At 72.3% G+C, this 57,671-nt stretch carries 46 protein-coding genes and 3 tRNA genes (1 of these 49 running past the window's edge); 8 read left to right on the top strand and 41 right to left on the bottom strand.

The genetic code is table 11. From position 1 onward, the window contains the following. The 6 genes from rimM to ftsY form a co-directional block, all read right to left on the bottom strand. Nucleotides 1-303: the 5' portion of a ribosome maturation factor RimM gene (rimM, locus tag FM125_RS06140; RefSeq protein ID WP_087133987.1), read on the bottom strand. 267 nt of this gene lie to the left of the window's left edge; only the first 303 of its 570 coding nucleotides appear in the window; its start codon is at nucleotides 301-303; its stop codon lies beyond the left edge, outside the window. Between the two features lie 113 nt (nucleotides 304-416). Then, nucleotides 417-656, bottom strand: coding sequence for an RNA-binding protein (locus FM125_RS06135; RefSeq protein WP_067190287.1), 240 nt, complete (start codon nucleotides 654-656; stop codon nucleotides 417-419). Nucleotides 657-658: 2 nt separating this feature from the next. Then, nucleotides 659-1,126 (bottom strand): 30S ribosomal protein S16, encoded by a 468-nt coding sequence (gene rpsP, locus FM125_RS06130; protein WP_070639731.1) that lies wholly within the window; start codon nucleotides 1,124-1,126, stop codon nucleotides 659-661. A 218-nt stretch (nucleotides 1,127-1,344) separates the two neighbouring features. Next, entirely contained in the window at nucleotides 1,345-2,928 is a 1,584-nt protein-coding gene (gene ffh / locus FM125_RS06125; protein WP_087133986.1) for a signal recognition particle protein, read from the bottom strand. A 197-nt stretch (nucleotides 2,929-3,125) separates the two neighbouring features. Beyond that, on the bottom strand, nucleotides 3,126-4,433 hold the full coding sequence (locus FM125_RS06120) for an ammonium transporter (protein WP_245829844.1): 1,308 nt from the start codon (nucleotides 4,431-4,433) through the stop codon (nucleotides 3,126-3,128). A gap of 275 nt (nucleotides 4,434-4,708) precedes the next feature. Further along, a complete protein-coding gene (ftsY, locus tag FM125_RS06115) occupies nucleotides 4,709-5,902 on the bottom strand; it encodes a signal recognition particle-docking protein FtsY (RefSeq protein WP_070639737.1) in 1,194 nt (397 codons plus the stop codon). Nucleotides 5,903-5,953: 51 nt separating this feature from the next. On the opposite strand from ftsY, the gene FM125_RS06110 reads away from it, so the two are divergent. Further along, nucleotides 5,954-7,258: an MFS transporter gene (locus tag FM125_RS06110; RefSeq protein WP_067190297.1), complete on the top strand. Its 1,305-nt coding sequence runs from the start codon at nucleotides 5,954-5,956 to the stop codon at nucleotides 7,256-7,258. Between the two features lie 178 nt (nucleotides 7,259-7,436). Here the strand turns inward: FM125_RS06110 and wecB are convergent, their stop codons facing one another. After that, nucleotides 7,437-8,603, bottom strand: coding sequence for a non-hydrolyzing UDP-N-acetylglucosamine 2-epimerase (gene wecB, locus FM125_RS06105; protein WP_067190299.1), 1,167 nt, complete (start codon nucleotides 8,601-8,603; stop codon nucleotides 7,437-7,439). Between the two features lie 309 nt (nucleotides 8,604-8,912). Here wecB and FM125_RS06100 point away from each other — a divergent pair, with 309 nt between their 5' ends. Beyond that, entirely contained in the window at nucleotides 8,913-9,833 is a 921-nt protein-coding gene (locus FM125_RS06100; RefSeq protein WP_087133985.1) for an ABC transporter permease, read from the top strand. Then, entirely contained in the window at nucleotides 9,817-10,719 is a 903-nt protein-coding gene (locus FM125_RS06095) for an ABC transporter ATP-binding protein (protein ID WP_070639741.1), read from the top strand. The genes FM125_RS06100 and FM125_RS06095 overlap by 17 nt, the downstream gene beginning before the upstream one ends. Nucleotides 10,720-10,869: 150 nt before the next feature. On the opposite strand, the gene FM125_RS06090 is transcribed toward FM125_RS06095, so the two are convergent. From FM125_RS06090 to coaD, 12 genes are all read right to left on the bottom strand, one after another. After that, nucleotides 10,870-15,315: a glycosyltransferase gene (locus FM125_RS06090; RefSeq protein WP_087133984.1), complete on the bottom strand. Its 4,446-nt coding sequence runs from the start codon at nucleotides 15,313-15,315 to the stop codon at nucleotides 10,870-10,872. A gap of 63 nt (nucleotides 15,316-15,378) precedes the next feature. Further along, nucleotides 15,379-16,356, bottom strand: a complete 978-nt coding sequence (gene galE / locus FM125_RS06085; protein ID WP_087133983.1) for a UDP-glucose 4-epimerase GalE — start codon at nucleotides 16,354-16,356, stop codon at nucleotides 15,379-15,381. Nucleotides 16,357-16,457: 101 nt separating this feature from the next. Beyond that, the gene (gene wecC / locus FM125_RS06080; RefSeq protein WP_067188737.1) at nucleotides 16,458-17,699 is read right to left on the bottom strand and encodes a UDP-N-acetyl-D-mannosamine dehydrogenase; all 1,242 of its coding nucleotides are present in this window, start codon (nucleotides 17,697-17,699) and stop codon (nucleotides 16,458-16,460) included. Nucleotides 17,700-17,775: 76 nt separating this feature from the next. Continuing rightward, nucleotides 17,776-19,575: a glycosyltransferase family 4 protein gene (locus tag FM125_RS06075; protein WP_180525401.1), complete on the bottom strand. Its 1,800-nt coding sequence runs from the start codon at nucleotides 19,573-19,575 to the stop codon at nucleotides 17,776-17,778. Nucleotides 19,576-19,611: 36 nt separating this feature from the next. Next, nucleotides 19,612-20,829 carry a glycosyltransferase family 4 protein gene (locus FM125_RS06070; RefSeq protein ID WP_087133982.1) on the bottom strand — a complete coding sequence of 406 codons (1,218 nt, stop codon included), beginning with the start codon at nucleotides 20,827-20,829 and terminating at the stop codon, nucleotides 19,612-19,614. Then, the gene (locus FM125_RS06065) at nucleotides 20,822-21,979 is read right to left on the bottom strand and encodes an LCP family protein (RefSeq protein WP_245829843.1); all 1,158 of its coding nucleotides are present in this window, start codon (nucleotides 21,977-21,979) and stop codon (nucleotides 20,822-20,824) included. Before FM125_RS06065 ends, FM125_RS06070 begins: the two co-directional genes overlap by 8 nt. Nucleotides 21,980-22,040: 61 nt before the next feature. After that, entirely contained in the window at nucleotides 22,041-22,934 is an 894-nt protein-coding gene (mutM, locus tag FM125_RS06060) for a bifunctional DNA-formamidopyrimidine glycosylase/DNA-(apurinic or apyrimidinic site) lyase (RefSeq protein WP_087133981.1), read from the bottom strand. 7 nt (nucleotides 22,935-22,941) lie between these two features. Further along, the gene (gene rnc, locus FM125_RS06055; protein ID WP_067188847.1) at nucleotides 22,942-23,604 is read right to left on the bottom strand and encodes a ribonuclease III; all 663 of its coding nucleotides are present in this window, start codon (nucleotides 23,602-23,604) and stop codon (nucleotides 22,942-22,944) included. 73 nt (nucleotides 23,605-23,677) lie between these two features. After that, the gene (gene rpmF / locus FM125_RS06050; RefSeq protein ID WP_067188743.1) at nucleotides 23,678-23,881 is read right to left on the bottom strand and encodes a 50S ribosomal protein L32; all 204 of its coding nucleotides are present in this window, start codon (nucleotides 23,879-23,881) and stop codon (nucleotides 23,678-23,680) included. 2 nt (nucleotides 23,882-23,883) lie between these two features. Further along, nucleotides 23,884-24,453 carry a YceD family protein gene (locus FM125_RS06045; RefSeq protein ID WP_067188745.1) on the bottom strand — a complete coding sequence of 190 codons (570 nt, stop codon included), beginning with the start codon at nucleotides 24,451-24,453 and terminating at the stop codon, nucleotides 23,884-23,886. A 115-nt stretch (nucleotides 24,454-24,568) separates the two neighbouring features. Then, nucleotides 24,569-25,477 carry a UTP--glucose-1-phosphate uridylyltransferase GalU gene (gene galU / locus FM125_RS06040; protein ID WP_070639755.1) on the bottom strand — a complete coding sequence of 303 codons (909 nt, stop codon included), beginning with the start codon at nucleotides 25,475-25,477 and terminating at the stop codon, nucleotides 24,569-24,571. 98 nt (nucleotides 25,478-25,575) lie between these two features. Then, nucleotides 25,576-26,043: a pantetheine-phosphate adenylyltransferase gene (gene coaD, locus FM125_RS06035; protein WP_067188748.1), complete on the bottom strand. Its 468-nt coding sequence runs from the start codon at nucleotides 26,041-26,043 to the stop codon at nucleotides 25,576-25,578. Nucleotides 26,044-26,091: 48 nt separating this feature from the next. Between coaD and FM125_RS06030 the strand changes: the two genes are divergently transcribed. Then, nucleotides 26,092-27,336 carry an aminotransferase class I/II-fold pyridoxal phosphate-dependent enzyme gene (locus FM125_RS06030; protein WP_087133980.1) on the top strand — a complete coding sequence of 415 codons (1,245 nt, stop codon included), beginning with the start codon at nucleotides 26,092-26,094 and terminating at the stop codon, nucleotides 27,334-27,336. A gap of 140 nt (nucleotides 27,337-27,476) precedes the next feature. Here FM125_RS06030 and rsmD read toward each other — a convergent pair whose 3' ends face one another. Genes rsmD through FM125_RS06010 form a run of 4 tightly spaced genes read right to left on the bottom strand, consistent with a single transcriptional unit; the run spans nucleotide 27,477 to nucleotide 32,445 of the window. Continuing rightward, nucleotides 27,477-28,037: a 16S rRNA (guanine(966)-N(2))-methyltransferase RsmD gene (gene rsmD / locus FM125_RS06025; RefSeq protein WP_087133979.1), complete on the bottom strand. Its 561-nt coding sequence runs from the start codon at nucleotides 28,035-28,037 to the stop codon at nucleotides 27,477-27,479. A gap of 10 nt (nucleotides 28,038-28,047) precedes the next feature. Continuing rightward, nucleotides 28,048-30,261 (bottom strand): ATP-dependent DNA helicase RecG, encoded by a 2,214-nt coding sequence (locus FM125_RS06020; RefSeq protein WP_087134018.1) that lies wholly within the window; start codon nucleotides 30,259-30,261, stop codon nucleotides 28,048-28,050. After that, nucleotides 30,248-31,249 (bottom strand): DAK2 domain-containing protein, encoded by a 1,002-nt coding sequence (locus tag FM125_RS06015; protein ID WP_087133978.1) that lies wholly within the window; start codon nucleotides 31,247-31,249, stop codon nucleotides 30,248-30,250. Before FM125_RS06015 ends, FM125_RS06020 begins: the two co-directional genes overlap by 14 nt. Further along, a complete protein-coding gene (locus FM125_RS06010; RefSeq protein ID WP_070639761.1) occupies nucleotides 31,246-32,445 on the bottom strand; it encodes an LCP family protein in 1,200 nt (399 codons plus the stop codon). The genes FM125_RS06015 and FM125_RS06010 overlap by 4 nt, the downstream gene beginning before the upstream one ends. 108 nt (nucleotides 32,446-32,553) lie before the next feature. Here FM125_RS06010 and FM125_RS06005 point away from each other — a divergent pair, with 108 nt between their 5' ends. Next, nucleotides 32,554-33,042: a DUF3515 family protein gene (locus FM125_RS06005; protein ID WP_245829842.1), complete on the top strand. Its 489-nt coding sequence runs from the start codon at nucleotides 32,554-32,556 to the stop codon at nucleotides 33,040-33,042. A 156-nt stretch (nucleotides 33,043-33,198) separates the two neighbouring features. Here FM125_RS06005 and FM125_RS06000 read toward each other — a convergent pair whose 3' ends face one another. From FM125_RS06000 to leuC, 6 genes are all read right to left on the bottom strand, one after another. Further along, on the bottom strand, nucleotides 33,199-34,323 hold the full coding sequence (locus tag FM125_RS06000; protein WP_087133977.1) for a D-alanine--D-alanine ligase family protein: 1,125 nt from the start codon (nucleotides 34,321-34,323) through the stop codon (nucleotides 33,199-33,201). Then, nucleotides 34,320-35,357: an NAD(P)H-dependent glycerol-3-phosphate dehydrogenase gene (locus FM125_RS05995; RefSeq protein WP_087133976.1), complete on the bottom strand. Its 1,038-nt coding sequence runs from the start codon at nucleotides 35,355-35,357 to the stop codon at nucleotides 34,320-34,322. Before FM125_RS05995 ends, FM125_RS06000 begins: the two co-directional genes overlap by 4 nt. Further along, entirely contained in the window at nucleotides 35,354-36,097 is a 744-nt protein-coding gene (locus FM125_RS05990) for a lysophospholipid acyltransferase family protein (RefSeq protein WP_087133975.1), read from the bottom strand. The genes FM125_RS05995 and FM125_RS05990 overlap by 4 nt, the downstream gene beginning before the upstream one ends. Beyond that, on the bottom strand, nucleotides 36,097-37,422 hold the full coding sequence (murA, locus tag FM125_RS05985) for a UDP-N-acetylglucosamine 1-carboxyvinyltransferase (protein ID WP_087133974.1): 1,326 nt from the start codon (nucleotides 37,420-37,422) through the stop codon (nucleotides 36,097-36,099). The genes FM125_RS05990 and murA overlap by 1 nt, the downstream gene beginning before the upstream one ends. A 291-nt stretch (nucleotides 37,423-37,713) precedes the next feature. Then, entirely contained in the window at nucleotides 37,714-38,322 is a 609-nt protein-coding gene (gene leuD, locus FM125_RS05980) for a 3-isopropylmalate dehydratase small subunit (RefSeq protein WP_087133973.1), read from the bottom strand. Nucleotides 38,323-38,325: 3 nt separating this feature from the next. After that, a complete protein-coding gene (gene leuC, locus FM125_RS05975; protein ID WP_087133972.1) occupies nucleotides 38,326-39,792 on the bottom strand; it encodes a 3-isopropylmalate dehydratase large subunit in 1,467 nt (488 codons plus the stop codon). Nucleotides 39,793-40,077: 285 nt separating this feature from the next. Here leuC and FM125_RS05970 point away from each other — a divergent pair, with 285 nt between their 5' ends. Continuing rightward, nucleotides 40,078-40,860, top strand: a complete 783-nt coding sequence (locus tag FM125_RS05970) for an IclR family transcriptional regulator (protein WP_245232034.1) — start codon at nucleotides 40,078-40,080, stop codon at nucleotides 40,858-40,860. A gap of 114 nt (nucleotides 40,861-40,974) precedes the next feature. Here the strand turns inward: FM125_RS05970 and FM125_RS05965 are convergent, their stop codons facing one another. Genes FM125_RS05965 through FM125_RS05955 form a run of 3 tightly spaced genes read right to left on the bottom strand, consistent with a single transcriptional unit; the run spans nucleotide 40,975 to nucleotide 45,663 of the window. Continuing rightward, a complete protein-coding gene (locus FM125_RS05965) occupies nucleotides 40,975-42,066 on the bottom strand; it encodes a thiamine-phosphate kinase (protein WP_167635477.1) in 1,092 nt (363 codons plus the stop codon). Next, a complete protein-coding gene (locus FM125_RS05960; RefSeq protein ID WP_067188768.1) occupies nucleotides 42,053-43,798 on the bottom strand; it encodes a GTPase in 1,746 nt (581 codons plus the stop codon). Before FM125_RS05960 ends, FM125_RS05965 begins: the two co-directional genes overlap by 14 nt. Continuing rightward, on the bottom strand, nucleotides 43,795-45,663 hold the full coding sequence (locus tag FM125_RS05955; protein WP_245829841.1) for a dynamin family protein: 1,869 nt from the start codon (nucleotides 45,661-45,663) through the stop codon (nucleotides 43,795-43,797). Before FM125_RS05955 ends, FM125_RS05960 begins: the two co-directional genes overlap by 4 nt. Before the next feature lie 120 nt (nucleotides 45,664-45,783). Between FM125_RS05955 and FM125_RS05950 the strand changes: the two genes are divergently transcribed. After that, nucleotides 45,784-48,261: a glycosyltransferase family 2 protein gene (locus FM125_RS05950; RefSeq protein WP_087133971.1), complete on the top strand. Its 2,478-nt coding sequence runs from the start codon at nucleotides 45,784-45,786 to the stop codon at nucleotides 48,259-48,261. Nucleotides 48,262-48,318: 57 nt separating this feature from the next. Here the strand turns inward: FM125_RS05950 and FM125_RS05945 are convergent. From FM125_RS05945 to gltX, 5 genes are all read right to left on the bottom strand, one after another. Next, nucleotides 48,319-48,394 (bottom strand) — tRNA-Glu (locus tag FM125_RS05945). Nucleotides 48,395-48,630: 236 nt separating this feature from the next. Next, a tRNA-Glu gene (locus tag FM125_RS05940) sits at nucleotides 48,631-48,706 on the bottom strand. Between the two features lie 60 nt (nucleotides 48,707-48,766). Further along, nucleotides 48,767-48,838 (bottom strand) — tRNA-Gln (locus tag FM125_RS05935). Between the two features lie 208 nt (nucleotides 48,839-49,046). Then, nucleotides 49,047-49,907 carry an HAD family hydrolase gene (locus tag FM125_RS05930; protein ID WP_087133970.1) on the bottom strand — a complete coding sequence of 287 codons (861 nt, stop codon included), beginning with the start codon at nucleotides 49,905-49,907 and terminating at the stop codon, nucleotides 49,047-49,049. Between the two features lie 31 nt (nucleotides 49,908-49,938). Then, nucleotides 49,939-51,495 carry a glutamate--tRNA ligase gene (gene gltX / locus FM125_RS05925; protein ID WP_087133969.1) on the bottom strand — a complete coding sequence of 519 codons (1,557 nt, stop codon included), beginning with the start codon at nucleotides 51,493-51,495 and terminating at the stop codon, nucleotides 49,939-49,941. A gap of 38 nt (nucleotides 51,496-51,533) precedes the next feature. On the opposite strand from gltX, the gene FM125_RS05920 reads away from it, so the two are divergent. Next, nucleotides 51,534-53,285, top strand: coding sequence for a polysaccharide pyruvyl transferase family protein (locus FM125_RS05920; protein WP_087133968.1), 1,752 nt, complete (start codon nucleotides 51,534-51,536; stop codon nucleotides 53,283-53,285). A gap of 48 nt (nucleotides 53,286-53,333) precedes the next feature. Here the strand turns inward: FM125_RS05920 and FM125_RS05915 are convergent, their stop codons facing one another. From FM125_RS05915 to FM125_RS12400, 4 genes are all read right to left on the bottom strand, one after another. Next, nucleotides 53,334-54,122: a fumarylacetoacetate hydrolase family protein gene (locus FM125_RS05915; RefSeq protein ID WP_087133967.1), complete on the bottom strand. Its 789-nt coding sequence runs from the start codon at nucleotides 54,120-54,122 to the stop codon at nucleotides 53,334-53,336. Nucleotides 54,123-54,156: 34 nt separating this feature from the next. Then, nucleotides 54,157-55,221 carry an SMI1/KNR4 family protein gene (locus tag FM125_RS05910; RefSeq protein WP_087133966.1) on the bottom strand — a complete coding sequence of 355 codons (1,065 nt, stop codon included), beginning with the start codon at nucleotides 55,219-55,221 and terminating at the stop codon, nucleotides 54,157-54,159. A 12-nt stretch (nucleotides 55,222-55,233) separates the two neighbouring features. Next, a complete protein-coding gene (locus tag FM125_RS05905) occupies nucleotides 55,234-57,318 on the bottom strand; it encodes a hypothetical protein (RefSeq protein ID WP_087133965.1) in 2,085 nt (694 codons plus the stop codon). A 149-nt stretch (nucleotides 57,319-57,467) separates the two neighbouring features. Beyond that, nucleotides 57,468-57,671: hypothetical protein (locus FM125_RS12400; RefSeq protein WP_219337030.1), on the bottom strand; the 204-nt coding region annotated here is incomplete at its 5' end.

Genomic DNA, 57,671 nt, shown 5'->3' with positions numbered 1-57,671 from the left:
CCACTCGTCGTCCTCGGCCCGGTCCTCCGGGGCGGCGAACAGCTGGGTGCCGCGCAGCGCCTCGGCCGCGTTGCGGTCCGGGGACTGCTCGAAGCCGAGGACGAGGATCTGCTTGTTCCACCGCGCCCGGGTGACCGTCAGCTCGGCCGGGGTGCCGGCAGGCCCCTCGGCCGTGAGCACGGTGCCCGGGGCGAAGCGGGTCTCGGGGTCGTCGGTGAACAGCTGGACCGTCACCTCGCCACGGATGCCGTGTGGCTTGCCGATGCGGGCCAGGCGAACCAGGCCCTCGGTACGGGTGCTCATGCGGGTGTCTCCTCGGGTGGGACGGATGTTCTGGATGCGGGGACGACGACGGCCCGCCGCCACCGTTCTACCGGTGGCGGCGGGCCGTGGTCACAGGCGTGTGCCCGACGTGCTCAGCGGCGGCGGTCGGTGTCCACCACGTCCACGCGGACGGGGTGGCCGGCCAGCCCGTCCAGCACGGTGCGCAGTGCCGAGGCGGTGCGGCCCTGACGGCCGATCACCCGCCCGAGGTCGGCCGGGTCGACACGGACCTCCAGCATCTCGCCCCGGCGCTGCCGCCGCGCGTCCACGCGGACGGCGTCCGGGTTGTCCACGATGCCGCGCACCAGGTGCTCGAGAGCCTCGGTGAGCATGGTCACTCGGCCTTCTCGGCCTCAGCCTCGGCGGTCTCGCCCTCGACGGAGTCGGACTCCTCAGCGGCGGCCTCAGCCTCGCCCTCGGCGGACTCGGCCTCCTCTGCGGGGGCCTCCTCCTTCGGGGCCTCCGGCAGGATCACGGACTCCTTGTCTCCGGCGACGAAGGCCTCCTTCTCGGCCTTGGTCTTCAGCGTGCCCTCGGCGCCGGCCTCACCCTTGAACTTCTGCCAGTCGCCGGTGACCTTCAGCAGTGCGGCGACCTGCTCGGTCGGCTGGGCGCCGACGGACAGCCAGTACTGCGCGCGCTCGGAGTCGATCTGGATGAACGACGGCTCCTCGGTCGGGTGGTACTTGCCGATCTCCTCGATCGCACGGCCGTCGCGGCGGGTACGGGAATCCATGACGACCACGCGGTAGTACGGAGCACGGATCTTGCCCATGCGCTTCAGTCGAATCTTGACAGCCACGTTTGTGGTTTCTCCTGTTTCTGGTCTGAGGTGCGGTGCTCGGCCGGGGACGTGGGGCGCATCCTCGTCGGCCGGACCGCGGGACGGAGCGCAGGCGGAGGAGAGAGGGTCGTCCGCGCGCTCAGTGCCCTGCCATTCTGCCAGAGATCGGCCCGGAACACACGTCGGGCGCGCCACCCTGTCCGTCGCGCCGCGCCCGAGGGGCGCGGGGGCCGGGCTCAGCGGTCCTTGAGGTACTTGTCGAAGCCCGCCGGGAGGTTCAGGTCCTGGGCGTTGAAGCTGGACGGATCGAAGTCCTGGCCGAACATGGAGCCCGGCTTCTGGGCGCTGCGGGCGCGACGCTCCTCAAGGGCCTGACGCTCGGCCGCGGCCCTCGCCGGATTGCCGGAGCGGACCTTCTGCCTGCCCTTGCCCTTGCCCTTCTTCCGGGTGCCACCCTTGCCGGGGCCGGGGCCCATGCCGGGCATGCCGGGCATGCCGCCGCCGGAGGCCATCTTCTTCATCATCTTCTGGGCCTGGCCGAAGCGCTCGAGCAGGGCGTTGACCTCGGAGACGGAGACGCCGGAGCCCTTGGCGATGCGGGCGCGACGGGAGCCGTTGATGATCTTGGGCGCCACGCGCTCGTGCGGGGTCATCGACTTGATGATGGCCTCGACACGATCGATGGAGCTCTCGTCGAACTGCTCGAGCTGCTGCCGCATGCTCTGGGCACCCGGCATCATCATGAGCATCTTCTTCATCGAGCCCATCTTCTTGAGCTGCTGCATCTGGCTCATGAAGTCGTCGAGGGTGAAGTCCTCCTGGTCCGCGAACTTCTTGGCCATCTTCTCGGCCTCGGAGCGGTCCCAGTTCTTCTCCGCCTGCTCGATGAGGGACATCACGTCGCCCATGTCCAGGATGCGGGACGCCATGCGGTCCGGGTGGAAGACCTCGAAGTCCTTCAGGCCCTCGCCGGTGGAGGCGAACATGATCGGCTTGCCGGTCACGTGCCGCACGGACAGGGCGGCGCCGCCGCGGGCGTCGCCGTCGAGCTTGGTGAGCACCACGCCGGTGAAGCCGACACCCTCGTTGAACGCCTGGGCGGTGGCCACGGCGTCCTGGCCGATCATCGAGTCGATGACGAAGAGGACCTCGTTCGGGTTCACGGCGGCGCGGATGTCCTTGGCCTGCTGCATCAGCTCCTGGTCCACGCCGAGGCGGCCGGCGGTGTCGATGATGACCACGTCGTGGTACTTGGAGTTCGCCTCCGCGATGCCGTCCAGGGCCACCTGGACCGGATCCCCGGTGGGAACCTCGAACTCGGAGGAGACGCCCGGGTGCGGAGCGAACACCGGCACACCGGCACGCTCGCCGCCCACCTGCAGCTGCTTCACGGCGTTCGGTCGCTGGAGGTCACAGGCCACGAGCAGCGGGGTGTGCCCGTCGGACTTCAGCTGGTGGGCCAGCTTGCCGGCCAGGGTCGTCTTTCCGGCGCCCTGCAGGCCCACGAGCATCAGCACGGTGGTGCCGGTCTTGGCGTGCTGGATGCGGCGGGTCTCGCCGCCGAGGATCTCCACGAGCTCCTCGTTGACGATCTTCACGACCTGCTGGCCCGGGTTCAGCGCCTGGGAGACCTCCGCTCCGAGCGCGCGCTCCTTGATCTGCGCGATGAACTGACGCACCACCGGCACGGCCACGTCGGCGTCCAGCAGCGCACGGCGGATCTCGCGCGCGGTGGCGTCGATGTCCGCCTCGGTGAGCCGGCCCTTGCCCTTCAGGTTGCGGAAGGTGTTGGCCAGACGATCAGACAGGGAGTTGAACACGGCGGTGGTGGTCCTTCGGAAGGGGGCGGGATCGGCGCGGGCGCGAGGGGCCCGGCGTCGGATGGCGCCGTCGGCGCCCCACCAGGGTAGCAACCGAAGCAAGGGCGGACGATGCGGCGAGGGCCCCGACCGCCATGGGGCGGTCGGGGCCGTCGGTGTCCTCGGGCGGCGGCGGGAGGCGGCCGTCGCCGTCGGGCTCAGCGCGCGGGCGTGGGCTCGGCGGCCTGCGCCTCGGCGCCGTCCTCCCTGTAGGCGGTGCCCAGGCCGTAGTCGTAGGCGGACTCGGCGTGCAGGGCGAGGTCGACGCCGCGCTCCTCCTCCTCGGCGGAGACGCGCAGGCCCATGGCGGCCTTGAGGACGAAGGCGATGATCGCGGTCATCACGCCGGTGAACACGATGGTGAACAGCACGGCCACCACCTGGGCGAGCAGGAGGCGGAGCCCGCCGCTGTAGAACAGGCCGGCCATGCCCTCCTCGGACACCAGCTCCGGGCGGCCGAACAGTCCGATCATCACGGTCCCGATGATGCCGGCGACCAGGTGCACGCCCACCACGTCGAGCGAGTCGTCGAAGCCGAGCTTGTACTTCAGGTTCACGGCGAGGGCGGCGGCGGCGCCGGCGACCGCACCGATGACCACGGCGCCCACCGGGTCCACGTAGGCGCAGGCCGGGGTGATGGCGACCAGGCCGGCCACGATGCCGGACGCGGTGCCCAGCGAGGTCGGCCGGCCGTGGCGGACGACCTCGACGATCATCCAGCCGACCATGGCGGCGGCCGGGGCGGCCAGGGTGTTGACCCAGATCAGGCCGCCGGTCTGGACGTCCGTGGCGGCGCCGCCGTTGAAGCCGAACCAGCCGAACCACAGCAGGGTGGCGCCGAGCATCACGAAGGGGATGTTGTGCGGGCGGTGGCCCGGATCCACGCCGAAGCCGGCGCGCTTGCCCATCATCAGGGCCAGCACGAGGGCGGCCACGCCGGCCGCGGTGTGCACCACGAGGCCGCCGGCGAAGTCGACGGCCTCGCCGACCACGGAGCCGATGGCGCCGTCGGCGGAGAGCAGGCCGCCGCCCCAGACCATGAAGGCCATCGGGCAGTAGACGAGGGTCACCCAGACGGGGACGAACACGCACCAGGTGCTGAACGTGGCACGGTCGGCGACCGCGCCGGAGATCAGGGCGACGGTGATGATCGCGAAGGTGGCGCCGAAGCCGATGCCCACGAGGTCCTCGGTGTTCACCGCGCCGTAGAGGCCGAAGTCGGCGAACGGGTTGCCGACGATCCCGGCGAAGCCGTCGCCGCCGGTCATGCTGTAGCCCCACAGCACCCACACGACGCCGATCAGGCCCATGGAGATGAAGGACATCATCATCATGTTCAGGGAGGCCTTGGCGCGCGTCATGCCGCCGTAGAAGAAGGCCAGTCCGGGGGTCATCAGCAGCACGAGCCCGGCGCAGACCATGGTCCACACCGCCTCGGCACTCAGGGGGGTCAGCTCGACGTCCATCTCTCGTCGTCCTCTCCGTGCGTCGTGTGGGGGGCCGCCGCGGCGCCGGCGGGGATGGACCGGGTCGCGACCTGTGACCAGGCTCCCCGTCCCGTGTTGCCCGTTGCGCGCCCCCGTGTTGCGGGGAGGTAAGGGATCGTTTCCATCGTGTGACACAGCCGACAGCCGGCCGGATCCGACCCCGTCGTCCCGGTGCGGGAACGACGACGGCTCCGTCGCCTCGGAGGGCGACGGAGCCGTCATCGTGGGTCCCCTTGTCCGCGGGACCGGCGGGGTCAGTCGGCGAGCAGCGCGTCGACGAAGCCCTCGGCGCTGAACGGCGCCAGGTCGTCGGCGCCTTCGCCCAGGCCGACGAGTTTCACGGGAACGCCCAGCTGGCGCTGGATGGCGACGACGATCCCGCCCTTGGCGGTGCCGTCGAGCTTGGTGAGCACGATGCCGGTGACGTCCACGACCTCGGCGAACACCTTGGCCTGGGTCAGCCCGTTCTGACCGGTGGTGGCGTCCAGGACCAGCAGGACCTCGTCCACCTCGCCCTGCTTCTCGATGACGCGCTTGATCTTGCCCAGCTCGTCCATGAGGTTGGCCTTGTTCTGCAGCCGTCCGGCGGTGTCCACCAGCACGACGTCCGCCTCCTGGCGGATCCCCTCGGCGACGGCCTCATAGGCCACCGATGCCGGGTCCGCACCGTCCTTGTCCGAGCGGACGGTGTCCACGCCCACGCGGGCACCCCAGGTGGCGAGCTGCTCGGCGGCGGCGGCGCGGAAGGTGTCCGCGGCGCCGAGGACGACCTTGCGGTCCTCGGCCACGAGCACACGGGCCAGCTTGCCCACGGTGGTCGTCTTGCCGACGCCGTTGACGCCCACGACCATCGTGATGGCCGGGCGGTCGCCCTTGCGGGAGGCCTCGAGGCGGCGGTCCATGGACGGGTCCACCATGGCCAGCAGCTCCTCGCGCAGCAGCGAGCGGACCTGCTCCGGGTCCTGGGTGCCCTCGACCTTCACGCGGTCGCGGAGGCGGTCCACGAGCTCCATGGTCGGCTCCGTGCCGAGGTCCGCCATGAGGAGGGTCTCCTCCACCTCGTCCCAGACGTCCTCGTCGATCCGGTCGCGGGAGAGCAGGGCCAGCAGGCTCTTGCCGAAGACGTTGTTGGACTTCAGCAGCCGGGCGCGCAGGCGCTGCAGGCGCGAGCCCGCGGCCTCCGGCCGCTCGACCTCCGGCTCCGGCTCGGCCTCGGGCTCGACGACCTCCGGCTCGGGTTCGACGACCTCCGGCTCCGGCTCGGCCTCGGGCTCGACGACCTCCGGCTCGCGCTCGAGGACGGCGGTGCCGCCACGGCCCGGGTCGTCGGGGTCCCGGACCTCCTTGTAGGTGCCCTTCGGCGGCGCGGGGCGGCGGTCGAGGAAGCCGACCAGGACCACGCCCACGGCGAGGGCGATGACAACAGCGATGATCAGAGTGAACTCCACGCTTCCAGTCTGTCACAGACCCCGTTGCCGCTCCGTGAGACAATCCGCCCTATGGCCACCCGACGATCTGACGCGACCCGCATCCCCCTCCCCCGTGAGATCAAGGTCATGGTGGCCGCCGCGTTCACGATCGCCATCGGCTTCGGCCTCATCGCTCCCCTGCTGCCGGCCTACGCCCACTCCTTCAACGCCTCTGCGATGGCCGTGGCATCCGTCGTGTCCGCGTTCGGCGTCACGCGTCTGCTCTTCGCCCCGGTGTCCGGACGGCTGACGAACCGGCTCGGCGAGACGCCCGTGTACATGACCGGCGTGCTGATCGTGGCCCTGTCCATGTTCCTCACGGCCTTCGCCCAGGACTTCACCCAGCTCATCGTCTTCCGTGCCCTCGGCGGGATCGGCTCCACCCTCTTCACCGTCTCCGCGATGGCGTTCCTGGCCCGCAAGTCCCCGCCCACCATCCGCGGCCGTGTCTCCGGCGCCTACGCCTCCGCCTTCCTCGTCGGGAACATCGTCGGCCCGATCGTCGGCTCGGCGCTGTCCGTGTTCGGCTTCCGCATCCCGTTCCTCATCTACGGCACCGCTCTGGTCTGCGCCGCGGCGCTGGTGTTCTTCCAGCTCAAGGACACCCGCCGCGCCGACCGCCGCGTGCAGGACTCCCGACCGCCGATGCCGCTGAAGGAGGCCCTCGCACTGCCCTCCTACCGGGCCGCGCTCGTCTCCTTCTTCTCCAACGGCTGGGCCACCTTCGGCGTCCGCAACTCCGTGATGCCGCTCTACGCCTCCACCGCGTTCGCCGGCGCAGCCCTGTTCGGGTACGCGGTGGACGGCGCCCTGATGTCCGGCCTCGCCCTGTCCCTGTTCGCCGCGGGGAACGTCACCGCCGTGACGTTCAGCTCACGCCTGTCCGACGTCCACGGACGCAAGCCCCTGATCCTGATCGGTCTGACCACCACCGCGGTCATGACGGGCCTGATCGGCCTCGCCTCCTCCCCCGCGCTGTTCCTCGTCGCCTGTCTGCTGGCCGGCGCGGGCACCGGCACCCTCAACTCCCCGCAGCAGGCGGCGATCGCAGACATGGTCGGCCAGGAGCGCAAGGCCGGCCACGTCATGTCCACGGCCCAGATGTCCGCAGACATGGGCGCGATCATCGGTCCGCTGCTCGCCGGTGCCATGGCGGACATGTGGGGCTGGGACTGGGCCTTCTTCGCCACCGGCGCCGTCCTGGCCATCGGTGCGATCGCCTGGGCCCGCGCCCCGGAGACCAACCTGCCGGTCCGCCCCGGCGGGCCCCGCACGGGCACCCTGCCGGTCATCGTCCCGCCGGAGAAGCCGCGCACCTCGCCCGAGGAGAGCTGAGCGGCACGCAGGCATCGCTGCCGGGCCTGCTGCTTCCCGACGACGGTCCCCCACCCCGTCGCCCGCCTCGCCTGCACCGCCGGCACGTCAGTGCCGGGATCCCGGACACGACGGAGCCCGCCTTCCTGAGCGGAAGGCGGGCTCCGTCGTCGTGGGCCTGCCGGCGGAGGCTGGTGGCTCAGCGCTCCCCGAGGCCGTCGTCGAACTCGGAGTCCCGTTCGCCGACACCCAGCATCTGAGCGATGGCGGAGACGGTGCGGCCGGCGGCCCTGCCGTCGCCGTAGGGGTTCACCGCGTTGGCCATGGCCTTGTAGGCGGCCTCGTCGTGCAGAAGGGTCTGCACCTGCTCGAACACGACGTCCTCGGCGGTGCCGATGAGGCGGACGGTGCCGGCCTCCACCGCCTCCGGGCGCTCGGTGTTCTCCCGCATCACCAGCACCGGCTTGCCGAGGCCCGGGGCCTCCTCCTGGACGCCGCCGGAGTCGGTGAGCACGACGTTCGCCAGGGACAGCATGTGGGTGAACTCGCCGTAGGCCAGCGGCTCGGTGACCACGATGTTCTCCAGGCCCTCGAGGAACGGCAGGACGGCCTCGCGGACCACCGGGTTCTTGTGGGCCGGAAGGACGAAGAGGACCTCCGGGTTCTGCTTCGCCAGGCGGGCCAGGGCACGACCGACGCCGCGCATGGCCTCGCCCTGGTTCTCACGGCGGTGGGTGGTGACCAACACGACCTTGGTGCCCTGCGCCACCTTCTGCTCGACCTCCGCCAGCTGCGGGTCGGTGAACGGGATCTTCTTGTCCACGACCTCCAGGAGGGCGTCGATCACGGTGTTGCCGGTGATGTACACATCGGCCTCGTCCACGGCCTCGCGCAGCAGGTTCGCCTTGGACACACGGGTCGGCGCCAGGTGCAGGGACGCGAGCTGGGAGGTGAGCTTGCGGTTCGCCTCCTCCGGGAACGGGGACATGATGTCGAAGCTGCGCAGGCCTGCCTCGGCATGCACCACCGGGATCTGCAGGTTGAACGCGGCGATCGCGGCGGCGGTGGAGGTGGTGGTGTCGCCCTGGACGACGACCGCGTCCGGCTTCTCCTCCACCAGGATGCGGTCCACGCCCTCGAGGATCTTCGCGAAGATCGAGTTCAGGGTCTGGCGCGGCTGGATGATGTTCAGGTCGTGGGCCGGGACGATGCCGAACAGCTCGTTGACCTGGTCCAGCATCTCGCGGTGCTGGCCGGTGACGGCCACGACGCAGTCGAACTGGTCCGACGCCTCCAGCGCCTTCACGATCGGGGCGACCTTGATGGCCTCCGGACGGGTGCCGTAGATCGGCATGATCTTCTTCACAGTGTTCCTCGCTGTGTGGGAGTCGGCGGTCTCGAGGCCACTGGTTCTCCGGGCACATGTCGCCCGCCCTCGAGTTGCCCCCACCATAGTCCACGGCCCCGGCCGGCACCGGCTCGGCACGCAGGATCGCCGCCGGCACCGCGCGGTCTCCTACACTGGTACAGCGGTCGACGCCGCCTTCCGGCGGCGACGGCGCCGTCGTGCCGTGCCCCGCACGGCGCTGACGACGGCGCGCGACCGTGACACGACCCCCTGGCCGCCACCCGACGTCCATGGGACACACGGTGAGAAAGGCAGGCGCACACACCCATGTCGACACAGCGCCACGACGGGCGACCCGCGTCCCGGACCGACGAGTTCCGCAGCGCCGTCCACGACGCCTACGGCGACGCGTCCCACCTGACCTCGGTCACCGGACGTCCCGGGCTCGGCAGCTACATCCGTCAGCTCTGGCAGCGTCGCCACTTCATCTGGTGGCAGTCCCGCAGCCGTGTGGTGACCAGCAACGACGACAGCCGGCTCGGTGCCTTCTGGCTCATCCTCCGCCCGCTGCTCGACGCCACGTTCTACTGGCTGGTCTTCGGCGTGCTCCTCCAGCTCGACCGCGGCATGTCGAACTACGTCGCCTTCGTCATCATCGGCGTGTTCATGTTCCAGTTCACCGGTGCCGCACTCACCGGCGGCACCCGGACGATCTCCTCGAACATGTCCCTGACACGGGCCTTCCAGTTCCCCCGCATGGCCCTGCCGATCGCGGATCTGCTCTTCGACGTTCTGCAGCGCATGCTCGCCGTGGGCGTGATGTTCGTGCTCGTCTTGGTCATCCCCCCGCACGAGACGCCGGAGTGGACCTGGCTCTTGGTCCCGGTCGTGCTCGCCCTGCACATCCTCATGAACTTCGGCATCATGCTCCTGCTGGCGCGGGCGAGCACCCTGTTCCCGGACGTCAGCCGCTTCATGCAGTTCGTGACCCGCATCCTGATGTACGGCTCCGGCGTGATCTTCCCGATCACCCGCTTCACCGACCGGTACCCGGTGCTCCACGACATCATCGAGATAAATCCCGTGTTCGTCGTCCTCACGATGTACCGCGACCTCATCATCGACGGCGTCATGCCGTCCGCCGCCCACTGGGCCACCCTCGGCGCGTACGCCGTCGGTCTGTCCGTGGTGGGCTTCTTCGTCTTCTGGCTCGGAGAGGAGTCCTACGGCCGTGACCAGTACCGATGACAGGAACGCCGGCGAGTCCGGCCGCGCAGACACCGACGCGTCGGACGACGCACGGCAGTTCGGAGACCTCACCCTCCTGGCCACCGACATCACGCTCGACTACCCGGTGCGCATCGCCCGCGAGGAGAAGACGCGCGGGCTCTTCTCGTCCGCCGGTGAGCGCGGAGTGGTGCACGCCGTCCGCGGCGTCTGCCTGGCTGCGCGCCAGGGCGAGTTCATCGGCCTCGTGGGCCGCAACGGCTCCGGCAAGAGCGCGCTGCTGCGCGTCCTCGCCGGCGTCGAGGCCCCGACCACAGGCGAGGTCTTCGCCGCCTCGAAGCCCCAGCTCATGGGCGTGGGAGCGGCCCTCATGCCGCATCTGACGGGCCTCGACAACATCCGCATCGGCCTGCTCGCCATGGGGCTCACCCCGGACGAGGTCCAGGCCCGGATCGCGCAGGTCGCCGAGCTCGCGGACATCGGTGACTCCATCCGCATGCCCATGCGCACCTACTCCTCCGGCATGCGGGCCCGGCTGCGCTTCTCCATCTCGGTGGCCGCCAAGCCGGACATCATCATGATCGACGAGGCGCTCTCCACCGGCGACGATGCCTTCCGGGAGCGGTCGAACCAGGCCATGAAGGACCTCATCGCACGGTCCGGCACGGGATTCCTGGTGAACCACTCCGCCCCCGTGATCCGGGAGCTCTGCACACGCGTGGTCTGGATGGACAAGGGCGAGATCGTCGAGGACGGGGAGACCATGCGCGTCATGAAGGACTACAGCATGTTCATGAACGCCCTCCGTAAGCACGGCGAGAAGAAGGCCCTCGAGGTCAAGGCGCGCTACGCCTCGACCTTCGAGGAGCGGATCGAGGACATCCGCCGCGGCACCGTGGACACCTGACCGCACGGCCGGCACCGTGGACGCCTGAACCTGACCGCGCGGCCCGCGCCGTCACAACGGGGCCGTCACGACGGAGACGGGGCCCGCCCCGCAGCACGGCTGCGGGGCGGGCCCCTCGTCGTTCGGATCCGCGCGGTGCGCGATCACTCTTCAGCGGCGGCGTCCCTCGACCACCTCGAGGATCTGGGCGCCGATCGTCGCCGGGGCGAAGTGGCTGCGCATGAACTCGCGCACCTCGGCGGACTCCTGCAGGAACCGGTCCCGGTCCGCCGTCAGGCGACGGACCCGGTCCACGGCTTCGGCGGCGTCCTCCACGAGCCACCGCTCTCCGTACACGAACTCGGCGCCCGCCCAGGGCCAGATGATCGGCACACAGCCGGCGGCGCCGCCCTCGGCGATGGCCTGGTGGGTGCCCTCGTGGTCGCTCGTGGAGAGGATGAATCCGGGCTCGGTGCGGTACCACTCGGCGATGTCGGCGCTGTGCCCGCCGAACTCCACGGCGCCCTGGAGCGCCGGAGAGTCCGTCAGGCGGGCATACTGCGCCTCGAAGTACTCGCGCTCGGGCTCACGGTTCATCAGCCACGGGTACTCCATGTACTCCTTGCCCTTGACCACGAGGCGGTAGCCCAGGTCCTCGGCCGTGAGACGCTCCATCACGTCGAGCGCCAGGTCCAGTCGCTTGGACTGCGGCACCGAGCCCACCATGCCCAGCACGTGCGGGTCCGGGTCCGTACGAGGCGCCGCGAAGGCGTCGAAGTCGAAGGTGTTGCCGATGACCACCGAGCGCTCGGCCGGGACACCGAAGGTGATCTGCGCGCGGCGCATGCCGACCGGCGAGACGAAGACGAAGGTGTCCACGGCTTTCAGATCCGCCTCCCGGAGGAAGCGGGTGCGCAGCTCCTGGGCGTGAAGGCGCACGATCAGGCGCTGTCCCTCACGCTTGTTCCGGCTGTACCACTTCACGTTGCCCAGCGCCCACTCGCAGAACACCACGTCGGCCTCGGCGAGGAGACGGCGGCTCTGCTGCTCATCGTGGATGTCGTGGCCGCCCCACTGGTCGACGATGACGCGGTGGCCCGCTCCTTCCAGCACGGCGGTGATCTGCGGGAAGAACTTCAGGTCGTGACCGGCCACCAGCACCGTCAGGGGCTGCGTGGTCTCCTCGCCCACCATGACGGCGCCGGCGACGTCCTGGGACCCGTCGGGCAGGCCGGCAGAGGCCTGCACACCCGATGCACCGGCCGCTGCGGCACCGGCACCGACGGGGCTCGACGCGGTGCCGGAGACGACCGCCGCCGTTCCTCCGGAGGCCTGGGCGGAGCCGTCACGGTCCACCACCCGCTGCCAGGCGAAGACCTGGTCGTCGTCGAGCGCCGGCGGGGAGCCCTGCAGCCACGCCTCGTAGACGTCCTCGGCGAGCAGGACCGTGCCCGGCTCGATGTCCGAGGTCAGCGCAGCGATGCGCACGTGCGGTTCGCCCTTGCCCCAGGAGACCGTGCGGGTGCCGACCGCCTTCCAGTCGCCGAAGCGCAGGGCCAGGGACATGTCCTCGAGCAGGTGGGCCTCCGGAGCGGGGGCACCGGCGCGGTGCACCACGACGTGGCCGATGCCGGCCTCGCGCAGCGCAGCCACGCGTGCCTCACCCTCGGCGTGGACCACCGGGCAGGAGGCCTGGACACCGTCGGTCGAGTCGGTGAGCAGGTACAGGGCCGGACGGACGGTCTGAGCCTCGAAGAGCTGCACGTCCTCGCGCGAGCACTCGACCGCCACGGGGGCCGTCGCCGGGCTCTGCACCCGGAAGCCGGCCACGCGCATCATGTACACCAGACGATGGGCGCAGGTGTGCGCCTCGTACACGTGGCGGAACGCCTTCCACAGGCCCTCGTGGCGCAGCGCCTCGGAGCCCTTCCATGCCTCGAGGTGGCCGTTCGCCTGATCCGGGGTGGTCACGGTCGGCACGGTCCCGGCGAGGGTCTCGTCCACGCCGCGGCCGGCCGAGCTGAGCACGGTCGAGCCGGACGCGGTGATCTCCACGACGCGGCGGGAGAACATGCTCGGGGAGTCCACCACGGAGTTGCCGTTGAGGTGGATCGGGTGGGCCTTGTAGGCCTGGCACATGTCCGGGTAGCTGAGGCTCTGCCGGGCGTACCGGCGGAACCGGTCCGGGAGGCGGTACGGCGAGTTCGGGTCGTTGTGCACCCGCTCGTAGATGGCGAGGCCGAACGGTGCGGACTCGTAGAACAGGAAGTCGAGCCCCTGCTTGCGGGTCGCGTACTTGTCGCCGTAGTAGGTGCCGCCGTAGGCGATGCTCTCGTCCTGCTCTCGCGTGCTCGGCAGGGGGTTGTGCAGCAGCGGCTGCGCGGCGAACGGGGCGGAGGCCACGGTCTTGATCTGGTTGTCCGGCAGGGACTTGTAGTCCACGATCGTCCGCGCGTCCGTGGTGAACACGTAGTCGCAGAGGGAGGCGGTCCGCTTGAAGCGGTTGTAGTGGACCGGGTCCTCCTTGTTCCAGAACATCACCGGGATGCCGTGCTGACGACAGTGCGCGATGAGCTCTGCGATCGGAGCATGGGTCTCGTCGTCGTAGTAGCCGATGATGCCCGTCCAGGCGCCGTCGTTGCCCTGCCAGGCGGACTCGATGAACAGGGCGTCGACGCTGTGCGTCTGGAACTGCTCGTTCCAGTCGTCCGGACGCACGCGCAGGGCGGTCAGCTCCGGGACGAAGGTGTCCGAGGTGAAGACGTCGCCGATGAACGCGACCGTGAAGTCCTTCAGCGGTCGCTCGGCTTCCGCGTCGGCCCCCGCGATGCGGCCGTCGCGCGACAGCGACCCCAGTGCCTCGGCGATGCGGGAGCCCGTGACGGACCAGCTGCGGTTCTCCTTCACCCAACGACGGGCGCGCACGCCCATGGCCCGGGCGGCCTCGCGATCCTCGAGGACCTCGGCGAGACGGTCGACCAGGCTCGCCACGTCGTCCTTGGCGAAGCTCAGTGCGGTCGCCTGGTCCGGCCCGCAGAACACCGTGTGCGGCGAGACGTCCGAGAGGACGACCGCACCGCCGACCGCCATCGCCTCGAGCGGCTTGAGCGGGGAGACGAGCTCGGTCACCGGCAGGGACTTCCGGGCCAGCGGGAAGACGTCGATGCTGGAGAGGTAGGCGGGCATCTTGGCGTTCGGGACACCGCTGACGAAGCGGGTCTGAGCGTCGAGGCCCAGCTCGGAGACGAGGGCCTTGAGGCGGTCCAGGTAGGCGCCGCCGCCCATCACGAGGAAATTGAACCGGATTCCTCGGCCCTTCAGGGTGGCCAGCGCCTCGGCGACGAGGTCGAGGCCCTCGTAGTCGGTCACGCTGCCGGCGAAGCCGACGACCGGCAGGTCCGGCTCGGAGAAGCCGAGGCTGCGCAGCAGGGCTGTGTCCTTGCCCAGCGGCGCGAACGTGTCCGCGTCCACGCAGTTGGGCGCCACGGAGACGAGGTCGCCGTCGACACCGCGGGCGATCAGGTCCTGGCGCATCTCCTCGGTGATGACGACGACGCGGTCGGCGGAGCGTGCGACGAGGTCCTCCATGCGACGGTCGAGGCGGTACTGGTCGGAGTCGGCCCAGCCCTCGCGGACGGAGGCGGCAGAGACCTCCCAGAAGCCGCGCATCTCATAGACGAACGGAATGCCCAGGCGACGGGCGGCGATCAGCGCCGGCAGCGCGGACAGGTAGTTGGAGGCCGCCAGGATGTACTCCGGCTTCTCGATCATGGCCTCGCGCACGTAGGCGTCGGCGGCCACCTGGAAGAAGATGTCGATGTCGCCCTCCCAGGCGGGGATGCCCGGGTTGTGGACGTAGCGGACGTCGTCGATCTCCTCGACGTAGCGGCGCTGCTCTGCCGGGACGCGACGGCCCCCCTGGACGGTCTTCTTGTCCCACGGCTTGCCCGGCATCGGGGCCACGAACACGTCGAGGCCCTGACCGGTCAGCCCCTCCACGACGCCCTTGGTGCGCGAGGTGTAGCCGTTGGTGACGGACACCGGAGACATGCCCACGGCGTACATGACCTTGTTCCGCACGGGGACGTAGTTGTAGCTGCGGTGTCGCTGCGGCAGCTCCACGTCCTCGGAGAGGAAGCGGTGCAGTGAGTCGACGCGCCGGATGTAGCCGAGCTCTGCCTCCTTCAGACCGCTCTTGTCCCGGATCTGGTCCAGCACCTCGCGGGCACCGCTGATGTCGCCCTTCTCCTGGATCAGCTTGCGGGCGAACGGCAGGCCCGCGGCCACGGTGCCCCGCCGCTCGAACGCGGCCCGGAGGGACTCGAGCGACTCCGGGGAGGACAGCCGCGCCGCCGTGCCCTTGGACGCGGGCTTGCGCGCGGCCGACCCCGGCGCGGCGGCGCCTCGGACGCGGGCGAAGCGCGTGATCTTCGCGTTCAGCCGGCGGTGGTACATGATCATGACGAAGACCGCGGCGCACAGCATCCAGAACAGGCCGATGATCAGGACGGTGTGGTCCACGATGAAGGCCAGGACGGTCCCGACCAGCGCGAGGAGCACGAACAGCCCCATCACGAGCTGCTGTCGTCGTGAGAATCGAAGGAACAGCTGGATCATTGATGCGAGTCCTCGGTAGTCAGGGTTCAGGGGGTCGGTGTGCTGCCCGGTGGTGGGTGGCGGTCAGTCGGCCAGCGGAGCGAAGTCCACCACGGAGGCGACGATGTCCTCCCGTGAGTGGCGCGAGGTCCAGCCGAGATCTTCCGCGATGCGCGAGACGTCGGCCGTGAGAGCCCCGGGGTCCCCGGGGCGGCGCGGACACAGGTCGTAGTCCAGCGTGATGCCGGGATAGGAGCGGAACGCCTCGACGATCTCGAGCACGCTGCTGCCCTGTCCGGTGCCGACGTTGTAGGCGAGGGTCCGGGCCGGGGCGTCCCGGGTGACGGCCGGCAGGGCGGCGAGGTGTGCCTCGGCCAGGTCGACCACATGCACATAGTCGCGCACGCAGGTGCCGTCGACCGTGTCGTAGTCCGAGCCGAAGACCGAGAGCCGGTCGCCCCGGGTGATCACGTCTCGGATCGCCGGCATGAGGTTCGTGGTGGTGGTGTCGGCCAGCTGTGCGCTCTCCGCTCCCGCCACGTTGAAGTACCGCAGCGCGACGGCCCGGAGCCCCCAGGCCCGCGCCGCGTTCTCGAGGGACAGCTCGCTGACGAGCTTGGACTGGCCGTACGGGTTGATGGGCGCCGTCGGCGTGTCCTCGTACACGACGGTGGCCTCCGGCTCGCCGTACACGGCCGCGGAGGAGGAGAACACCATGGAGTCCACGTCCGCGGCGCGCATGGCTGTGAGCAGGTTCACCGTGGAGCCGATGTTCGCACGGAAGTACTCCTCCGGCTGCACCACCGAGTCACCGACGACCTTCTTCGCGGCGAAGTGGACGACGACGTCGATCCCCCGGTCCCGCAGCAGCGCCGTGAGCTCGGGGACGGAGCTGTCTCGGGACAGATCGATCTCGTGCAGCGGGACCTCCGCCGGGACCCGGCGTCGCAGACCTGTCGACAGGTCGTCGACGACGGTGATGTCCTCCAGGCCCCGCCGTCGGGCCGCGGAGACGAAGTGGGATCCGATGTAGCCGGCTCCGCCGGTCACCAACAGCCGCATGCCGTCCTCCTCGTTCGCGTCCTCCGTCCCGGTCCGCGGGACGGGCGGGGCGACGGGGCCGCCCGTTCCGGGGGAGCCCGTCGCCCGATGTCATGCAGCGGTCAGCGCCACTGGCCTCGGGTATCGATGACGTGCTTGCCCTCGACCTCGGAGCCGAGGTCGGCGAAGGCATCGTGGTCCACCAGGAGCAGGACGATGTCGGCCTTCTCCACGGCCTCCTCGGCGGAGACGAAGCGGATGTTGGGCTTGCCCTCGAGCTTGACCGGCAGCTCCTCGACGTGCGGCTCGACCACGAGGACCTCGGACCCGGAGAACTGGTCCGCCAGATCGTGGGCGATGTTCAGCGCGGGGGACTCGCGGAGGTCGTCGATGTTCGGCTTGAATGCCAGGCCCAGGGCGGCCACGACCGGAGCGCGGCCGGTCTCCTGCTGCACGTCGAAGGCCGCGGCCTTGACCTGGTCGATCACCCACTGCGGCTTGGCGTCGTTGATCTCGCGGGCCGCGCGGATGATGCGAGCGCTCTGGGGAGCGGCGTCCACGATGAACCACGGGTCAACGGCGATGCAGTGGCCGCCCACGCCCGGGCCGGGCTGCAGGATGTTCACGCGCGGGTGGTGGTTGGCGAGCTCGATGAGCTCCCAGACGTCGATGCCCTGCTCGGAGCAGATCACGGACAGCTCGTTGGCGAAGGCGATGTTCACGTCGCGGAAGGAGTTCTCCACGAGCTTGGCCATCTCCGCGGTCCTGCAGTCGGTGAGCAGGATCTCACCCTTGCAGAAGGTCCGGTAGAGCGCCTCGGTGCGCTGCGCGGCCTCCGGGGTGGATCCGCCGACGATGCGGTCGTTGGTGACGAGCTCGACCATCACGCGGCCCGGGAGCACGCGCTCCGGGCAGTGGGCGAAGTCGAGGCCGGCCTCGCGCAGGTCCGGGCGCTCGGCGTAGATGACCTCGGCCATGTGCTCGGTGGCGCCGGGGGGCGAGGTGGACTCGAGGATGACCAGCTCGTCGCCGGTCAGCTGCGGGGCCAGACCGCGGGCGGCGGCCTCGATGTAGCTCAGGTCCGGGACGTGGTCGCCCTTGAAGGGGGTCGGCACGGCGACGATGTAGGCATCGGCCTTCGGAGTCTCCTTGGAGGCGGAGAGCATGTCCTTGTCCACGGCGCGCTTGACGAAGTCGGCCAGGTCCGGCTCGACGAAGGGCACTCGACCCTCGTTGACGGCGTCGACGGTGCGGTCGCTGACGTCGACGCCGTGCACCTTCACGCCGTTCTCGGCGAGGATGGCGGCGGTCGGCAGGCCGATGTAGCCGAGCCCGATGACGGCAACGCTCTGGATCTCAGACATCCGTGGTGTTCCTCTTCCTGTCTATGGGAGTCACGCGACCCCGATCGCTGCGCCTGGGCGCACGACGTGTCAGGGGTCACCGGCCAGTATACGGTTCGGCCCTGTCCCCGGCGGCATGCCCGGATGTGATCTCCGCGTACATCTGGACGTAGCGGCGGGCGTTCGCGGCCCAGGTCCGCTCCGCCAGCACCCACTCGCGCGCGTCTGCGCCCAGTGCGCGCCGCCGGGCACCCTCCGTGAGGACCGCGTCGAGGGCCTCCGCCCAGGCCTCGGGGTCCTCGGCGGGGACGAGGACGCCGGTCTCCCCGTCCCGCACGATCTCCCTGAGCGCAGGCAGGTCGGAGACCAGGACTGCGCGCGCGGACGCCATGGCCTCCAGAGGCTTCATCGGTGTGACCGAGCGGGTCACGGTGGTGTCCTTTCGGGGGACGCAGAACACGTCCAGGGCACGGTGACAGGTCGGGGCAAGACTGCGGTCCACGCGGCCGATCAGGTCGACGCGGTCGCCGATCCCCAGCTCATCGGCCAGGCGCCGCAGCCCCGGCAGCGCCGTGCCGTCTCCGGCGACGAGCAGGCGGAGGCGGGGACGGGAGGCGGTCAGCAGGGCGACGGCACGCACGAGGTCGTCGAGCCCCTCGTAGGGGACCACCGAGCTGACCGTCCCCACGTACTCCGCGTCCGGGTCCAGGCCCAGGCTGCGTCGCGCCTGCGCGGCGTCTCCGGACGGGTCGAGGAAGGCCCCGCCCACGGCGTTCGGGCTCAGCACGATGCGGTCGGGGTCGACACCGTCGGCGGCGACCCGGGCCCGCATGGTCTCGGCCAGGGTCACGACCGCGTCCGCGGAGCGGACGGCGTCGGCCTCGCGGGCGGTGAAGAGCCGGTACCGCTCCGAGGACAGCGCGGCGGTCCCCCGGGTGGAGGCCCAGGTGTCGGCGAGCTGGCCGCGCACCTCGTAGACCCAGGGGATCCCCACGGCCTCCGCGACGGCACGGACGACGACGGCATTGACCCAGTGGGTGGTCGTGTGCAGGACGGCGGGACGCCGTTCCAGCACGAGGGCCAGGAGCTCCTCAGCGTTCTGCTGCAGGCGTCGGTCGAAGCCCGGCAGGAGCCTCGGCGCCAGCAGACGGTGGTAGCGGATCCCGTCGACCTCGTCCCGGTCGGCCGCCTGGAGCACGCCGGTCTGGACCGGCCACCCGAGTCTCGTGACGGCCTCGGGGTCCCACCCGCAGTCACGCACGGCCAGCATCAGGCTGTGGGACCGCTGTGCATAGCCGGAACCGGTGTGCGGCAGGGAGTTGGTGAGCACGAACAGCACCCGGTCCGCGACCGGTCGGTACGGCGCGCCCGGGGGCTGCAGGGTCGGGATCCACCCCTCCATCGCCCGCAGCTCCGAGCCGAGCCGCTCGCGGACTGCCCTCTCGCGCGCAGAACCGCCCAGGACGGCCACGGCCTGCCGCATCCGGCCGTGATACCAGTGCGAACGGGCACGGGCCGCCGCCCATCCGGGCGTGGCGGAGGATGTCGTCGCGAGGATCTGCTCGGCCCTGTCGGGGCGGTCGGCGGCGAGGAGGACGTCGGCCAGGCGCACCCGGGTCACCGGGTCCGCGCCGTGCGTGCGGGGGCTGCGCAGGACCTGGTCGACCAGCTCTTCGAGCTCTTCTGTCCGCCCCCCGGCGGCGAGGGCGACGGCGGCGGGCACCGGCAGGCTCGCGGAGCAGCCGGCTCCCCAGGCCCCCAGGCGCATCCGCACGGCGGGCGGGAGGCGGCGCGAGATCTGCAGGGCGAGGACGACCGGATCGTCGCGGACGTGGTCCACGGCGGTCGTCGCGGCCAGCAGTGCGTTGGAGGCGAGGCGTCGCACGGACGGGGACATGGGGCTCCTCGGGGTGACGGGACGGTTCCTGAAGGCTCAGATCCGCGGCCGGGAGAACCGGCCGCGGCGCCGGAGGACGGTGCGCGAGAGCAGCTCGGCGTAGCGGTGGCCGATGGTGCTCAGGTCGGCGTGGCTCGCCACCCAGCCGCGGGCTGCGCCCGTGGTCCGGGTCGACGCGGGGTCGGCCCACAGCGCTTCGAGGTGCGCGACGAGGTCGTCCACCGTGGGACCGACGACGTCTCCTCCACCGGCGGCCTCGACGACTGCGGCCGCCTCCCCCTGGATCTGGGCCGTGACGTGCCGGCCGATGGAGAGCAGCTCGTAGGTCTTCGACGGCACGGTGTGGAGGAAGCTCGCCCAGTCCGGGCGCAGGCACACCATCACCGTGTCCGCCCAGGCGTAGTGCTCTCGGGCGGCCTGCCCGTGGACCGCGTCGAGCATCTCGACGGGTTCGCCCCGCCTGCGGTTGAGCGCGAGGAGTTCCTCGCGTCGGGTGCCCGAGCCGACCATGCGGACACGCACCCCTGGCGCGCGGGAGCGCAGGCGTGCGGCGGCCTCGACCAGCCGCTCCAGTCCCTGCGACTCACCGTGGTTGCCCAGGTAGAGGACGTGGAGCTCGTCGCCCGGACGGCGGTCCCGGGGAGGCAGGGCGGGGATGGCGTCCAGCGCCACGCCGTTGCCGAGGGTCTCGACGCAGGCGATGCCGCGTGCACGGAGGGTCTCGGCGAACCCTGCGGTGACGGTCACCACGAGGTCCGCACGGCGCTGGGCGCCTCCGACGATGCGCTCCATGAGCCGTCCCAGCGGTCCGCTGCGCAGGCCGGCGTCCCGGGCGAGGTCCGGCCAGGCGTCGCGCATCTCCAGGACCAGCGGCAGGCGCCGCAGCACGGCGAGCGCCCGGCCGGCGACGACGGTCGGCAGTGCAGGCACGGTGGCCACGACGACGTCGGGCCGGGTGGCGGCCAGCCCGAGCGGGATGCTCTGGATGGCGTGGATCACGGCGTCGGCGAACCGCGCGTTGCGCCCGCCGGACTCGGCGCGCCGTGAGCGCGTGCGCAGGACGGTTTCGCCGTGTTCGCCCCGTTCGCTCCGCGCGGCGTGGTCCGGGGCTCCGGGGGCGAGGACCGTCACGGACCAGCCTTCGGCGACGAGTCCGCGCACGATCGCCTCCCACCGCCGGGCCGGCGGCGTGGCCTCCGGGGCGTAGGAATGGGTCAGCAGAAGGACCCTCGGGGCCGTCTCGCGGTCAGCCACAGGGGTCCTCCACGGCGGGCACGGGAGCAGGGGTCGCCGGCGCGGGGCTCGACGCGCCGTCCGAGGAGGAGGGCGCGGCGGACTCGGAGGCGCGGCGCTCGGCCCTGCGGCGCTCGGCCGCTTCCTTCTCCTCGCGCTCCACCTCGCGGAGGTAGCCTCCGAGGTCGTCGCGCGCGTAGGCGGCCTTGAGCCGGTCGAGCTGCTGCTCGTCCGGGAGGACGACCTGCTGGCCGGACTCCTCGACGGCACCGCCGGCGTTGGGGATGGTGAACATCTCGACGTCGTCGCTGCCGATGGACCGCAGGTCCCAGCCGTATCCGGCCACCCGGCGCGAGTCGAGTCCTTCGTCCACCGTCAGGTGGCGGGAGAGGGTGGAGACCACGTCCATGGTGCGACGGGGGTCGGCGAGCACGTCGACGCTGAGGAACCGGTCGAGCGCGCCGAACACGACGCGCTGCTGGTTCTCGACGCGGGTGAGGTCGCCGCGGGCGAAGGCGTGCCGCTCGCGCACGTACCGCAGCGCCGCGGTGTCCTGGAGCAGGATCTCGCCGCGGGGGAAGTAGCTGGGGTTCCTGACACCGGACGAGAAGGCCGTGGGGTTGCAGACGGACACGCCGCCGAGGGCCTCGGTGACGCCGCGGAAGCCCTGGAAGTCGATCTCGACCAGGTGGTTGACCTCGATGTCCAGCAGCTCCTCGACCGTGTCCACGGTCAGTTCATAGCCGCCCTTGGCCAGGGCCGAGTTGATCTTGCCCTTCCCATGGCCGGGGATGTCGACGTAGAGGTCGCGGAGGATCGACATGACGTAGACGCCGCTGCGGTCCTCCGGGATGTGGACCACCATCATGGTGTCCGAGCGCTCCCCCTCCACGTCAGCCGAGCCGTCCTCGCCGCGAGAGTCGGAGCCGAGCAGCAGGACGGTGACCGCTCCACCCTCGCCGTCGGTGACGTTGGGCGCGGAGACGGTGCGGCGGTTGTCGTCGTAGCTGCGTGCCAGGGCTCCGGCGTACAGTGCGACCAGCACGAGAGCGACCACCACGACGGTCGCCAGGGCCCCGAGCACCCAGGGCCAGCGGCGCCGCCGGCGGCGGTCCGGCTCGGCGTGCCGGTCGCTGAGCTCGTCGAGCTCTGCGGGCTCACGGGAGGTCACCGGCATCTCTCCTGTCGTACGGGCGGGGGCTGGGAATCAGTGTAGGCGGGCGTGGTGCCCCTCAGGTGCGCGGACGCGGCTGGCAGCGGCGGCAGCGATGGGAGGAGCGGCCCATGAAGGCCTCCCGTACGATCACCCCGTCCCGCCCTTCGTCCCGGCAGCGGGGGCAGGGCTCCCCTGTCCGACCGTAGGCGTTGAGCGACCGGGCGAAGTATCCCGAGCGGCCGTCCACGTTGACGTAGAGCGCGTCGAAGCTGGTCCCGCCGACGGCGAGGGCCCGTTCCATGACGGTGGCGGCTGCGGTGAGCACGGCGTGTCCCTGGGCCCGGGAGAGGGTCGCGGTGCGTCGTTCGGGGTGCAGACGCGAGGCCCAGAGGGCCTCGTCGGCGTAGATGTTTCCGATCCCGGAGACGAGGGACTGGTCCAGCAGCGCCCGCTTGAGCCGGGTGCGCGAGCGGCGCCAGCGGTCGTGGACCGCGTCCGGATCGAACTGCCGGTGGAGGGGGTCGAGCGCGATGTGGGCGGCCGTCGTCGGGATCCGCTCGCCGGTCGCCGGGTCGGTGACGAGGCGGTCCAACCACCAGCCGCCGAAGATCCTCTGGTCCACGAAGCGCAGCTCCGCCTCCCGGCCGTCGGCGGCGATGACGGGCAGACGCAGTCGGAGGTGGGGCGGATCCGGGCGTGTCGCGTCGTCGACCCTCACCTGACCGGACATGCCCAGATGCACGACGACGGCCGCCTCCCCCGCCTCGGCCAAGGGGATCCAGAGGAACTTGCCGCGGCGCATCGGCGCCCCCAGCAGACGGCCGTCCAGGGCCGCGCGGAGCGACTCCTCGCCGCCGGGCGAGCGGCGGAGGCTGCGGGGCTCGAGCACATCGAGGCGGCCGGCGTGCGCGCCGGCCGTGAACGGGAGGAGTCCGCGGCGGACGACCTCCACCTCGGGCAGCTCAGGCATCGCCTGATCAGTCCCGCGCGGTCGGCAGGTCGGCCTCGAGCCGCGCCCAGGACTCGGCCGCGGCGTCGCGTTCGGCCTGCTTCTTCGAGGAGGCGACGGCGGAGGCGTACTCGGTGCCGCCGACCCACAGGGTGGCCCGGAATCGCGGGTCATGCGCCGGGCCCTGCCCGACGATCTCGTAGCGCACGTCGCCGAGGGAATGTCGGGAGGCGGCCTCGGCCACCTTCGTCTTCCAGTCGGTGCCGGCACGGGCGATCTGCGGGTCGTCCAGCAGGGGCAGCACATGACGGTGCACGAGGGCCGCTGCGGCGACGGGGCCGTGGTCGATGTAGGCGGCTCCGATCAACGCCTCGAAGGTGTCCGCGAGGATGGAGTCCTTGTCCGCGCCGCCGGTGCGGCGTTCGCCCTCGCCGAGGCGGATGTGGGCCCCCACTCCGAGCCCGCGGCACACGTGGGCGAGCGCATGGGTGGAGACGATCGACGCCCGGCGGCGGGCCAGGTCGCCTTCGGAGAGGGCCGGGAAGGACTTGAAGAGGTGGTCGGTGACCACGTACCCGAGGACGGCGTCCCCGAGGAACTCGAGGCGCTCGTTGGTCGGCAGGCCGCCCTGCTCGTAGGCGAAGGAACGGTGTGTCAACGCCAGTTCGAGCGTCTCGGACGTGATCGTCACGCCGAGACGCTCGAACAGCGGGTCGGAGTCAGGCGCCGCGTGGCGCCCCTGCCGCGGGGAGGCGGGCGCCATCTCAGGCGTCGGCGACCTTGCGGCCCTTGTACTCGAAGAACAGCGGGGTGCCTGCGGAGTCGGTCTTCAGCTCGGCCTGGTGCGGCAGACGGTAGGAGACACGACCGTTCTCGACGGACTTGATCAGGGTCGGGGCCTGGGCCTTCCACTGGGAACGGCGGGCACGGGTGTTGGCACGGGACATCTTCCGCTTCGGGACTGCCACGACTATCTCTCTTCTGTCTCGGGGGTGGAGGTCTGTTCGGTCTCCGCGAGGGCGGCCAGGGCCGCCCAGCGGGGATCCACTCGCTCGTGGCCGTGCCCTTCGGGCGCGTCCTCGAGCCGGATGCCGCAGTCGGCGCACAGCCCTTCGCAGTCCGGTCGGCAGACCGGCTGGAACGGCAGGGCCGTGACCACGGCATCGCGGAGCACGGGCTCCAGGTCGATCGTCTCGTCGACGACCGCCTGCTGGTCCTCGTCGTCCGTCTCGGACGGGTCGGTCAGGTAGAGCTCCTGCAGGTCGACGGTGAAGCCGACCTCGAGCGGGTCGAGACAGCGGGCGCACTCGCCGCGCAGCTCGACGTCCGCCGTCCCCGTGACGAGGACGCCCTCGTGCACGGACTCCAGGCGGATGTCCACGTCCACGGGATCCCCGGCGGGGACGCCGAGGACGGGGATGGACAGCCCCTCGGGGGCGGGCCACTGCTCAGCGACCTCACGCTGGAGGCCCGTGCTGTGCAGCAGGTCCTTCACCGAGATGACCCACGGGGACGCGGCGTCGCGGTGCGGTGCACTCATCTGCTGACGCTCCTCTCGTCTCGTGGGGCAGACCGTACCCCGGGCACACCGGTGCCCAGGGAGAACCGACTGTCCATCATAACCGGTCGCGCGAGCTCGCGGCAACGCGGCACGCTCAGAGGTCGGCGCTGTACTCCTTGAGCCAGGCGGTCATGTCCGCGCCGAGTTCGGGGTGGGCCGTGGCGAACTCCACGACGGCCTGCAGGTAGCCGAGCTTGTCGCCGGTGTCGTAGCGGCGGCCCGTGAAGACCACGGCGTGCACGCCGTGCCCCTCGGCGTCGCCGTCGGCGAGAGTCTGCAGGGCGTCGGTCAGCTGGATCTCGCCGCCGCGGCCCGGAGGGGTCCGGTCCAGGACGTCGAACACCGCCGGATGCAGCACGTAGCGGCCGATGACGGCGAGGGTGGACGGCGCATCCTCGCGTGCGGGCTTCTCCACCAGCCCGGAGACGCGGACGACGTCGTCCTCGCCCTCCACCGCCTCGACGGCTGCGACGCCGTAGGAGGAGACGGCCTCCTCCGGCACCTCCATGAGGGCCACCACGGAGCCGCCGTAGCGGGCCTGCACCTCGAGCATGCGCTCGAGCAGCGGATCCTCGGCGTGGATGATGTCGTCCCCGAGCAGCACGGCGAAGGGCTCCTGGCCGACATGACGGCGCGCACAGGCGACCGCGTGGCCGAGGCCGAGGGCCTGACCCTGGCGGACGTAGTGCATGTCACCGACGAGGTCCGACTCGCGGATCATCTCGATGCGACGGGTGTCGCCCTTCCTCTCCAGAGTCGCTTCGAGGGCCGGGTGACGGTCGAAATGGTCCTCCAGGGCGCGCTTGTTGCGGCCTGTGATGACGAGGATGTCGTCCAGGCCCGCGGCCCGGGCCTCGCGCACGACATACTCGATGGCTGGGCGGTCCACGACCGGCAGCATCTCTTTGGGCATCGCCTTGGTGGCCGGCAGGAAGCGCGTGCCGAGGCCGGCGGCCGGGATGACGGCCTTGCAGGCGCGGCGGGCGGAGTCCGGAGCAGACATGGTTCCCCTTCCAGGCGGCCGGGTGCCGCCGTCGAGTTCGGGTGCGGTGGTCTGTGTCGAGTCTATGCGAGCGCGGATGACGCGCCGATGAGAGGGCCTCAGCCCACGAACCGCTGCATCACGGCGGTCGGGACGAACTCGGACACGTCGCCGCCGAGGCCGTGCACCTCCTTGATGAGCGAGGAGGACAGATGCGTGTAGCGGGGATCAGCGGAGAGGAAGACCGTCTCGATACCCGTCAGATGGTGGTTCATCGTGGCCATCGGCTGCTCGTACTCCAGGTCCGTGCCGTTGCGCAGCCCCTTGACGATGGCGTTCGCGCCGGCCTCGCGGCAGAACTCGGCCAGCAGCCCGACGCCCATGGGTCTGACCACGACGCCCGCCAGGGACGAGAAGGTGGACTCGACCATCTCGATGCGCTCCTCCATGGAGAAGCGGTAGGTCTTCGCCGGATTCACGGATACGGCCACGACGACCTCGTCGAAGAGGTTGGCCGCACGCGCGATGACCTCCACGTGGCCGTGGTGGAGCGGGTCGAAGGATCCGGGGCAGACGGCTCTGAGCATGGATCCAACCTATCCCACGTGCCCGGAGCGTTCAGTACAGTCGAGCCCATGGCACCCCCGTCGTCCCACGATGTCCACACCCCGTCCGCCGACGCCCCTGCCCCACGCTGGCGGGCGACGGCGGAGGCCGCCGGCCTGCTGAGGCACGGCGTCCCCGCGCCGACGGTCTTCGAGACCATGACGTCCCTCGCCCTCGAGCACGACGCCGTGAACCTGGGCCAGGGGTTCCCGGACCAGGACGGGCCGGACGAGCTGCTCGCCCTGGCCGCCGATGCCGTCCGCACCGGCTCCAACCAGTACGCGCCGGGCACCGGCTCCCCCGCCCTCCGGCAGGCCGTCGCCGAGCACCGCCGCCGCCACTGGGGTGTGGACGAGGACCCGGACACGCAGGTGCTCGTGACCACCGGCGCCACCGAGGCCATCGCCGCCGCGGTCCTCGCGTTCGTCTCCCCGGGCGACGAGGTCGTCACGGTCGAGCCCTTCTACGACGCCCACGCCGCCACGATCGCCCTGGCCGGCGGCCGCCACGTCACCGTCCCTGTGGGCCCGCCGTCCTTCCTCCCGGACCCGGACGAGGTCGCTGCGGCCTTCACGGACCGCACCCGCATGCTCATCCTCAACACGCCGCACAACCCCACCGGAGCCGTCTACCCTCGGCCGCTGCTCGCCCGCCTGGTGGCCCTCTGCGCGGAGCGGGACGTCCTGGTGCTCACGGACGAGGTCTACGACCACCTCGTCTTCGACGGCGAGCACGTGACCGGCCGCGCCGTCCCGGGTTCCGAGGACGTGGTGCTCACGGCGTCGTCGGCCGGCAAGTCGCTGGCGGTCACCGGCTGGAAGGTCGGCTGGCTGACGGGTCCGGCGGACCTCGTCGCCGCGGTGAGGGCCGTGAAGCAGTACCTGACGTTCTCCTCCGGGCCGGCGTACCAGCTGGCGGTCGCCGAGTACCTGCCCCGCGCGGACGCCTATCTGGCCGAGCAGCGTGAGCGCTACCGCGCCGGACGAGACCTGCTCGTCTCCGGTCTCCGTGCCGCCGGGCTGGACCCGGTGGTGCCACAGGCCGGCTACTTCGTCACCGTGGACCTCTCCCCGTGGGGAGTGGAGGATGCCCGGACCGCCGCCGAGGACTGGATCCGCACGGCAGGGGTCTGCTCCATCCCGGTCTCGGCCCTGTGTCGCGCGGACGGCGACACCATGCGCTCCTGGCTCCGCCTCGCCTTCTGCAAGGACGCCTCAGTCATCGGCGAGGGCATGGACCGCCTGGTCCGGCACGCGGCCTCGCTGCGCGGCTGAGCCCGCCTCCTTTCCGACGACGGCCCCTCGGCCTCGGCCTCTGCATCCCCCGGTCTCGTGGCCGGGCGGCGGCCGACTGGGCCGAGGCGCCGTCGTCGTGGTGGCAGGCCCGGAGGGCCGGGGTGCCCGACGGCCACGGCTCAGCGCACGTCCTGCCAGAAGTAGAGCGCGGTCTCGCCGTAGGTGCGCACGTCGACCTCCTCGAGACCCTCGGGACGGGTCGGCGGCGCGCTGCGTGCGGAGCGTTCGAGCACGAGCAGCCCTCCGGGGGTCAGTGACGCGGCCGCCGACACGAGGACGCCGTCGAGTTCCGGGCCGTCGAGCGGATAGGGAGGATCGGCCAGGATGAGGTCGGCCTCCGTCCGCCCTGCGAGGAAGCGCTCCACCGACTGGCCGAGGGCTGTGCCGGCACGCCGGCCGAGGGCCCGGTTGACGGCATCGGTGTTGCGGCGGCAGACCTCGAGCGCCGTCCGGTCCCGCTCCACGAGGGTGGCGGAGCGGGCGCCGCGGCTGAGGGCCTCCAGGCCCAGTGCGCCGGAGCCGGCGTAGAGGTCGAGCACGACCGTGTCCTCGCACCAGTCGCGGGACTGGAGCCAGGAGAAGAGGGCCTCCTTGGTCCGGTCCGTGGTCGGACGGGTGTCCGAGCCCCGGACGGAGGCCAGGGGCATGCCGGAGGCGGCGCCGGCGATGATGCGGCTCATGGCAGGTCGGTCATCCCTTCTCGGCGTAGTCGGCTGCGTGGGCGTGGGCCGCCTCCCAGCGCCGGACCTCCGCGACGGCACCGGGCCAGCCCTCGAGGCCGGCGTCCGCGGTGAGCGCAGCGGAGACCGCGTCGGCGGCCAGGGAGACGAGGCCGGCGTCCGCCACGACGTCCAGGTGGGCCAGACCGGACTGCATGCCGGACTGGGCCGCGCCGAGCACGTCGCCGACGCCGCGGCTGCGCAGGTCCTCCTGCGCGATGAGCATGCCGTCGTCGGTCCGCTCGAGGACCTGGAGCCGGTCGAGCGAGGGGTGTCCGTCCGGCAGGCGGGTGACGAGCAGACAGACGGCGGGGTCGGGGCCGCGGCCGATGCGGCCCCGGAGCTGGTGGAGCGTGGAGAGGCCGAAGTCCTCGGCGTCCAGGACGGCCATGACGGTGGCGTTGGGGACGTCCACACCGACCTCCACCACGGTGGTGGCCACGAGGACGTCGGTCTGTCGCTCCGCGAACGCGCGCATGACGTCCTCCTGCTCCGCCTGGTCCATGCGGCCGTGGACCATGTCCAGGCGCACGCCGGACAGGGCCGGCAGGTGCTCCAGGCGGCGGACCATCTCCTCCACATTGGCATGGGCGGGGTCCCCGGGGTCCGGGTCGATGCGCGGGCAGACCACGAACGCCTGGTTCCCCGCGGCCACGTGCTCGGCGATCAGCTCCCACACGCGGGCGATGATCCGCGGGCCGTGGGCCATGCGGGCCACGTGGGTGGACACGGGCTGCCGACCGCGCGGCAGACCGCGCAGGACGGTGAGGTCCAGGTCGCCGAAGACGGTCATGGCCACCGACCGCGGGATGGGCGTGGCGGACATGACGAGCAGGTGGGTGCCGGGGTTGGCCTCGCGCAGCGACTGGCGCTGGTCCACGCCGAAGCGGTGCTGCTCGTCCACCACGGCCAGGCCGAGGTCGAAGAAGCCCACCGTGGAGGAGAGCACGGCGTGCGTGCCCACGACGATGCCCGCCTCCCCCGAGGCCAGCTTCAGCAGGGCCTGCCGCCGCTCGGCGGTGCGCTGGGAGCCGGTGAGCAGCACGACCTCGGTGGCGGGTCCGTCCGCGGCGGCGAGGGTGCCGCCCTCGGCCAGCTCGCCCATCAGGGCCAGCAGGCTGCGGTGGTGCTGCTGGGCGAGGACCTCCGTGGGGGCGACGAGGGCGGCCTGCCCCCCGGCGTCGACCACCTGCAGCATGGCGCGCAGCGCGACGAGCGTCTTGCCCGCTCCCACATCCCCCTGGAGCAGCCGGCTCATGGGCTCGCGGGAGTCGAGGTCCGCGGCGATCGCGGCGCCGACCTCCTCCTGGCCCGCGGTGAGCGCGAAGGGCAGCCGGGCGTCCAGCGCCTCGAGCAGTCCGCCGGGCCGCAGCGGGCGCGGGGTGGCCAGAACAGTGCGGGCATCGGCGCGGCGCACGGCCAGGGACGCCTGGACCACGCAGGCCTCGCGCAGGGCCAGCGCCCGGCGCGCCGGGCCCACGTCGGCGAGCTCCGCCGGGGTGTGCAGGTCGCGGTAGGCCTGATCGATGGGCGGCAGCGGCGCGGGCAGGTCCAGCTCGGCGGCGGCGCGGGCGCGCAGGTCATCGGTGAGGACCTCTGGCACGGCGGACCAGTCCACCGCGTCCAGGACGGTCATCACCGCGGTGCGGACGACCCAGCTGGGCAGCTTGCCGGTGGCGCGGTAGAGGGCGAGGGGGCGCAGGTCGGCCTCGGTGGCCTCGGCGTCGTCGGCCAGGAGCGTGAAGTCCGGGTTGTTCAGGGTCACCCGGTCCCGGTAGACCGTGGTCTTTCCCTGGAACATCGCACGCCGTCCCGGCACGAGGCGGCGTCGGGCGTCGTGGCCGTTGAAGAAGGCCATGGACAGGGACGCCCCGGGGCCGGCGGGGGTGTCCGGGTCCGCCACGGTCACGTCCACGATGAATCCGCTGCGGCTGCGCATCCGGCGGGTGGTGACGGAGCGCACCTCGGCCACGACGGTGACCTCGGCGTCGATCGGCAGCTGGGCGATCCGGGTCAGCTCGCCGCGTTCGATCCAGCGCCGCGGGACGTGGTCGAGCAGCCCGCCGACGGTGGTGATCTTCAGCTCGCGGGCGATCCGGTCCGCCGTCTTGCCGCCGAGGACGCCGGACAGCGGCAGGTCGAACGGGTGGGTGGCCGCGCCGACGCCGGCCTCAGCGCCCGCCATGGGCATGGGCGTGGTCGTCGTGGCCGCCGGTCAGGTCGCTGACGCGCAGGTCCTGCGGCTCGCCGGCCTCGTGCAGCAGCGACTCGACGGCCTCCGCTTGAGGCACATGCACGTGCACGCGCCACGGGACGGGGCTCTGGGGGTCCTCCCCGCGGCGTGTCGGCGCCACGATGACCGAGTCTCCGACCTCGGTGAGCCGGTGGCGGAGCGTGGCCGCTCCGATGGGGTCGAGCTCGATCGTGCACATGACCTCGACGCCGCCCTCGGCGCCCGCGGCCTCGGCGGTGATTCCCTCCGCATAGCCGTGCAGGCCCTCGGTGAGCTCGGTGTCCGGGTCCTCGTCCAGCATCACGGCGCGCAGCGCCTCGAAGACGAGGAGCAGCCCGACGGCGCCCGCGTCCACGACCGCGGCCCTGCTGAGCTCGTCCAGTTGCCACTCGGTCGCCTCCACGGCCGTCCGGGCATCGCGCACGCAGGCGCTCACCGTCTCCTCGAGCACGGCCCTCGTCTCGACCGGCCGGTCCTCTGCGACGGCTCGGCGCAGGGTCTGCGCGACGCTCTGCCGGACGACGCCCAGGACGGACAGCATCGTGCCTTCCCTGGGGTCGGACAGGGCCGTCCGCGCCGCGGTGTCCGCCCGGTGCAGGGCCGCCGCCAGCGCCGGTGCGGTCAGGGCCTCCAGGCCGCGCAGCGGATCCGCCATCCCTGCCACCATGACGGCCAGGAGGGTGCCGGAGTTGCCCTGCGCGGAGGACAGCGCCGCGGCTCCGGCGCGCGCGAGCGTGGCACCGATGTCCACGGGGCCGTCCTCCTGGCAGTCCACGGCGGCGTGGGCGGCAGCCATGGTCGCGTGCATGTTGCTGCCGGTGTCCGCGTCCGGCACCGGAAAGACGTTGAACGCGTTCAGCCGTTCGGCGGCCTGCCCGAGCAGCTGTTCGGAGCAGGCCAGCCAGCGGACGATGCGCGGGGGCCTGGGGGTGTGCGTCACTGATCGAGCACCTCGTCCAGAGTGCCGGTGCGGATGCCCTCGCCGATGCGGCGGATGGAGGCCCAGTCCGGCCACACGACGGCCTGATCGCCGGCCCATCCCGCGCCCAGGGTCGGCACGGTGCTCACGTTGATGTCGTCGCTTCGGACGTTGCGCATGGACCAGGCCAGATCGAACAGCCTGCCCGAGTCGAGGCTCTCGTCGAACGTCAGGTAGGGGGCGAGCGCGTTGACCGAGTTCCGCACGGAGTTGGGGTCCGTGAGGGTCGTGCGGGACATGGCCTTGGTGATGATCGCCTTCACCAGGCGCTGCTGGTTCTCCACGCGGGAGTAGTCGCCGTCGCCGAAGGCGTAGCGCTCGCGGGCATAGACGATGGCCTCCTCGCCGCTGAGGTGGATGTTGCCCTCAGCGAAGGAATGGCGCCCGCTGGTGAAGGCCCGCGGGTTGTACAGATCGACGCCGCCGAGGGCGTTCACCAGGTCGCGGAAGCCGACCATGTCCACGGCGACCACGTGGTCCACGCGGGCCTGGAACATGTTCTCGATCGTGGAGACCGCCAGCGGCACGCCGCCGAGCTGGTATGCGGCGTTGAGCTTGCGGTCGCCGTGCCCGCGGATCGGCAGCCAGGTGTCACGCATGATGGACATGACCTGGATGTTCTCCCGGTCGCCGGGGACGTGGACCCACATCATGGTGTCGGAGCGGCCGATGCCGGTGATGCGGGCGATGTCCGTGTCCTCGCCGTCCGTGAGATCACCGGAGTCGGCGCCCAGCAGCAGGAAGTTCACGGCCTTGCCGTCGATCTCCTCGTCTGAGCTGGAGGCCTCCGGGCCCTGGACATCGCCGGGGCCGGTGACCTCGGGCATCACCACGGAGCCGTTGTTCCCGCCTGCTTCGGCTCCGCCGGAGCCCTCGGAAGTGCCGCCGCCGGAGCCGTCCTCCGCCCCGTCGCCGCGGCCCTGCCCCGCACCGCCGCCGAACTGCGGGCGCAGGGACTCCTCGGGGAACACGCTCCCCTCGAACTTCTTGACGTCGTCCACGGTCTTCGCGATCCCGCCCACGTAGACGGCCACCACGGCGCCGGCCGCGATGAGCGCCAGCAGCAGCACGCCGACGACCACCATGAGGCCACGGCGGCGCCGGCGCGGACGCCGCCCGGTGTTCGGTTCGGTCGTCTGCTCAGTGGAATGGCTCACGTGGTGCGCTCCTGGGGCTCGGGAGGTCATGGCCGCGCTCCCGTGGCGCGGACGTGTCAGGAATACGCCTCCATGCTAGCGGCCGTTCCCGAGACTAGACTGGACGTCGTGCGTCCTCTCCCCGCCTCCAGCGCCCGGGCCGGCCTCGTCCTGGCCGGCGTCGTCCTGCTCGCCTCCGGCTGTGCGGACGGCCGCATCGCCTCCGTCTCCGCGGCCGAGAACGCGGCAGACCCGGCCTGCGCCCCGGCGATGATCGCCATGCCCGACGAGATCGGCGACCACTCACTCCGTCCCACGGACAGCCAGGCCACCGCGGCCTGGGGTGATCCCGCCGCCGTCGTCCTGCGCTGCGGCGTGGAGCCGCCGGCACCCACCACGGATCAGTGCATCTCCGCCGAGGGCGTCGACTGGGTCGTCAGCGAGGAGGGCGAGAACTGGCGAATCACCACCTACGGCCGCTCCCCCGCCGTGGAGGTGCTGTTCGCCCAGGATCGGGTCAGCTCCGACAGCGTCATGGTCACCCTCGCCTCGGCGGTCGGCCGCATCCCGGCCGAGCGCGGCTGCGTGAACCTGCAGGACGCCGACGAGGTCGGCTGAACCGACGTCGAGGCGCTCCATGGTGCACTGGAGCACTGACGCGGGTGCACCCCGGCACTGACGCGCTGATCACCGGTCCGACGTCCTGGGGACCGGTGCGGGTGCGCGGCCGTCGTCGTCCCGTCCTCCAGCGGAGGGATGCGGCCGGGCCGGTCCTCAGTGCAGGCCGGCGCCGCGCTCCAGGGCCAGCTCGACGAGCTCGGTGATCAGCTGCGAGTAGGGGATGCCGCTGCGCTCCCAGAGCGCCGGGTACATGCTGATCGGAGTGAAGCCGGGCATCGTGTTGATCTCGTTGATCACCCAGCGGCCGTCCGGGGTGTAGAAGAAGTCGCAGCGGGCCAAGCCGGCGCCGTCGATGGCCTCGAAGGCCCGCACGGCGAGCTCCTGCAGGCGTGAGATCTCCTCCTCCGGCATTTCTGCGGGGCAGGACAGCTGCGCGGCGTCGTCGTCCTGGTACTTGGCCTCGAAGTCGTAGAACTGGTGGTCGCCGGTCTGTTCCACCACCACGATCTCACCGGGCAACGACGCGCGCGGGACGTCCGTGCCGTGGCCGTCCAGGACGGCGCACTCGATCTCCCGGCCGAGGATGCCTGCCTCCACGACGACGCGCGGGTCGAACCGGCGCGCCTCCTCCACCGCGGCGCGCAGCTCGGCGGGCTCGGCCACGCGGGTGATGCCGAAGGACGAGCCGGCACGCGCAGGCTTGACGAACAGCGGATATTCGAGGGAGCCCGCGCGCTCCAGGGCGGAGTCGGCGTCGCGCTGCCAGTCGCGGTCCGTGATGGTCTCCCAGGGTCCGACTTCCAGGCCGGCGGCCTGGAAGGCGACCTTCATGAAGTGCTTGTCCATGCCGACGGCGGAGGCGAGCACGCCGCAGCCCACGGCCGGCAGGTTGAGCGTCTCGAACAGGCCCTGGACGGTGCCGTCCTCGCCGAAGGGACCGTGCAGCAGCGGGAAGACGACGTCCACCCGACCCAGACAGGCTCCGTCGGCGTCCACGAGCTCGGTCGTGCCGTCCGAGGCCGCGCGCAGCGAGACCGGACGGGTCGGCTCGGGGACCTCCGGCAGGGAGCCGTCGCGCAGGCTCCACTGCGTGGGGTCCATGTCCTCGACGGACCACAGGCCCGAGCGGGCGACACCCACCGGAACCGGCTCCCACCGTTCGGTGTCGATCTCGCGCAGGACGTTCGCCGCGGTCACGCAGCTGACGGGATGCTCGCTGGAACGGCCGCCGAACAGCAGAAGGACGCGCGGACGCTCGGTGACGGCGGAGGTGGTCATGCGCGGTGTCCTTCCGATTTCAGGTTGCGGGAGAGCAGCAGGTCGGCCAGTGTCGCGACCTCGAGACGGCCGGACACGACCGCGTTGATGGCTTCGCTGATGGGCATCTCGACGTCGTGGCGGCGGGCCAGGTCGACCACGGCGGACACCGACTTGATGCCCTCGGCGGTCTGCTTCATCGAGGCGACGGCCTCGTCCACTCCCATGCCGGTGCCGATGAGGCGTCCCGCGCTGCGATTGCGGGACAGCGGCGAGGCGCAGGTGGCCACGAGGTCTCCGAGACCGGCCAGGCCGGCCATCGTCTCCGGGCGGCCGCCCACGGCGATCGCCAGACGCGTGGTCTCGGCCAGGCCGCGGGTGATCACGGAGGCCTTCGAGTTGTCCCCCAGGCCCTGGCCGTCGCAGATGCCGACGGCGAGGGCGATGACGTTCTTGACGATGCCGCCGATCTCCACGCCCACGACGTCCGTGTTGGTGTAGGGGCGGAAGGTGCGCCCCGCGGTCATCGCGGCGATGGCCTCCGCGGTCTCCGCGGACTCGGATGCGACGACGGTGGCGGTCGGCTCGCCACGGGCGATCTCGAGGGCCAGGTTCGGACCGGACACGACGGCGAAGCGCTCCGGGGGCACGCCGAGCGCAGAGGCACACACCTGGGACGGACGCTCGCCGGTGCCGCGTTCGAGGCCCTTCACCAGGGAGACCACGATCGCGTCCTCGGCGATGGAGTCCTTGACGGTGGTGAGCGTCTCGCGGACGTGCTGGGCGGGCACGGCGACCACCACGACGGCGGCGTCGGTCACGGCCTCGTGGATGTCGGTCACCGCGGAGATGTTCTCCGGCAGATCGATGTCCGGCAGATACTCCGGGTTGCGATGCCCCAGGGTGATGGCGTCCGCGATCTCCCGGCGGCGGGACCAGAGCACGATCCGGTCGGCACGGCGTCCCTCCGGGGAGGTGCTGGAGCCCATCACGGCGGCGAAGGCGGTGCCCCAGCTGCCGGCGCCGAGGACGGCGACGCGTCCGGGGCGGCTCACGCGGCGCCCTCGCGTCGGCCGGTGCGCATGTCCCACCTGCCGGCCGGCGGATGCTCGCCGCGGAGCTCGGCCACGAGCGCGGTGAGCGCGTCCATCATGCGGTCGGTCCCTGCCTTGAGGTCCTCCCGGGTGGGCCTGCGGCCACGCAGGTCGGACAGATCGACGGGCTCGCCGACTGCAATGCGCAGACGCTTGGGCGGGAACAGCGACGGCTTGCCCTTGTACGGCAGCACCTCCTGCGTGCCCCACTGGGCGACGGGCACGAGCGGAACACCGGTCTGCAGCGCCAGGCGCACGGCACCGGAGCGGCCGGTCATCGGCCAGCCCTCCGGGTCGCGGGTGACGGTGCCCTCGGGGTAGACGATGATGACGCCGCCCTCCGTGAGGACGTCCCGCGCGGTGTCCAGGGACTTGGCGGCGTCCCCGCCGCGCTCCACGGGGATCTGGCGCAGGCCCGTGAGGATCTGCTGCAGCGGCGCGACCTTCCACAACTCGGCCTTCGCCAGGAACGTCGGCACCAGGCCCTGGTTGTAGACCATGTGGGCGATGTCCAGCGGATCGAACTCGGAGATGTGGTTGGCCACGACGATCGCACCGGTCTTCGGCAGCCGCTCCGTGTGCAGCCACTGCTGGCGGGTCAGCAGGCGCATGGCGGGACGCACGATGGCCGCTGCCGCGGCGTAGCCTGCGCGGACGCCGAACGGTGCCCGCGAGCGCGGGGACTTCTCCCGGCGCGCCATCAGGACTCGTCCGAGAGCTCGACGTCCGCGCCGAGGGCGAGCAGCTTGTCCATGAAGTGCTCGTAGCCGCGGTTGATGATCTCCAGGCCGGTGGCCTTCGAGGTCCCCTCGGCCGCCAGGGCGGCGATGAGGTGGGAGAAGCCGCCTCGCAGGTCCGGGATGTCGAAGGTGGCGCCCTTGAGCCGGACCGGACCCGAGATCACGGCCGAGTGCAGGAAGTTGCGCTGGCCGAACCGGCACGGGATGGAGCCGAGGCACTCGCGGTGCAGCTGGATGGAGGCGCCCATGCGGACGAGGGCGTCGGTGAAGCCGAAGCGGTTCTCGTAGACCGTCTCGTGCACGATCGACACGCCCGTCGCCTGGGTGAGCGCCACCACGAGAGGCTGCTGCCAGTCGGTCATGAAGCCGGGGTGCACGTCGGTCTCGAGCACGAGCGGGTTCAGCTCACCGCCGGCGTGCCAGAAGCGGATGCCCTCGTCGGTGACGTCGAACTCGCCGCCGATCTTGCGATACGTGTTCAGGAAGGCGGTGAGGTCGCGCTGGGAGGCGTGGCGCACGAAGATGTCTCCCCCGGTGGCCAGGGCCGCCGAGGCCCAGGAGGCGGCCTCGTTGCGGTCCGGCAGGGCCGTGTGGTTGTAGCCGCGCAGCGTGGAGACGCCCTCGATGCGGATGGTGCGGTCGGTCTGGACCGTGATGATCGCACCCATCTTCTGGAGAACGGCGATCAGGTCGTGGATCTCCGGCTCGACGGCGGCGCCCTTGAGCTCGGTGATGCCCTCGGCCTTCACGGCGGTGAGCAGGACCTGCTCGGTGGCGCCCACCGACGGGTAGGGCAGCTCGAGCTTGGCACCGTGGAGGCCCTTGGGGGCGGAGATGGAGATGCCGCCGGGGCGCTTGTCCACGACCGCGCCGAAGTTGCGCAGGACCTCGAGGTGGTAGTCGATCGGCCGGTCGCCGATCTTGCAGCCGCCGAGGTCCGGGATGAAGGCCTCCCCGATCGCATGCATCAGCGGGCCGCAGAAGAGGATCGGGATGCGGGAGTCGCCGGCGTGCGCGTCGATCTCCGCGGACTTCGCCTGCTTGACCCCGGCCGGGTCCATGGTGATGGAGCCGGCCTGGCTGTCCCAGTCGACGGTCACACCATGGAGCTCGAGCAGGGCGCTCACGACGTCGACGTCCTTGATCTCCGGGATGCTGCGGAGCACGGACGGGGTGTTGCCCAGCAGGGCGGCGACCATCGCCTTCGGCACCAGGTTCTTGGCGCCGCGGACGGTGATCTCTCCGGTCAGGGGCTTGCCGCCCTGGATCGTGAGCAACTTGGCCATAGCAGTGGTCCTCCCTCGCCGCGGGGTGGCGCAGCATCGGTTCATGCCCACCGCCGGGCGGCGGGCCAGGTCTCTGCCGACCGGGACGCGCGGGGGCGCCCGGGCCGGAAATCACCCTTCAGCATAGGCGGTACCGCCGGTCCCGACACAGTGGCGCTCCGCTCCGGCACGCAGTCCGCTGTGCGCGAATGGTCACACCGGACCGCGCCGGGCGGGGCGGTCCGACCGGGACGGCTCCTCCGGGTGGACCGGCTCGGGCCCGAGGGCGGACCGACTCGGGCCCGGTCTGCGTCAGCTCGCGGCCGTGCGGGCCGGCAGGGTCCTCGGCTTGAAGTCCGGTCGCCCTGACTCGTAGGCGGCGATGGCCTCCTCCTCGCCGAGGGTGACGGCGATGTCGTCGAGCCCCTCGAGCAGGCGGTGCCGGGTCTCGTCGTCCAGCTGGAACGACGTGGTGAAGGAGCCACAGGTCACGGTGCGGGAGAGGAGGTCCACGGTGACGGAGGCGCCGGGCTGGTTCTCCAGCTCCTTCCAGATCCGCTCGATGTCCGCCGCCTCCACCTGAGCCGCCACGAGGCCCTGCTTGGCGGCGTTGCCGCGGAAGATGTCCGCGAAGCGCGGCGAGAGCACGGCGCGGAAGCCGTAGTCCTTGAGCGCCCAGACGGCGTGCTCGCGGGAGGAGCCGGTGCCGAAGTCCGGCCCGGCCACCAGCACGGTGCCGGCGGAGTACGGCTCGGTGTTGAGGATGAACTCCGGGTCCTGGCGCCAGCCTGCGAACAGGGCGTCGTCGAAGCCGGTGCGGGTGATCCGCTTCAGGTAGACGGCGGGGATGATCTGGTCCGTGTCCACGTTGGACGCGCGCAGCGGGACGCCGATGCCGGTGTGGGTGGTGAACTTCTCCATGGCTCAGGCCTCCTGGGGGACGCGGTCGAGGGCGGGCAGGTCGGACGGGCTCGCCAGACGGCCCAGCACGGCGGTCGCCGCGGCCACGACCGGCGAGACCAGGTGGGTGCGGCCTCCCTTGCCCTGGCGGCCCTCGAAGTTGCGGTTCGAGGTGGACGCGCAGCGCTCTCCCGGCTCCAGCTGGTCCGGGTTCATGCCGAGGCACATGGAGCAGCCGGCGAAGCGCCACTGGGCGCCGAAGTCCTCGAAGATGCGGTCGAGGCCCTCCTCCATCGCCTGCAGACGCACGCGGGCGGACCCCGGCACGACCATGACGCGCACCCCCTCGGCCTTCTTCCGCCCCTCCACCGCGGAGGCGAAGGCGCGCAGATCCTCGATCCGGGAGTTGGTGCACGAGCCCATGAACACGGTGTCCACCGCGATGTCCTTCATGGCGGTTCCCGCCTCGAGGCCCATGTACTGCAGCGCCTTGGCGGCGGCGGCCTGCTCGTCCGGGTCGGAGAAGGACTCCGGATGCGGGACGGCGTCGTTCAGGCTGACGCCCTGGCCGGGGTTGGTTCCCCAGGTGACGAACGGCTCGAGCGCGTCCGCGTCGATCACGACCTCGGCGTCGAAGACGGCGTCCTCGTCGGTGCGCAGGGTCCTCCAGTGCTCGACGGCGGCGTCCCAGTCGGCGCCCTCGGGAGCGTGGGGGCGGCCCTTGATGTACTCGAACGTGGTGTCGTCCGGAGCGACCATGCCGGCGCGGGCTCCGGCCTCGATGGACATGTTGCAGATGGTCATGCGCGCCTCCATGGAGAGGGCGCGGATGGCCTCGCCGCGGTACTCGAGCACGTACCCCTGCCCTCCACCGGTGCCGATCTTCGCGATGACGGCGAGGATGAGGTCCTTCGCGGTCACGCCCTCACGGAGGGTGCCCTCCACGGTGATCGCCATGGTCTTGAACGGCTTGAGCGGCAGCGTCTGGGTGGCGAGCACGTGCTCGACCTCGGAGGTGCCGATGCCGAACGCCAGCGCGCCGAACGCGCCGTGCGTGGAGGTGTGGGAGTCGCCGCAGACCACCGTCATGCCGGGCTGTGTCAGGCCCAGCTGGGGTCCGACGACGTGCACGATGCCCTGCTCCCGGTCGCCCAGGGAGTGCAGGCGGATGCCGAACTCCTCGGCGTTGGAGCGCAGGGCCTCGATCTGTGTGCGGGAGGTCGGGTCGGCGATCGGCCGGTCGATGTCCAGCGTCGGGGTGTTGTGGTCCTCGGTGGCGATCGTCAGGTCCGGCCTGCGCACGGGGCGGCCGGCCAGTCGCAGGCCCTCGAAGGCCTGCGGGCTCGTGACCTCGTGGAGCAGGTGGAGGTCGATGTAGAGCAGGTCGCGGCCGCGGGCCGCTCCCTCGCCCTCTCCGCGGACGACCACGTGCTCGTCCCAGACCTTCTCCGCCAGCGTGCGCCCGCGGGAGGTCTCGTGTGTGCCGGTCATGCGGCGCTCCTTCGTCGGTTTCGGGCCGGGCCGATCAGGCCTGGCCCCGGGTTGTCGTCCAGGCCAGGGATGGCGGCCCGGTGCGGGGCCAGAGGTGGCGGCCCGTCACTGTCTTCACTGTCATCCTCGAGCCCAGGCGTGTCGACATCCGGTCGCCTCGGTTCCGCCATGCGGACACCGCAGCGAGGTCCCCGCCTCACCCCGGGGCCGCCGATTCCGCGTCATGATGCGGACGAGACGCGTCATACAGCGACTTCCGCATGGTGAGATGGATACCCTCACATCATGAGCAATGCCTCCTCCTTGCCTCCCCGTCCGGCCACGACCGCCCAGACGGACCTGCTGGGCCACCGTGAGCCCAGCGGCGTGGGCGTCGTGGACAAGTCCGCCGCGATCCTCGACGCCCTCGAGTCCGGCCCTGCGACCCTGGCCCAGCTCGTGACCACCACGGGGATCGCCCGCCCGACCCTCCACCGTCTCGCCGCGGCGCTGACCCACCACCGGCTGGTGGGCAAGGACCTCCACGGCCGTTATGTCCTGGGCTCGCGCCTGACGGAACTGGCCTCGGCGGCAGGTGAGGACCGGCTGACGACCGCCGCCGGCCCCGTCCTGCTCTGGCTGCGCGACGCCACGGGCGAGAGCTCCCAGGTCTTCCGCCGCCAGGCCGACGCCCGCGTCTGCGTGGCCTCCGCCGAGCGGCCCGTCGGCCTGCGCGACACCATTCCGGTCGGCACGCGCATGTCCATGAAGGCCGGCTCCGCCGCCCAGGTGCTGTTGGCCTGGGAGGACCACGAACGCCTCGTCGACGGGCTGGCCGGCGCCGTCTTCACGCCGACCGTCCTGGCCGCGGTCCGCCGTCGCGGCTGGGCACAGTCCCTGGCCGAACGCGAGCCGGGCGTCGCCTCCGTGTCCGCCCCGGTGCGCGGGCCCTCGGGCCGCGTGATCGCCGCCGTGTCCATCTCCGGGCCGCTCGAACGCCTCACCCGTCAGCCCGGCCGCGTGCACGCCGACGCGGTGGTCGCCGCGGCCACCCGGCTCACCGAGCTCATCCGCGCAGGCGAGGCCTGAGCGCCCCATAGCAGGCCAGGGCCCCCGACCGTCTCGGTCGGGGCCCCTGGTGCGTCGGTGTGCAGGCTCCGCCGGCGGCCGGCCGGCCCCGGTGCCTCGGCGCGCCGATGCGGTTCAGGCGAAGTGGTCCCACCCGGCCTCGCCCAGCAGCCGATGGCCGGCCGGCACGCGTCCCGACGACGGCACCGCACCGATCACCCGGAAGCCGGGCGGGACGCCGTGGCCGGGTCGCAGGACGGCCAGCAGACCGTAGTCCTCTCCCCCGCCGAGCACCCATTCCTCCGGGGCGATGTCCAGCAGCCGGCCGAGCCTGCGCAGCGGTGCGGCCGCCTCGGCGACCCAGGCCTCGTCAGCCCAGAGCTGCACGCCGTTGGCCGCTGCAAGCCGGTCCGCGTCCCGGCCGAGCCCGTCCGAGACGTCCATCCCGCAGGCGAGTGCGCCGGCGCCTGCGGGCCCGGCCCCCAGCGGCGGCCGGGGGCGCAGCTGGGCGCGAACGGCACGGACGAGCTCACGTGGACCGGGACGGTCCTGAGGCGCCAGTGCATGCCAGCGCTCCTCAAGCTCGGCGCGGTCGGTGAGCAGCAGGGCGAGCCCCGCCGCCGCCCAGCCCGGCGCGCTCCCGGCGTGGACCACGGCGCCGCCCTCGCTGCGGACCGCCGCGAGGTCCTGCTCCCCCATGGTCCGGCGCAGCACGCCGTGGGCTCCGGGCCGGCCGAGCACGGTGACGGCCAGTCCCGCACGGTCGGCGCCGCCGAGGTCGCCGCCGGCCACCCGGCACTCGTCCGCGCCCAGACGCAGCAGGGCGGTGGCGAGGCCGCGGGCGACGCCGGCGATCCAGGCCGCCTCGGTCCGCCGCGGTCCCGTCAGAGCCATGACGAGTGCCGTGGGCACTCCGCCCATCGCGTTGATGTCGGAGAGGTTCTGCGCCGCGGCCTTCCAGCCGACGTCGAAGCCACGGGTGCGGACGCCGGCCGGCCAGGTCGGCAGCCAGTCGTGGCCCTCGGCCATGGAGTCCGTGGAGACGAGGGTGCCGCCGGGCGACACCGGCAGCAGGGCCGCGTCGTCCCCGATGCCCACGCTGCCCTCCGGCCACGGACGGCGTTCTTCGACCACGGCCAGCTCCCGGCCGATCAGGCGCAGCACTCCGGCTTCGCCTAGACCGGCGAGCGTCCGGGCGCCGTCGTCGTGGTGCTCAGCGGCGGGCACGGGGGCCTCCCCGCCCGGCATCTGCGCCCCGGGCCCGGGCGAGGGCGGCCCGGAAGTCCGCAAGCCGGGCGATCTCCTCCTCCACCGGACGGATGACCTCGCGGCGGCCGACCTCGGTGGTGGCCTCCTCGAGGCGGCGGCGCGCCCTGCGGCCCCGTCCGCGCGCCGCGAGCCGGGCGAGCGGGATCGCCATCAGCGCCAACAGGATGCCGAGGGCGATGCCTGCGACCAGCAGGAGCGTCGGCAGCGGGAAGCCCTCCACCTGCGGTGCCTCGGGCAGGTGGAACTGCAGGTACGCGGCCAGCGCATAGACACCGAGCCAGCCGGCGCCCACCACTGCGGTGAGCAGGGCCAGCCACTGGAGCACGTTGAACACCGGCCACCACCACGAGCCCTTGCCGGCCTGGAGGTCGGTGCCGGCGATGGCCTGGTCCACGGCGTCCGGCAGCCGCTCCTGGCGGCTGCGGCCGGCCCGGCGGGTCGAGGCCTCCCACGGCTCGGGGGCGCCGGCGGAGGCATCGATGACGAGCGAACGGACTGCGGCGGCCACGGCGGCCTTCTGAGTGCCGCTGCGCTCCGGCAGGGAGGTGCGGTGCAGCGACGGATCGTGCTCCGGGGCGTCCCCGTCCCGCTGCGGCAGCGGACGGGACGGCAGCAGGTGCAGCCGACGCAGCGGGTCCGTGCGGAAACGGTGGGTCCAGCGCAGCAGGGGCCAGCCCGTGGCGCGGGTGGCGCGCAGGCGGTAGGACCCCTCGACCGCACGGACCACGGCGGGCACGCCGCCGGCCACGGCGAGGTCACGGCCGAGGCGCTCTGCCCTGCCGGAGCCGACGCCGGCAGGCTCTCCCTTGCCGGAGGCGGCGTCCAAGGCGTCCGCGTGGGCGGCGACGTCCGCGGACAGGCGTGCGGAGGCGGCGCCGCGCTCGGCGACGATGCGGGCGATCTGCGCGCCGACCTCGTCCAGGCCCTCTCCGGTGCGGGCGGAGGCGGCCATGACCCGCACATCTCCCAGCCCGTGGCCGGTGAGCATGCGACGCAGGGAGGCGATGACCTCGTCCCGGTCGCGCACCTGGATGCGATCCACCTGGTTGAGGACCACCAGGGTTACAGCGGCGTGGGAGCCCATGGTGGCCAGGAAGTCGCGGTGCAGCACGGCGTCGGCATACTTCTCCGGATCCACCACGAAGACGAGCACGTCCACGTGTCCGGCGAGACGTTCGGTGACCGTGCGGTTCTCGCGGACCACGGAGTCCACGTCCGGCAGGTCCAGCAGGATCAGGCCGGTGGCGTCGGCACCCTCGCGGCGGCCGATCCCGAACAAGCCCTGACGGCCCTGGTCCAGGTGCGGGGCGTCGTCCAGAAGGTGGCGCTGCTTCACGCCGAGCCAGTCCAGCAGCGCGGCGGCGCCGCCGCCCTCGCCCGTCTGGTCCTGGCCGCGGCCCACGCCCCAGACGGCGGCGAGCGCCTCGGAGGTGGTCGGACGGGTGGCCGCCACACGGGCCAGCTCGCGGCCGGTCAGGGCGTTGAACAGGGAAGACTTGCCGGAGCCGGTGGCCCCGAAGAAGCCCACCACCGTGTGGTCCGCAGAGAGCGAGGTCCGCACGGAGGCGGCGTCCATGGCGGCGTGGGCGTCGTCCACCACGGGGTCCGGCAGGCGGTCACGGCCGAGTTCCGCGGCCTCGCCCAGGGCGGCCAGACGGTCGTGCAGGCTCGGGGCGGTGCTGCGGCTCATGCGTGGTCCTCCTCCGGGTCCACGATGGACACGGCCTCGTCATCCAGGTCCTGGGCGTGGTGCCCGCCGGATCGGGCCGCGTCGGTGTCGGTGCCGGGCGCCCCGACGGTCGTCGGGGTTCCGGAGAGGCCGGAGCGCAGGGACGGGGCCAGGCGGCGCAGGGCGGCGGTGTCCTCGGCGGTGCGCTTCCGCTCGACCAGCGGCAGGAACTGGTCGGACAGGGCGCCGTCGAGCAGTCGTCGGACGCGCATGTCCAGCAGGTCGTTCGCTTTCTTGGCCATGCGTCGCACCGCGTCCTCGCCGAAGATCGACTCGAGCAGCTTCTGGCCGACGACGGCGGTGCCGCCTGCGATGCCGACCTCCAGGCCGACGAGGCCGCCGGTGGAGGCGAAGGAGAGGACCATGAGGGCCACCGCGGCGCCGTTGACACCGAACGCTGCCAGGCGGGCCTTGGTGCGTCGACCGGCGCCCTCCTCCTGGATGAGGGCGAGCACGTCCTGCTGCCAGGCGCGGATGACGCCGGCCGCCTCCTCCGAGAATCCGCTCGGCAGGGCGCCGAGGTTGCGGCCGGACAGGACGGCGCTGCCGGCCGGCTCGGCCTTCCAGCGGCGCTCGATGTCCTCGGCGGCGTCGGCGGCGGCCTCCACGATCACGGCGTGCAGTCCGGTCTCCAGAGCGGTCTCGACCTGCTCCGGCGGAGCCGGGCGGCCGCGGACGAACGCCGCGAGTCGGTCGCGCATGCGGCCGATGCCGGACTCCAGGCCGCGGAAGAACTCGCCGGTGCCGACGAAGTCCTGCCAGCGGGCGAGGACCTCACCGCGCAGCAGGGTGCCGTCCGACGTGGCCTCCTCGACCTTCGTGGCGGCGCGGTCGGTGGCCTCGGCCACGATGCGGGCCAGGGCGTCGGCCGCAGACTGCTGCTCGGCCTCGGCGTCCGCCAGGGCGTCGACGCGCTGGGCCAGCTGGGCCAGGACGCCGTCCACCGTGCGGCGGGCGACCGCCGAGCGGGCGGCGGCGTCCTCGGCGAGCTCCGTGAGCCACCGGCGCAGCCCTGCGACGTGCTCCTCGGGGAGCAGGCCCCGCTCGTCGAACCGGGTCTCCGGGATCACGTGGACCGGGGAGTCGGCCAGGCCGCGCTCGGAGAGCATCCGGCGCAGGTCCGGGACGACGTCCTGCTCGGCACCGTCCGGGACGCGTCCCAGGACGATGGCCACGGTGATGTCGCGCGCGGCGGCCTCACCCAGCAGCTGCCACGGCACGGCGTCCGCGTAACGGTGCGCGGTGGTGGTGAAGATCCAGAGGTCTGCGGCTTCGAGCAGCTGGCGGGACAGTGCGCGGTTGTCGTCCGAGACGGAGTCGATGTCCGGGGCGTCGACCATCGCGATGCCGGCCGGCAGCGCGGGCTCCGCCACGAGGGCCACGGTGTCCATGGCACTGCCGTCCGGCTCCACCGGGCCGGCGGAGACGGAGCGGTGCACACGGACGCGGGCGAGCTCGGGCAGCACCCGTGGACCGGAGAACCAGTGCTCGTCGTCCGGGTGGTGCAGCAGCAGGGGCTGGCGGGTGGTGGGGCGCAGCGCCGAGGAGCGGGAGACCTCGTGGCCCACGAGGGCGTTCACGAGGGTGGACTTTCCGGCGCCGGTGGAGCCGCCGACGACGGCCAGCAGAGGCGCGTCGAGCGAGTCCAGCCGAGGCAGGACGTAGTCGTCGATCTGGTGCAGCGTGCGTTCACGCAGGGCGCGCTGATCGGCCACGCCGGAGGTCTCGAGGGACAGCTCGACGGCGTCGGCGTGGGAGCGCGCGGCCCGGACGGTCTCCTGGACCGCCTCGAGCGCAGCGGCGTCGCGGTGGGAAGTGTTCGTCACCCGCCCATGATGGCACGTGGGCGGGCGCCGGCCACGCCCTGTCAGATCCCCTCCGCGCACCGCGCGTCGGTGCCCGGTCACCGACGGTGCCTCCGCGGCCTGCTCCCTATAGTGGACGGTGTGACGTTCATCGCTCTGCCTCCGCACTGGTCTCCTCCGTCGCTGTCGGGCGGCCTGCTCTCCGACGAGTCGTGGACCGGACCCTCCGTGCGGTACCTGCGCTGCGCCGACGACGCCCCCGAGGTCCTGGAGCATCGGCGCGCAGGCAGCGACTACCTGGTCCACGCCGGCACGCTGGGCGACCTCTCCCGCCCCGGACCGGGCCTCCCCCCTCGGGGGGAGACGACCGGGCTCGCGGTCGACCTCGTGACGGAGGCACCGAGCACGAAGGCGATCGTCGTCGACGTGGCGGTGGTGGAGTTCGACGACCGGGGCACGAAGTCACGGGTCACCTTCGTGCCCGCCAACGCCCCGACGGTTCACGTGCTCCGCGGAGACTGCGAGCGGTTCCGTCTGGCCCTGCGGATCCGCGGCGCCGGACGGATCCGGCTGAAGCATGTCGGGGTGGCTCCCCTCACCGACCGCTCCCGCGCCGCCTGGAACACACCGGCGGGCGTGGCGCCGTTCGTCGCCGCGCTTTTGCGCCGTGCCGCGCCGCTCGCCCAGCGCTCGCAGGCCGAGGCCTGGCGCCGCGCCGGAGGGGGCCCCACCACCTGGGGCATGTTCGATCCGACCGCAGGCGGCACCGTCCTGTGGCCCGTGGACACCGACGAGGACGGCGGCACCGCCATGCTCGCCCGTTCGCTCGAGTCCTCGGGCGAACAGTGGATCCGACGCGAGGCCCTGGCGGCCGCTTCGGACGACGTCGTCGAGGCGGCGGCCGCGCACCACGTCATCGCGACCGCCGGAGACGATGCCGCTCGCCGCCGGCTGGAGGGGTTCCTGGCCCACGGCCTGTCGGTGGTGACGGACCAGAGCGCGTGGGTGCGCCGGACCGCCCCGCAGATCCATGCGGTCCCGGTGGATCAGGACCTCGCCTACCTGAACCGCCCCCTGCGCCGCTACGAGGCGGCCGCCCGGACGGCGGCCGCCTGGGAGGCCGCGGACCGGCTGGAGTCCGGCTCCCCCACCCGACCGCGCCTGACGGTGCTGGCGCTGTACGACCGCGCGCCGACGACGGATGTCCCCGAGGCGCCGGCCTGCGCAGACCTGCTGGTCCGCACCGTGGAGGACTTCCCTCTGCCGGAGGCCCTGGACGCCTTCTGCCGCGCCGAGGGCGTCGATGTGCTCGTGCCGCTGCGCGCCGGCGACCGGCACGGACGTCGGTACCTGCACAGCAGGGTGCTGCCTTTCCTGTCCCTGGAGGTCGACCGGGTCGTCCAGCCGATCACGATGGCGGACCTCGAGCGCCGCCAAGCAGACGGAGAGCCCCTTGCCGAGATCCTGGCCGGCTGCCATGTGGGCGTCCACGACCGCGGCGACGTCTGGACGAGCGGACTCTCCCTGTCGGCGGCGCCGGCCTCCGCCTGGCTGTGGGGCGTGCCCGACGGCGGTCGCGCCTTCGCCGTGGACCCGTTCGAGCTGGACTGCCCGCCGGGAAAGCTGTTCGCAGATCCGGATCCGGCCGAGGACACCGCCCATGCCTCCGGTCCCGACCTGACCGTCGTCCTGCCGGTCTACAACAACGGACGGCACCTGCTGGAGACGGCTCTGCCCTCGCTGGCCCGTCAGGAGTGCTGGCCCCGGATGCACGTCATGCTGGTGGACGACGGCTCCACGGACGGACGCACCCCGGACGTGTGCCGCTCGCTGGCGGAACACTGTCCGCGGATCACGGTCCACCTGTTCGAGGACGGCGGGTCCGGCTCCGCGTCGCGTCCGCGCAACTGGGGCGTGGAGCAGGTCCGCACGGAGCTCGTCTCCTTCCTCGACCCGGACAACGAGATCAGCCCCGGCGGCTACGACCGGCTTCTCGACCTGTACGTCGCCCGCCGGGCAGAGGAGCGGACGCCGGACCTCGTCTCGGGCTTCCAGGTGAAGATCGGCGACGACGCCCGGGTGATGGCCCGCCACGCCTTCGGGGAGCGTGAGGTGGCGGACGCGCGCCGGGAGTTCTTCCGCGGGCGCCACTTCCCCACCGTGTCGACCCAGGCGGCCGTGCTGCGCACGCAGTTCCTGCGCTCGGCCGGCATCCGCTTCGTCGAGTCGGCCTCCGGCGAGGACACGCTGTACGGCTGGGAGGTCCTCCTCGCAGCGGAGAACGCGGTCTTCACGGACCGTGCACACCTGGTCTACGTGGCGGACCGTGCCGGTTCCGTCACCAACGACGCCTCCGCACGTCTGTTCCACAAGCACCTCGTGGTGGAGCACGCCCGTCTCGCCTGGCTGCAGGAGAACGACCTGCTGGAGACCTTCTGCTCCGGTCAGCTGCAGCGCTCCCTCGACACCTGGTACGCACCGCTGCTCGAGCAGGTGGCTCCCGAGGAGCGGGCCGAGGCGGAGTCCGTGCTCGCCGAGATCGTGGCCCTGTACCCGACCGGGGCGCCTGCGGCCGAGCAGGCCGCCGGCGGCGCCCCGTCCTCGTCCGACGACGGCTGAGGCGCGTCCGGCAGACGCACGAGAGCCCCGGCCCGAAGACCGGGGCTCTCGTCACGGTGGTGACCCCAGCGGGATTTGAACCCGCGTTACCGCCGTGAGAGGGCGGCGTACTAGGCCGCTATACGATGGGGCCGAGCCGTTGCTCCGGGCGACGTGTGCCGTCCGCGGCAACTCCACAAATGTAGCAGGGCCCCGCCTCCGGGCAAAATCGGCGGTCGAGGCAGCGGCGCGCCGTCCCCGGCAACGGGACCGGCTGCCGGCCCCGCGAGCGCCCGGACGGACGGCCCCCGCCGGACTGACGGCACGTCCGGCGCAACGGCATCGCGGACGCACGAAAGCCCCGGTCCGAAGACCGGGGCTTTCGCGGGTTGGTGACCCCAGCGGGATTTGAACCCGCGTTACCGCCGTGAGAGGGCGGCGTACTAGGCCGCTATACGATGGGGCCGAGAGCGTTGTCCCGACTCGCGTCGGAGCAACTCGAGAAGCCTACCACAGCTTCTGCGAGCTGGGGTACCAGGACTCGAACCTAGAATGACGGTACCAGAAACCGTTGTGTTGCCAATTACACCATACCCCACTGCCGGTCAATGCTTGACTGACCGTCAGCTCGTTATTCACGAACGTGTGTTCCCGGGTTCCCCCGGCAACGAGTAAGAACTCTACACGTCCTTCCCTGCGAGTGCAAAACCGGCGGCGCGTGATCTCCACCATCCGTCGCAGCGGCGCGCCCGGACGCCTCTGCCGGCCGCGCCCCTCGCGCCTGCGCGCCGCCAGCCGAGTCCTCCTCAAAGCCAGGCACGCAACGCCTCGAGCGAGCCGATCCGCCAGCAGCCCCGCTCCGGCTCCCACACCGGCGCAGCCGTGGCACGACGGATCTCATGCCCGCTTGGGTCCACCGGCTCCGTGCCGGCGCCCTCCCCGGAGCCGTCCGCCGTGTCCGAGGCATCACGCACGGACCAGACCGGCACGAGCCCGGCACCGCTCGCGCCGGCAACATCGTGCTTCAGGCTGTCCCCGACGAAGAGCGTCCGCGCCGGCTCGGTGCGGAGCCCTGCGCAGCCGGCCAGGAACGGGGCCGCATCCGGCTTGGGCGCACCGACCGTGTCGGACCCCACGACCACGTCGATCCACCCCAGGCCGATCGCCGCGGCCTTGCCGCGCTGGTACTCCTCGACGTTGTTGGTGACGATCCCGACGGGGCGCCCCGAGGCCCGGACCTGCTCGAGCACCGCGGCGACCTCGGGGAACAGCCTCCAGTGGGAGCGCACGAGGTGCTCGTACTCCGTCACCCAGAGCTGCGCATCCGGCACCGCCGCGGCGGCAGGCGCCCCGAGCCCCTGCAGGGCGTCGGCGGCCCGTGCCAGGCGCTGCTCCGCGAAGGTCAGCTCTCCGGCGATGTACCGCTGGTAGTGCCCGCGCACGTCTGCGGCGAAGTCGACGGCCGCGGCCCGCAGCGGCTCTTCTCCCAGGGCCTCCACGCCGGGCCACTGCCGGCAGACGGTGACGGTGAAGGCGGCCCGCTGGGCGGTCTTCAGGTCCAGCAGGGTGTCGTCGAGGTCGAACAGGACGCCGTCCCACGCCGGAGCCCCGGAGGCGTCGGCCTCCGGGGCTCCGGGCTGGGACCGGCCGTCATGGCGGTCGGTCATCGCGACCCTCCGGTCCGCGTCGGCACCAGGCTCAGAGGCCCTGCGCGGCGGCGAATCGGTCCAGGCGGGCCAGCGCGGACGCCTTGCCGAGGATCTCCAGGGACTCGAACAGCGGCGGGGAGACCTTCTTGCCGGTCACGGCCACGCGCACCGGGCCGAAGGCCTGGCGCGGCTTCAGCTCGAGGCCGTCGATCAGCGCGGCGCGCAGGGCCTGCTCGATCGCCTCGGTGGTGAAGCCGTCCTCCGGCAGGGCGTCGAGGGCCTCGCGGGCTGCCGAGACGGCGGCGCCCAGGTCCGCCGGCATGCCCTTCATGGCCCCCTCGGCCGTGGCGATGTCCGCGTCTGCGGTGAAGAGGAAGGCGAGCATGTCCACGGCCTCGCCCAGCAGCTGCACGCGCTCCTGGACGAGGGGGGCGGCCGCGGCGAGGATCTCCTCCTCGCGGTCGGTCGGCTCCTGGGCCATCAGGCCTGCGGCCTGCAGGTAGGGCAGCAGACGCCCACGGAAGTCGTCCTCGTCGAGCATGCGGATGTGGGTGCCGTTGATGGCGACGGCCTTCTTCTCGTCGAAGCGGGCCGGGTTCGCCAGCACCTTGTGCACGTCGAAGTGCTCCACGAACTGCTCGGGGGTGAAGATGTCCTCGTCGGCGGACAGCGACCATCCGAGCAGGGCGAGGTAGTTCAGCAGGCCCTCGCGGATGAAGCCGTTGTCCCGGTGGTGGAACAGGTTGGCCTGCGGGTCGCGCTTGGAGAGCTTCTTGTTGCCCTGGCCCATCACATAGGGCAGGTGGCCGAACTCAGGCATGTACGCCGCCACGCCCACGGCGTAGAGGGCGCGGTACAGGGCGATCTGCCGCGGGGTCGAGGAGAGCAGGTCCTCGCCGCGCAGCACATGGGTGATGCCCATGAGGGCGTCGTCCACGGGGTTCACCAGCGTGTAGAGCGCGGACCCGTCACCGCGCACCACCACGAAGTCCGGCACGGAGCCGGCCTTGAAGGTGATCTCGCCGCGCACCATGTCCGTGAAGGTGATGTCCTCGTCCGGCATGCGCACACGCCAGACCGGGACGCGGCCCTCGGCCTCGAAGGCGGCGATCTGCTCGGCGGTCAGGTCGCGGTCGAAGCCGTCGTAGCCGAGCTTGGGGTCGCGGCCGGCGGCGCGGTGGCGTGCCTCGGTCTCCTCCGGGGTGGAGTAGGACGGGTAGATGTAGCCGCCGTCCTTGAGCTTGTCGATGACGTCCGCGTAGATGTCCTTGCGCTGGGACTGGCGGTAGGGCTCGTGCGGGCCGCCGACCTGGACGCCCTCGTCCCAGTCGATGCCGAGCCACGTCATGGCCTCGACGAGCTGCAGGAAGGACTCCTCGGAGTCGCGCTTGGCGTCGGTGTCCTCGATGCGGAACACGAGGGTGCCGCCGGTGTGACGAGCCCAGCCCCAGTTGAACAGGGCGGTGCGGATCAGCCCCACGTGCGGGGTGCCGGTCGGAGAGGGGCAGAAGCGGACGCGGACGGGGGTGTCCGCATCCACCTGGGGGACGTCGGCGGACGCGGCACGGGAGGCGGGAAGGTGGTCGGTCGCGATGGCATCAGACATAGTGGTCCTCAGCCTACTCCCGACGCCCTGGAGGACCCGTGATCTCCGCCGAACCGACCGCCGCCTCCGCCGCCGAGCCCCGTCGGGTCACCGTGGTGGGCTACTACGGCGCCCGCAATCTGGGAGACGACCTCCTGCTCTCCGCGATCCATGAGGGGCTGCGGCGCGCGGACCCGCAGGTCCGTGTCCAGGTGGCCGCCGAGCATCCGCAGCACGTGGCGGCGCTGCCGGGCCTGTCCGCCCACTCGCGGCTGGACCACGCCGCGACCTTCGAGCACGTCCGCCGCTCCGACGCCCTCGTCCTGGGCGGAGGCGGGCTGTGGCACGACTACTCCTTCGAACGGGCCGGCGGGCTCCTGGGCTTCGTCACCGCGGCGAAGGTGTCCATGCCCGGCTACGGGATCCCGGCGATGCTGGCCGAGATGCTGGGCGTCCCGGTCCACGTCCTCGGGATCGGCGCCGGGCCGATCCGCAGCGAGGACGCCGCCCGGGCGGTCCGCGCGGTCGCCCGCACGGCCGAGACTCTGACCGTGCGGGACGAGGACAGCGCCCGGATCCTGGAGCCGTTCGCCGCCGACCTGCCGGAGGTCCGCCTCGCTCCGGACCTCGTGTACTCCCTCTCCCTTCCCGACGGCGGCCCCTCCTACGACGAGGCCCGCTCGCCTGCCGCGTCCGTCGCCAGGGCCAGGGAAGCGGGCCGCGCGGTCGTCGCGGTGAACCTGCGCTCCTGGGCCGACGGGGACATGGCGCGCCTGCGGACCCGGCTGGCCGCGGCCCTGGCGGCCGTCGCCACGACGAGGCCCCTCACCGTGGTGACGCTCCCCTTCCAGGCGGGGCCGGGCCGGGATGCGCAGGCGCTGGCGGAGCTCACCGCGCTGCTGCCCGAGGACGTCGAGCGCATCGACCTGGCGGAGCCGCCGCCCCTGGCCGAACTGACGGCGCTGCTGCGCGGGGTGGACGCCGTCGTGGCGATGCGCCTGCACGCCTGTCTGCTCGCGCACCGCTGCGGGACGCCGACGGTCGGTCTGGACTACGACCCGAAGGTGGGCCGGCACTTCCGGGAGGCCGACCGCGCCTCCGCCTGCCTGCCGCTGGACGCCGACGCCGCGGCCCTGGAGCACGCCCTGCGTGCGGCCCTGGACGGACCGTTGCCCAGCACGTGCGTGCAGCGCATCCGGGACCTGGAGGCGCAGTCCCGTGCCGCCGTGGACCACGTGGCGCGGCGGATCGTCGCCGCAGGCATCCGCCCCCGCCCTCGGGACCCTGCCGTCGGGTCCGCAGCCGCGGCCGCAGCGCTCGGGACCGGAGCCGTCGGGGGGCCGGCGGCCGTGGAGCCGGCGGCGTTCTCCGGGATGGTCCTGTCCGACGAGAAGGGACGACTGACGGCACGGGACGTGGACCGCCGGACCCGGGCACGGGCAGACCGTCTCTCGCTCGCCCTTCCCGAGTCCGAGAAGACCCTCGCGGCGGGGCGTCGCCTGGGTTTCTCCGGCGTCCTCACCGCCGCGACGGGCGCCGCGGCGGTCCTGGAGCTCCCCGCCGTCCCGGCACACGATGGCGACGGCCCGACGGTCGAGCTGGTCTGCGGCGGGTCCGTCCTCCGCCTGTCCCTGACGCAGGCTCCGGATCGCCGACGGGTGCTGCTGCGTGCCCCGGAGGGCGGTCGGAAGGTCGACGTCTCCCTCACGCTGCACGGCCCGAGGTCCGGGACCGCACCCTGGGACGGTGCGGCGGAAGTGTCCCTCACGCTCACCGGAGACGACGCCGCGGGACTCTGGGTCGCCCCATGACCGGCCGCCGCACCGGACGGCCGCCCGTGGGTCGCCGGTCTCGACGCGTCAGCGCCGGAAGGGCGTGCTGAAGGAGCCGATGCCCTCCACAGCCACCTCGACGCGCTGGCCCTCGCGGACGTGGCCCACGCCGGAGGGGGTGCCGGTGAGGATCACGTCGCCGGGCAGCAGGGTGAAGGCCTCAGAGGCGGCGGAGACCAGCTCGGCCACGGAGAAGACCATGTCGTCCGTGGTGCCGTCCTGGGCGGGCTCGCCGTCGACGGCGGAGGTGATCCGCACGGGCGCCTCCACGTCAAGCTCGGTTTCGATCCAGGGGCCGAGCGGGCAGGCGCCGTCGAAGCCCTTGGCGCGGGCCCACTGCAGGTCGGTGCGCTGAGCGTCGCGGGCGGTGAGGTCGTTGGCCACCGTGTAGCCGAAGACCACGTCCTTGACCCGCTCGAGCGGCACCTCCTTGCAGATGGTGCCGATTACCACGGCCAGCTCGGCCTCGTAGGACACCTCGTCGGAGAAGGACGGCAGGGTCACCGGCTCGCCCGGGCCCACCACGGAGGTGTTGGGCTTGAAGAAGAACTGGGGGCTGGCGGGCACCTCGTTGCCGAGCTCCGCAGCGTGCTCCGCCCAGTTCCGGCCCACGCCGATGACCTTCGAGCGCGGGATGATCGGCGCCACCAAGCGCACGTCGGGCAGCCGGTGGACGGTGCCGGTGGTCTGGATCCCGTGGAAGAACGGGTCGCCGGCCAGCGCCGTGACGGTCAGCTCCTCCTGTCCGGCGTCGGCGGGGCCCTCCACGAGCCCGTACTGCGGTTCTGCCTGGTCCACGAAACGTGCGATGCGCATGGGGCCAGCCTAGTAGCAGGGCGCCACGCGTCGGTCAGGGCTCCAGGTCCTCCACGTGGTCCTGCAGCCAGGACCGGAAGTCGGGATGCGTCACCCGGGTCTCCCCTTCGCCGTACTCGAGGATCTGCCCGCGCTCTCCGGCGGGGCCGGGGGCGCAGTCCAGGATCACGAACGCGCCCGTGCCGTGGTCGTAGATGGGCAGCCAGCCCCGGACGAACCCGCCGGGGGCCACGCGGCCGGAGTCGTCGTCGTTGGTGAAGCGGGCGCGCTCGGCGGCCGGGTCTGCCACGTCGGCGAGCTCCTCCTCGGCGTACTCCAGCAGCTCGCGCGCGTCCGCGGCGACCTCGTGGGCGCCGGCGAACTCGCGGTCCATCGAGCCGTTGGCCCGGTCCAGGAAGGCCCGGTAGTCGGCGGGCAGCGGCCCGCCCAGGAACGCCTCGAGCCGGTCCACCTGCTTCTGGGTCACGGGCCTGCGCCACTCCAGGTCCTCGAGCTCGAACAGCCGGTCGAGGAGCTCGCCCAGCGGCCGCGGCGGGCTCGGTTCCACTTCCACCGCCGCCGCCCCGCCGGACGACGACGCCCGCGGTGGCACGGCGAGCGCGGCCTGGCGCAGGCGCGTCAGGGCGGGCATGAATCCGGGCGGGAAGGCGGTCGCCGTCTCCGGTCCGGAGGACTCCGGCGGCGCGTCGATCCCGCGGTCCTCCCGCCACGCCTGGAGCCGGGCCTCGAGGTGTTCGTCCACGGCGGCACGCTGTTCGGCGGTGACGCCCGGGTCCAGTCGGGCGGCCCAGGCGCCGGGGACGTCGGTCGGGACGTCCGGGCCGCCGGCCGAGGCGACGGAGGTGGCCAGCCTGGCGGGCAACGCGGCGTTGTAGAGGGATGCGTATCCGGGGAGTCCGGTGGTCTCCGCCGCCCACTGCGCCGCCGGCAGCTGGGCCCAGGCCCGATCGGCGCCGGGGTCGGCGGCGAACGCGGCGGCGAGGGCCTCGCACCTGCTCCGCACGGCGGGCTGGTCCCCGCGCGCGGCAGCCTCCCACCAGGCGGCATGGACGGCGGCGAGGTCCCCCTCGCCTGCCGAAAGCTCAGGAGTCTCGGTCATGCGCGCCTCCCCTCAGCCCTTGAACATGCGTCGGAACAGGCCGCGCTTCTCGGCGGGCCGCTCGTCCGCCTCGCCCGCGTCATGGTCCTGACCGGGGGAATCCGCATCGGAGACGCCGGCGTCGCCGGCCGCCGCGGGGGCCTTCCCCTCTGCGTCGACGAACCGGACCACGGGCGCGCCGTCCTCAGCCATGTCCACCCCCGCCACCTGGGTGCCCTCAGGCATCCCCCGCAGTTGGGCGTAGACGCGCCCGTGGAACATCCAGTGGACCTCCAGGCTGTCCACCTCACGGTTCTCGGGCTCCTCGGCGCCGCCGAGGAACGGGGGCACCTTCACGCCCACGCAGGTGCCGGGGCGAAGCCGGTCCACGCCGAGCGCCTCGAACGTGCGGCGGCGGTCGGCGTCGTCGAACAGGTCCAGGGCCACGCCGGTGGTGAGCAGCTGCTCGATGCCCGGCTCGAACCCGCTGAGCCGCTCCCGCTCGCCTCGGGTGACGTCGTAGGAGACCAGCGCGGGGCCGTCGTCGTCCTCCCAGGTGACGTAGCGGCCGAGCCAGTCCACGATCACGGGCACCGCGCCGCCGGTGGCCTCGCCGAACGCGGTCTCGAGGTGGCGGCCGGCCTGGGCGGCGCCGTCGGCGTCGAGGAAGCGGAACAGGCCATGGTTGTGGACGCGCCCGGCGAGGCCGTACCACTCGAAGGCCTCGGCCACCTCGGGCGAGCCCTGGGGTACGCCTTCGGCCGGGTCGAGGGCGGTCACCTCCACACCAGTCTCGGCGAGGGCGACGTGGTGGGGCGCCTCCGCCTCGATCGGCGCGCCGGCGGTGTCCTCCCAGGGCCGCGGGGGCACCGACGCCTGGCCGGGCGCCCCGGCGGGGGCGGGCTGCAGGCGGAACGTGCCGCCGGGGGCGAAGAGGTAGCCCTGGAGCCGGCGGTCCGGGTCGAACTCGCGCGCCGCACGGACCAGTTGGGGGACGAGCCACCAGTAGACGTCCGTGGCCATGCCGCGGAAGGCGTCCGGGTCCACGGGGTCCTGCCCGGTGACGGCGGGCGGGGCCGGCGGGACCAGGGAGTAGCCCTCGGGGATCAGGGGCAGCCGCAGCCGCGCGCACTCACGGGACTTCGCGTGCTCCTCCAGCAGGTCCAGCATGGCGGGGTCCGTGGTGATCCGCTCGAGGAAGTCCTCCCCCTCGGCGACGGTCTCGGCGGTCAGGGTGGCGGGGTCGTACCGCACGATCGCGTCGGCGCCGTCCGCCTGCGTGCGCACGTAGAGCCGGCCGCGCCAGTCCACGAGGACCGGCGTTCCGGCGGCGTCCGGTCCGAAGGCCCCCGCGAGGTTCTCGGCGGCGCGCGCCGCTGCCTCGGCGTCCAGGCGGCGGGCGAGGCCGTGGTTGTAGACCTCCGGCCCCTCGGCGCTGGTGACGACGACGGCGTCCGCCCGGGTGCCGGCGCCCGGGGAGGCGGCGGGGTCCTGGTCCAGGTCGAAGATCACGCGCATGCGGCCGTCCCGGGGCTCGAGGGAGGCGAGGCGGGCGCCGGCCGGGCGGGAGTCCCACTGCTGCTTCACGTCCGCCATGGCCAGCGTGTAGTTCACGGTGGGCAGGGTGAGCACGTTCTCGGGGGCGGCCGGGTCCCCTCCGAGGAAGGCGGGCGTGTAGCAGCCGAAGCTCTCGGCGAAGGGCAGGTCGGTGACGCCGTGTGCCCGGCGCGCCGCCTCGAACGCCTCGATGCCGAGCACCGCGGCGGCGTCGGGGTCCGTGAGCACGGTGTCCATGAAGGGGGTGAAGTCCAGCACCGAGCCGGCCCGGAAGTCGGCGGGGTCGACCCGGACCACGGTGTCGACATCCGGGGTGCGGTACCGGCAGTACTGACGGGCCCGCCAGTCGACGGCGAACGGCACCATGCCCTGGGCGGTGCGCTCCCCGAGGTGGGCGGCGACCAGGCGCTCGGCGTCCGCCCCGGAGTCCCCGGTGTGGAACCGCAGCAGGCCGTGGGCCACGGTGGCGCCGGCCAGGCCGGCGGTGCCGATGCGTCCGTCGAGGTCCTCGTCCCGGTGGGGGACGGCGGCGGGTTCACGCGCGGTGACGGTCAGGCTCATGAGCGGTCTCCTCCTGGTGCACGACGTCGGGGCGCGGCGTGCGGTGACGCGTCACCACAACGGACCGGAAGCCCCCTCCTGCGTCCCACCCTGCCATGGCCAGCGGACGCGGGACGAGGGCGAACCGACGGCTGTGGACGACCGCCGACTCACCCGGTCACAAACCCGGAGAACTCCGGCGGCAACTCCACCCGCGGATCCGAGACCAGCAGCGGCTGCTCCAACGCCAACCCCAACCGGCCCCGCACCATCCGCGCACACCACTCGATCTCCGCATCCAGGAACTCATCACTCTGTCCCGCGTCAAGTAGTTGGCAGGATTTCCTTGGTTTTGAATGTCGGGGTGGTGGGGT

Source organism: Micrococcus lylae (genome assembly GCF_900163825.1).
Classification (GTDB): Bacteria; Actinomycetota; Actinomycetes; order Actinomycetales; family Micrococcaceae; genus Micrococcus; species Micrococcus lylae.
This window is presented reverse-complemented; position numbering and strand designations above follow the sequence as displayed.

Coding starts and splice junctions, on each gene's coding strand:
- FM125_RS06020 (WP_087134018.1), bottom strand. CDS start 30,261: ATGGCGGGCGCTGAGGCCGGCGTCGGCGCGGCCACCCACCCGTTCGAC.
- FM125_RS05910 (WP_087133966.1), bottom strand. CDS start 55,221: ATGACCGAGACTCCTGAGCTTTCGGCAGGCGAGGGGGACCTCGCCGCC.
- FM125_RS06110 (WP_067190297.1), top strand. CDS start 5,954: ATGGCCACCCGACGATCTGACGCGACCCGCATCCCCCTCCCCCGTGAG.
- FM125_RS05930 (WP_087133970.1), bottom strand. CDS start 49,907: ATGACCGACCGCCATGACGGCCGGTCCCAGCCCGGAGCCCCGGAGGCC.
- FM125_RS06100 (WP_087133985.1), top strand. CDS start 8,913: ATGTCGACACAGCGCCACGACGGGCGACCCGCGTCCCGGACCGACGAG.
- FM125_RS05970 (WP_245232034.1), top strand. CDS start 40,078: ATGAGCAATGCCTCCTCCTTGCCTCCCCGTCCGGCCACGACCGCCCAG.
- rsmD (WP_087133979.1), bottom strand. CDS start 28,037: ATGAGCCGCATCATCGCCGGCGCCGCCTCCGGCATGCCCCTGGCCTCC.
- FM125_RS06000 (WP_087133977.1), bottom strand. CDS start 34,323: ATGACCACCTCCGCCGTCACCGAGCGTCCGCGCGTCCTTCTGCTGTTC.
- leuD (WP_087133973.1), bottom strand. CDS start 38,322: ATGGAGAAGTTCACCACCCACACCGGCATCGGCGTCCCGCTGCGCGCG.
- FM125_RS06135 (WP_067190287.1), bottom strand. CDS start 656: ATGCTCACCGAGGCTCTCGAGCACCTGGTGCGCGGCATCGTGGACAAC.
- murA (WP_087133974.1), bottom strand. CDS start 37,422: ATGGCCAAGTTGCTCACGATCCAGGGCGGCAAGCCCCTGACCGGAGAG.
- gltX (WP_087133969.1), bottom strand. CDS start 51,495: ATGTCTGATGCCATCGCGACCGACCACCTTCCCGCCTCCCGTGCCGCG.
- galU (WP_070639755.1), bottom strand. CDS start 25,477: ATGTCTGCTCCGGACTCCGCCCGCCGCGCCTGCAAGGCCGTCATCCCG.
- FM125_RS06090 (WP_087133984.1), bottom strand. CDS start 15,315: ATGATCCAGCTGTTCCTTCGATTCTCACGACGACAGCAGCTCGTGATG.
- FM125_RS05990 (WP_087133975.1), bottom strand. CDS start 36,097: ATGGCGCGCCGGGAGAAGTCCCCGCGCTCGCGGGCACCGTTCGGCGTC.
- FM125_RS05905 (WP_087133965.1), bottom strand. CDS start 57,318: ATGAGCCTGACCGTCACCGCGCGTGAACCCGCCGCCGTCCCCCACCGG.
- FM125_RS05960 (WP_067188768.1), bottom strand. CDS start 43,798: ATGAGCCGCAGCACCGCCCCGAGCCTGCACGACCGTCTGGCCGCCCTG.
- mutM (WP_087133981.1), bottom strand. CDS start 22,934: ATGCCTGAGCTGCCCGAGGTGGAGGTCGTCCGCCGCGGACTCCTCCCG.
- galE (WP_087133983.1), bottom strand. CDS start 16,356: ATGCGGCTGTTGGTGACCGGCGGAGCCGGCTACATCGGATCCCACTTC.
- FM125_RS05915 (WP_087133967.1), bottom strand. CDS start 54,122: ATGCGCATCGCACGTTTCGTGGACCAGGCAGAACCGCAGTACGGGCTC.
- FM125_RS06075 (WP_180525401.1), bottom strand. CDS start 19,575: ATGTCCCCGTCCGTGCGACGCCTCGCCTCCAACGCACTGCTGGCCGCG.
- leuC (WP_087133972.1), bottom strand. CDS start 39,792: ATGACCGGCACACACGAGACCTCCCGCGGGCGCACGCTGGCGGAGAAG.
- FM125_RS06030 (WP_087133980.1), top strand. CDS start 26,092: ATGGCACCCCCGTCGTCCCACGATGTCCACACCCCGTCCGCCGACGCC.
- FM125_RS06045 (WP_067188745.1), bottom strand. CDS start 24,453: ATGAGTGCACCGCACCGCGACGCCGCGTCCCCGTGGGTCATCTCGGTG.
- coaD (WP_067188748.1), bottom strand. CDS start 26,043: ATGCTCAGAGCCGTCTGCCCCGGATCCTTCGACCCGCTCCACCACGGC.
- FM125_RS06120 (WP_245829844.1), bottom strand. CDS start 4,433: ATGGACGTCGAGCTGACCCCCCTGAGTGCCGAGGCGGTGTGGACCATG.
- wecC (WP_067188737.1), bottom strand. CDS start 17,699: ATGTCTGAGATCCAGAGCGTTGCCGTCATCGGGCTCGGCTACATCGGC.